Raw genomic sequence first — 57,671 nt, forward strand, 5'->3', positions numbered from 1 at the left:
TTCATTTACAGTTACAGATGATGCTGAAGCTGGGGCTGGTGATACAACTGCAGCAGAAGCCACGAAAGCTGATGACATAACAAAAGCACTTGATTTTCCGAAACGTTTTTTCTTACCCAAAAAATCTCATCTCCTATAAATTATGGAATTATATGAAAATATAACCACGACAATACTATCACAGATATAGTCAAAAAGTCCTTAAAAAAGTAAAATATTTTCATTTATATAATAAAAAGTATATTTTTGTGGTTTATTCCTTTTTAAATAGAGAGGAAGCAGTACTATGAATTAATATAAATAAAGATTAAATTTAGGAGCACAAGAAAAGCCCCACAGAGTTTTCTCTGCGGGGCTTTTTTATGTACTTCTAATAAGGTGTCTGGTACCGGCTAAATCATCTCCAGCAAATAATAACCCAGGACAATGAACTGGATGGGAATCATGGCTAATGTAAAACAGCCATTCGTGCAGGCGCAGCTGTCCAAGCAGCCGTTTTGAAGTTCGCTGATACATCCTTCTCTCTTTTCCTCAGGCTTTTTCTTTTTATAGTTAGAACTCTTATAATCCTGCAGGGGGGTTCACCTCTCACGATACTATGTATTAAGGCTGGATCCTGCCATTTGTAAATTTCCGGGACCAGACCTCCTGGGCATGCGGATGCATATGGGGAATGACGTATTTCTCTATATGCTGCTTTACATCAAGGGGTTTTAATGTATTAAAGGTGTGAAACCTGATTACCCGGTTGTCAAAAGTGGTGACAATTAATTCCTGATAAAAAAGTCCTTGAAGGCTAGGCCTGTATAAATTCAATCGGATATCCTGTATATCTTTGAAAGCGACTTCTCTTTTTCCGTCTGTGATATATCCATTTTCCCCTTCGAATATCTTGTATAAGGTGGTTCCTCTTTTAAAAAACGAAGGTAGCCATAGAATGGTTGTCAGCATTGAAAATGGCAGAGTTACTATACCTACAAATATTGATATTAGAGAATAAGACGACTTAAACTGAAAACCATATCCAATTAAAAAAATACTCAATGCAATGCCTCCGACTGTAACCAAAAGCAGCCATACAAAGAAGAACGGATTCATTTTTATTTTTATTGGGCGATTTTGTGGAAGTGTTGTATTCAAGATGTCCTCCTATGACCATTAAATAGACAGCGTTGTGTTCGTTCTAAAAACTTTAGAATGGAGCAGCTCTGAATTATAGCTTCTTAGCTGAAATTGATTCTCAATCATTCCATCGATAAACCAATGCATATTTGCCCCTTTTAAAACAAAAATCAAATCAAAAAGGTTGGGTACGTTGCCGGCCGAGTATTCAAAAAAAGCCAAGCTGTCCAATTTTCCTTTTTTTGTTTTTAGATCCTGTATAAATTCATTAAATAAATCATCTGTTTGATCTATTTCAAATTTATCAATGGTTTCATTGCTTGCTATTTTAAGCAGCTTTTCAAATTCATCTTTATTTCCTAGCAATCTGAAATAGTCCATTTCAACTGAACTATTAATATCCATAAAATGCTCCACATCTCTAAGCATTTCTTCTTCTGATTCAAATAAAGTGAGTTTATTCACGAGCTGATCATGTATCATTTGGTGGGAATGAATAGATTCATTGCCGAAATTATAGGAAACCCCGATATCCTCTGTTTCTGTTACTTTAGATGCCCTCAAAGAGTATTTGGCATGACTTACGGTCTTAATATAGGAAGAGTATTCCTTCTTTACTGTATATTTGTTCCCGCTGTAATTCAATAGGTCTTTAGCCAGCAATGAGCGGCAGGCTACCTTCAGCATTAAATCAAAATCTTCGTCTTCAATATTTGGAAAATAGATGTTTTTAAAATTTAGGCCTTGCTCGAAATCCCCTTCACTGTATAAACAAAACAAGAGTTCATCTATACTCAGTTTAATGGTCTTCACTCTTTCCAACTCCTATCCGAATAATGGTTTACTAAAGAAATGACCGGCATCTTTAACGAGGGAGGATGCTGTATCCGAAACCTTCTTTAACCCCTTGTCAACTGCCTTCTTCCCCTCTTTAATCATGTCGTTACCTTTTTCAATTGCGTCGTCTACTTTACCTGCAACTTTCCCTACTTTCTCCATAGTACCTCTAAAATGCTCAACACCCGAATGGATCTGATCTTTAAAGACTAATGCGACATCTTCAGCAATAAACTGAGTACTTTCGGCTACAACTTCCCCTACTATCCCTCCGGCAGTTGCCCCAAGAGCCCCTACAACAATTGTTCCGCCTGGACCCAGAAAAGTACCTGCAGCGCCCCCAAGAGCAGCCCCGGCAACAGAAAATCCAGTCACAACTCCCGTCTTGTATACGGCTCGTCCAACCGCTTTTGCATTTTCTCGTTTTAATACCTCAGTGTTATTTCCGTATTTTTCGTAGTTCCCGGCAATGTCCAGACCCATTCCGGTCAGTTCTGTTCCAGCAGTAATTAATGCTGTCATTGGGGCAGAAGTTTTAGCAAATTTCCAGCCTGTTTTCATTACCTGTCCAAAGGTAAACTTTTCCCCCGCTTCATTTACTGCCCCTTTAATAAACCCTTGAAAAGAATTCGTATAATTTACGACATCCTGCGGCAGATACTTTGCAAATTTCATGTGCACCAAATCTGCGAAAGAGTTACTCGCAAATTTCTTTTTTAAATACTTTAAGCCTAAGAAGCCTCTTGCTACATTCCTATACTCAGATGCATCAATTTTCGCTGCAAGTGACGCAAACGGTCCGTAATGTTTAAAGGACCACAAACCATTTGCTCCTAATGTATAATCCGTCAATCCTGTCAGCAAGTACTTCATTTGGTTGGCAGCTACAACTCCCATTCCTGTAACCGTTCCATACTTGTCATATAAACCATATAAAAATTGCAGGGTATTATCGGCTTCTGCCATTTTTTCAGATACCTTGCGAAGATCCTTGTCCACATCATCCATTTTGTCGATTAGTTTGTCGCCGGCATCACCATATGTATCGACAACAGAGAAACAATGCGCAAACTTTGAATCTACATTTAAAATCATCCTAGAAAGGGCATTTTTCAGATCTGTATTTATATCCTCAATCAGTGCAAGCTCCTTCACTACAGAATTCGCCAGACTTTCCAGCTTGTCAGGTTCAATTGATATTTTTTCAGCCATTTAAGAATTTCATCTCCCGTTAAGCAGTAGTGGGTTTCTTGCATGAAAGATTTAATGATGCCAATTCTTTAGCACGCGCTTCTGCTGCTATTTGATCATTCGTTTGGTCAATTAAAGCAGCTGCCTTATATAGCTGCTCGCTTGTTTCCTGTAATTCCTGTGCGAACCAGCCGTATTTTTTCAGCACATCTTGAAACTCCTCATCGAATTTTCCCCTTGACTCTCCGGACCAGTTTGAAATATCCTTCAGAGCCGTATTTTTTATCTCAAATTCTGAGTCTATCACCTTTTCAGAAGCATCGGCGTATTTTTTTGCCAAATCCCTAACAGGACTTGAATCCATATCATTCACCTCGTTATAAAATTAAAAAGACCAGATTATCCTCTAACTTCTCCCATTAAGTTCCCATAAAAATAGGTTATAAAACCTAATTTATAGAAAATAAGAAAACAAAACCCATTATAAGGAAGAATAAGTCTAAATAATAGTTCTAAAAGACTCAATTCAATATATATACCTGAGGTTATTTAGTGCTATTTTTACCTAATCCTTATAAATGGTTTATTTCAAACGAACTATTGACCTTTTTTACACTTTAGGAAAATGATGAAACCCTTGGTTGGCATTGAAAGAGAGAGCAAAGACTGACACACACTAACTGAATCTAATCAGCTATTTAGAGTTGTTAATTTGTATAAATAGGGGGAGGGAAAGGAAGGTAGATGAAATCGTAGGCTTATTAATTATTATTTTTTCATTCGGCTTATTTATAATTGAAATAAGAGTTAAAAAAAACCCTGGATTTTCATCCAGGGGGCCCTTGAAACATACTAAGGAAGATTTAAACCAATAAAGATTATAGATAATAGTCCTCAAACATAATTATGTTATAAATTGACGTATTTTAATTGTTATTGATTATCAAAATCCGCCACTGCTAACCTGGTAAATTGCCTTTGCATTAATAGTTGCTTCTAGTATGCTCCCTATCATCAATTTACTGTGACAGGTATGTTAACTGACCGATCGTTATATTTAGCGGTAATGGTGGTTGTCCCCTTCTTTTTACCCGCTTTAATGACCCCGTCTTCTACTGTTACAATGCCGCTCTTTGTAACCTTCCAATCAGCCATTGTTGTTACATTGCGTTTAGTACCGTCGTAATAATAAGCAGTAAGCGTTATTCCTTCTTCTGCTTCTCTTTTTAATGTCACCTTAGCTGCTGAAGCTTTTAATGATTTAACCTTTTTATCTTTAATGACTTCTACTTTTATAGACGTTTCTTCCCCTTCATAGGAAGCTGTGATTGTTGACTTTCCAATACTGTTCGCGGTTAATATGCTATCTTCTATTTCTGCAACACTGCTTTTTGATGAGGTCATTGTGACTTGATCGCTAACGTCTTCACGGGAGCCGTCCGTATATGTAGCAAATACTTTTAATATCTTTTCTTCATTTACAAGCATTTTCACATTCTTATCTGTGATTTGCAGTGACTCTACTTCTTTATTCTCTTCTTCCGCATCTGTTACATTTACTTTAATAATAACTTCGTAGCCTTGATAGAAAGCAGTGATTGTTGTTTCACCCGATGAAACGCCTTCGATTTCCCCACCATCAACCTCAGCTACTTCACTATCTTCGGTTGTCCAAGCTGCCTTGGCCGTTACGTCTTTTTTTGTATTATTTGAAAGGGTTGCAAAAAGATCGATTGATGCTGTTTCCCCTGTTTCAATATCTAATTCTTTAACAGAAGCTGTCAGCTTTTGCACACCTGCTTTTGAAACCGAAACAGGCAATGTTACTTTTTTTCCCTTAAACGATACTGTAATCACTGCTTTGCCTTCCTTAGAACCTGCCTTAATCTTCCCCTGTTTTACTGAGGCAACAGTAGTGGAACTGCTTCGATAAACCGTATTTTTGTTATTTGTAATATCTTTTTCCGTTCCATCTTTGTCAATAGAGTATACATGAATTTTAACCGTTTTACCCGGAAGAACAGTTAAACTTTCTTCTGAAAGAACAATCGAATCTAAACCTTCTTCTGAATTTCCTTCGTCAGTTCCTTCATAGTTAACAGAAGAGGTATAGTAAGCTAATGGCTGGTTTTCTTTTGAGTACAATATTGTTAAATTGTAATATTTTCCTTTACTAGGAAGTCCAGAATTATAACCTCGATCATCATAGGCATAAAATCCGCCAATATAATCATCAATGTTATCTCGATTTACAATCATCTGACCATTTGAAGAACCCACTGAAATTTTCACGAATGAACGGATTGATTCTGGGAGCTTGTTTCGATCAACAAAGGTAGTAAATCCAGTTTCTGTAGGAATGTGTGTAATTCCACTTTCCCCCGTTAATTCAATTACCTCATTCGTATCTGAAACTTCTGCAGATACTTTTATAGGCATGAAAATTTGTGCTGCTGAGAACATAATAAGTACAAGTACGGTGAACATCGTTTTTAAGAAATTCATATTTTCCTCTCTCTCTTCTTTTTGATTCTTTATTACCATTTAATTATAGAATTTACCAATTTTAATATCAACAATTAACTTTAATAATTCCATGATACTGGTCCTTTTTGCCCAAAAACTATAAATTTTTATTAAGTATCAGGAAGAAGGAGTGAAACAAAAGGTTGTGGTGGAGTTCAATTAGGTATTGCTTAAACCGGACAAACGAAAATCTTGAAAGCGGTCCGTCTGAATCGCTAGCTTTCTCTCTTAAAAATTCATGAAATCCTTTCAAATCCCCATCATAAGATTCAATCGTCTTCACCGCCCTTCCTTCTTCCTCTAGCCATTGCCCGAACATCGATTGCAGCTCTTTCATCCGTTTCTCCCCTAACGAAAAAGAGCCCTGAATTTAAGCATTCAAGGCTCTTAATTATGAATCCATTTTATGATTTTCTTAATCGTACAAATCGAACATGGCTGTTGGCATAGACATGGATACATATTCAAATTCAAGCCCCTTTCTTTTTCATTACTTATCTTGATTATTTGATGACTTCCTATGCCACTTCGGTTGCCACAGCGACAATAACCGTTTCCACTACCTTCTCCCACATTCTTCTTCACCTCCTTTCAAGATGAAGAACCGACTCACGCAAGTACTATAATTATGCCGTGAGTTTTCCGCTTCAAATTGAGGCCGATTCCATGCCCTGCATCAACTCCTCCCGAATGTTCCTATATCCTTTAAGTTTTTTCGTGAGTTAAGCGATAGAAATGTCGTGAGTCTACTCCAAAGATTCAACCAGAGTTCCAGGTAATCAATATAGGTTTGCACCTGTTCTCGGTGAAAAGGCTGCGACAAGAAAGATATTATTCTTTCCACTTGTCCCTTATCTATTTCAATCACTTCTTCGATGGCATCATCTAGAAGCTGCTCCACTAGCTCGTCTTCCGTTAGGATGGTATTTTCATAGAATCCTGTCGATTCATCCACTTCTCTGAATTGCACTTCTCCATTGATTACGATCTTATGATATTTTGCCATCTTTAATTCCCCCATCTACTTTTTGTCTTATTACGGCTTCTCCGACTTTTAGAAGGACCTGCAGGTACCATTCTCTCGTTTCCGAATCCATTACCACTGCCCCCGATCCACTCCGTCCCATCCTCCTGTTCATAAATCATGGTCTCAAACAGAAGTTTTTCAGGAAGTTCATTCAACAATACGGCTGGAACAAAGCAATCCATCACTTCATCCTTAAACAGAATGACTCCCTCGCTGCTTACCTCTGACTCCTGAACTTTCAAACCAATCAGAGGAGCAATCATTTTAGTGAACCAATTTAACTCTATCCGTTCTTCCTTTTCCATTCAGACATACCCCTTTTCTTTGAGTGAAACAAAACTTTCTTCGCAAACGATCAAATGGTCTATTACTTCAATCCCCACAATCTTCCCTTCCTCCACTAGCCTATTCGTCACCTCCACGTCCTCCCTGCTTAGTGTTGGGTCTTGAGAAGGATGATTATGACCTACAATGATGGACGCAGCATTTGATAGAATGGCCGCCTTCATCACTTCCCTGGGATGCACTATGCTAGAGTTCAAACTTCCAACATGGCATATATTGATGGCCGTTGGCTGATTCTTTGTATCCAGGCAAATCACGATGAACTGCTCCCGATCACTGTCGATCAGGAAATCTCTTAACAACTGGTAGGCATCAGTTGGAGACTTGATTCTTCTTTCTTTGTAAAGCACACTTGATTCCCTTACAAGTTTCAGGCTGACGATGCTCACCCGTTTCGCTGACTGATTCTTTAAGCATCCCTTCTCAAACAACTCCAGCTGCTTTTGTTTCTTCATTTCATATAGCTTCAATTTGTATGCCTCCTCCCAAAATTAAAAATACCCTAACTCCGCTTTGGGAATTAGGACATCATATCACTTCATTTATATAATATTTATTTATCTTTCTCTTTTATCCGGTTTATAGACAAAAAGAAAAGCCCCGCAGAGATTTCTCTCTACGGAGCCGTTCGTCATACTTCGAGTGGTGACAGGCACCATCTTTAATTAATCTACAATTGTTACTTTGAATGCAACTGGTGCAGAAAGTAAGTCATCAACTTGAGTTGTATCAACATCAGATACCACTACTGTAAATGAACCTGAAGTCTTACCTGCAGCTAAAGTAGCCACTCCATTAGCGATTGTCACATTAGAAGCATTTGTAGTTGTATAAGTAATACCATTAGCTGCCAATGCATCTGTATTAGCCAGAGTTCCGGCAGTTGTAGTACTCCAATCAATCACTTTTCCAGATTGATCTTGAATAGTCAACTTAGGAGCTAATGTATACTTGCTAGTTGCCGCATCATAATAACCAGTGAATAACTCATCCAGGACTAGATCTGCATTAGTTCCACTTACATTATCGTTGTCGATTACAATATCATTTGTATTAACAACCGCTTTAGTAGCAACTGCATCAGTATTAGTATAAGTTACAGCTTTAGTACCAATTTTTGTACCATTTACTAATTCATCTACGTTAAGTGTTCCTGCACCAGCAAAAGTTTTGTAAGCTGTAGCATTGCTACCCAGTACAGATACAGAATCTCCTACAACGTCAATGTAAGTTTCAACTTCAGGATTTTTATCATAGCCTTGGATACTTAGAGTTACATCGTCTGTGTCAACAGCCTGAATTTTGTTTCCTTGAGCATCTACTTCGTAAACTGTGAAGTTAACTGCATCATCATTCTCTTCAGGAGCTGTATCTTTGTCTAAGTCAATTGCAGTAGCATCAGTTTCAATTGAATACCCTGCAAATGCACCAGCATCTTTACCAGTTACAGTAAAAGTTTTAGTAAACACTACATTACCTTTTGTGTCTTTTAGTTCAGCTGTAATAGTAGCAGTTCCTTTTCCAACTTCTGTAACAGTAACAGGAAGGGAAGAAGCAGCTGTTGTAACATCATTTAGAGCTACAGTTGCTACGTTTGTGTTGCTAGATTTAACAGTCATTGTTCCAACTGCGTTTCCACCAACTGAAACTGTGCCAGTTGTTGCACCTGTAGTAGCAACAGTCGCGTTGATAGCTTTATTGTATTGATCGGCAAGCTTAACATTCACGTCAGAAGTTTCTCCAGGATTTGTAGCTGTATTAAATGCTACGCTAGATTTATCAAGAGTTGCACTTGAAACTTTAGAGTCGGCTTTAACAGTGAAGCTTACAGTTGTAACAAAATCACCAATTGTTAACTTTACTTGTGCAGTACCTGTAGAGTATGCATTTACAACAAGTTCTCCACTTACAACAGAAGCAGTTGCAACAGCTGGTGTTAAGTTTTCAATCTTAGTAATATTTGCAGCATCTACCACTTCTTCAGAACCGTTGTTCTTCACAAGAAGTTCTAGATTTGGAGTATCTGATAATTTCATTTCTTAAACTAGATCTCCATCTTTTAATGCTGTTTTAAAACCTGTAACAGTATTAACATCATCACCTAGACCGAAGTTAGCAACAGATGAAACTGCTGTAGGAGCTAATGTTACTTTAATTGCATCGCTTTGTTTAACAGTATTGCCACCAGCATCTTTAACCGTTACTTGCACGTAGGCAACTTCATTTTCAGTTGCTCCAGCTACAGTACCAGCAATTGTTGTAACTTTTGCTGAAGTTGAAGAAACTTCTACAGTATATTCGTTAGTAACATCAATGCCTTTTGCGTTTGTTAATTTAACGGAATCAGCAATGTCATCGCCATTAACAAAAGTAGATTTAGTTAATTCAACCTTGCTAACTTCTCCAATTTCATATGAGAAAGTAGAAGTTTGAGCTTCTTTCATTTCTACACCAGAAGCAGATTTAACACCGTTAACAGTTACAGCATAATCAGTTTTGTCTGTAAGAGCTTTATTGAATGTTAAAGTAACTTCTTTTTTATTATCAGGATTAACTTCTGCTTTAACTACTGTTAGACCATTATCAGCAGTAAAGTTAGTAGCAGATACTTCACCAACATCACCTTTGAATGTTACTACTGCTTGAGTATCGTTAATCGCACTTTCTATAGGTTACCCCCAAAATAAAAAACCTTACGAACCCAGTATTATCAAGGGTTCATAAGGTTTTAATAGAATGTTGCAGGTTAGGGTAATTTGTAAATGACGAAAAGGATCAAGATAAAGTATAGCTAGATGCTTTTTGTCAACAAAATGAATGAGTTTTATTACTCAAAAACTACAGAGATTTTTCTCTTTGAGGTATTATAAAGGCGATTTACTTTACATTTACTGTGCTTTTTAGCAAGAGTATTACTATTGTCCTGTATTCTTGCCCATTGGCCATTTAGCAGAATGGGGTTGTTGTCCCCTTTTTCCGAGTAACATAGAGACAAAAAAAAGCTCCGTAGAGTTTTTCTCTACAGAGCTTCTTTTTAATAATTATTTATTAGTTAGAAACAACTTGTGAACCAGCAGCAACAACTAAACCATTTGCATCAGTTAGGTTTACTGTTCCAGTTGCACTTGTTTTAACTGTAATTGCACCAGAAGGAATAGCAGTAAAAGTAAGTTGAACTTGCTTAGAGTTACCTGCTACTGTAGAAGTTGCATATCCAGAAGTTCCAACAGTGGTACCAGTTGCATCAGTTACTACAAAGTCAGCTGCATCTAGCTTAGTTCCACTAATCGCTTCGCTGAATGTCACAATTACTGAGTTACCAACCTTAGAAGCTCCAGTTAATGTAGCAGCAGTGTTGTCTTCAACTTTAACTGTTTGACCAGTAGAAGCTACAGTCTTACCAGTTGTAGATTTAACACCTGCAACTGAAAGAATTGCGTTTGAACCAGTTCCGACTGCGCCAATATTTACGCTACCAGCTGGTAATACAATTACAACTGTATCTTTGTTAGCATCTTTGAAGTAAATATCAGTTCCAGTTGGAAGAGCTTTACCGTCTAACTTGTAGTTAGCTAAGTTAAGAGCTGTATCAGCAGTTACTTCCTTAGCAACAGAGTTATCAGAGAATGCTACTTCAAACTTGTTATTAGCAGGAGTAGAAACAGCAGCTAATAGGTCTGTTCCAGTTGTAGTACCAGCAGAAACTACAGCACTAGCAGTTACTAGAGCATTTTTATTAGCTTCCACTAGATCTTTAACCGCACCTGCTTCTAAACGGAATGTATAGTTGCCGGCAGTGAAGGCAGACGCATCAGCATTTTTGATAGTCACTTTTTTATTATCAGAAGAATCAGAAACAATAGTTAAACCTGTTGTGTTAACAGCAATACCATCACGACGAACTGTAAATAATGAATCATCAACAGTTACACCTTCGCTGAATGTTAAAGTGATAGTCTTTTTATCTGAGGACACTGAGGTACCAGTTACAGTTGGAGCAACAACATCTTTTGTCATTTTAACATTTTGAGAAGACGCAGCGTTCTTGTTGCCGTAAACGTCTACTAAACCGTCTTTAGCAATTACAAGAGCTAAATCTTTATCAGCAGCAGTACCGTAAAGGTTTGTAGATGTAAAGTTTAAATCAAATGATGTACCAGTTGTATCTCCAGCAGTTGCAGATACTGAATAAGGGAATGAAGAACCATCTTTTAAAACTGTGATAGCAGCTGCTAAATCAGCAAGAGTAGTTGAAGATGCTTTAGCACCTAACTTTTTATTGAAAACAACACGTAAAGTATCTGAGTCAGCTTGAGTAACTGAAGCTACTCCTAAAGCTGATACATCTTTAGTGAATGTTACATTACCAGTGTATGCAGCTAGAGCATTACCTTTGTAATCTTTAGCACCTGCAATATAGATGTCAGCTACAGAACCAGTTGCAACTGAAGCTGGTCTATTGAATGTTAACTCAGTAACAGGACCTGTAGATGAATTAGTGAATGCTACTGGTGTACCATTTACACGCAATACATCTGGGTTGCCAACAAGGGCCTCAGAAAGAGTTAAAGTTACTTCATCAGAAGCTGCGTCATAAGAAACACCTGTTACTGTTGGTGCAGTTGTATCGTCAACAGTGACTTTAGCGATGAATGGAGTTAGAGCTTTTGCGTCTGTAGTTTTAACCGCATCAGTTGCAGTTACTGTATAAGTACCATCGAAGAATTCAGCAACATCAGTACTTGTAATAGTTAAAGTTTTGCCGTCCTTGCTTAACGCACCTTCTAATTTAGCAGCTGTTACTGATTCTGCATCAGTATCGGCAACAACGCTAACTGAAGAAAGTAATGTATCATCTGTACCAGCATCAGTGATTACTGTATCAGCATCGATTGCTTTGTTGAATTTAACAACTAATTGTTTACCGTTAATCGCACTTACACTTTCAACTTTCGGAGTCAACTTAGCTTCGTAGCTAGCAATAACTTCAGCTTTATCTTTAGCTAGAGCAGCGTTGATTTCTTTAAGCTCTGGGTACATACCTGGGTGAAGCTTATTACCCGCTTCTTTAATTTTTACAGATCTTTCTTCAAGGCGTTGAAGAAGAGCTACTTTAGCAGGTACTTCGTCTAGTTTGTTATCAGCGATAAGCTGTTTAAGTTCTTTGTGTAGGTTGTAACGGGAAACTTCGAAAATAACTGTTTCTTTAGCGATTTTAGCAGGAAGTACGTATTTAGCTTGAACTGCTTCACGAACAGGAGCTCCGTAAACTTTTCCAGCTGTACGTTCTACTAGAAGAACGGCTTTAGAAACTTCGTTGTAAGCAGCTACAGTTGTATCGTCTAGTTTGTTAGCTTTCACTAGAACGTCAAGTGCAGCAACTTTTTTCATTAGATCGTCGCCAACTTTAACAGCGTCAATGATGCGAGCAGCTTTGATGCGGTTTTGTTCAGCAGCAGCTAGTTTAGTAGCCCATGCTCCAGTTGGTTTTGCAGCTTGTGCAGCTTTAACAGCTTTAGTAGCAGCGTTGTACTTTGCAGTGAACTCAGCAGAAACCATAACTTGATCTGCTTTAGTTACAGAGTAGTAAGGTTTAAGTTGAGCTACAGCAGCCTCAGCTTGTTTTACAAGAGTTTCAGTTTTAGATGCAGCAGCAGCTTGAGCCGGGTTAGCAGCTACTAGTGAGCTTGCAGCTACAGCAGCAGCTAGGCCAAGCTTAACAGTGTTCTTTTTTGACATTTTGGTGTGTTCCCCTTTCAAATTGTGTTTAAAGTGTTTTGTATATTGATAAACTGACAGATATGTAGACTGGCATAACTCCCAGTTACCAAAAACGAGTAAATAGGTATGTATATCCTCCTATACCGAAGTAAATTATTGCATACTTTGTCTGATTTTACAACTTTAAATTACATAAAACTAATAAAAAAGTGCTAGACAAAGGAAATACTTAGCAAGTGGAATACCTATTGACAATCATATTACAAAATATTTTAAAATGCCAGCAATTTCATGTAAATTTTTCATATTCTTTGTAAAATATTCTTAACATTGAAATACATACCATAGAATTTTGCAGAATGATGTCGAATATTATTTAATTCCGTAATAACTTCTATAAAGATTTAATACGGGTATCTGCAGTGTCCGCCCCTTTAAGGCTACTGATCTCATATCTGCATACTCTGTTAATCTTTTTCTCACCCATTCTACTCTCTGTCCGTTTTTAGGACCTGTATACAATGGAAGAAGCTTTGAGATGGCAGCCGTTACATGCGGCGCAGCCATAGACGTTCCGCTGTAAGCGGCATATTGATTTTTGTTGACCGTTGACAGGACGTTGACTCCCGGAGCCAGAATATCAAGTCCTCTGCCATAGTTGGACCAATACGGCATTCTGTAATTCTGATCGACGGCCCCTACTGCGATTGTATAGGCGGAGGAGGCAGGGTAATCCACGGTGAGCCCTTCGTTTCCGCTTGCCGCTACAATGGTGACGCCTTTGTCATATGCGCTTTTCAGTACTCTTTCGGTTACTTCATCCTTGCTTGCATGAACACCGAGGCTTAGATTCATGACTTCCGCCCCGTTATTTACGGCCCACGCGATTCCAGCCGTAATGTCGGAGAAATATCCTCCATATTCGCCTTCAAATACTTTCACGATCATGAGCTGTGCATTTGGGACCATGCCTGTCACACCGTATGTATTATTGTTTGCGGCGATAATTCCGGCAACATGCGTTCCGTGCTGATCACCGGCTGTATCTGTTGCCGTTTTCGGAATTTCTTTTCCATACAGATAGGTAATTTTGGACTGAACCCGTCCTTTAAGATCTTCATGATCTGAAATCCCCGAGTCAATAATGGCGATTTTGCACGCGCAGTCTTTCGCTGTGAGACGGTATGCCTGGGATTTTTTCACCCCCCACGGTGTTGTTTGTTTGTACGCTGCCGCTGTTCCGGTCTTTCTGTCGACCCCGGCGCTGATAATGGCCGGATTGGATTTTAGTTCCTCCAAGGATTTTTGTCCTGTTAAGACCGCGTAATAATGCCCATCAAGAAAAAAGCTCCGGAGCATGTTCCAATCCTTTAAGGCCGCCTTCAGGTCAGCCGGTTTGGCGGAAAGCTCAACAAGGTAGCGAGATGTATCGGCATTTGCCTTTTGCGCCGGCACAGCCAGTGCAGAACCAAACAATAGACAGCATATGAACAAAACTTTTATGATATTCCCCATTTTTCCACTCTACTCTCATCAATTAGTCGGTCTTATCTCTTTTATACTAATCGGAGAGCGTAAAAAAAACTAGATGGAATATTCCATCTAGTCCCTGTTCTTGATATTTTTTCTGCCGACGGAGTAATATTCGACCGGATGTTTGGCCGCCTGTTCAAGAGAATAGCAGTTCCGCCCGTCAAAAATAATCGGCTCGTTCATTTTTTCGATATAATCCTGGAACGTGAGCGCTTTTACCTGCTCCCATTCTGTCACGATCATCGCAAAATCCGCGTTTTGAATGGCTTCATCCGGAGAATCCACATAAATTGTTTGTTCAGGAAGAAGCTTTTTCGCATTGTCAGCAGCGATTGGATCGTAACCTACAACTGTTGCCCCTTCTTTGACAAGCTCATGGGCAAGAGCAATGGATGCGGCTTCGCGCATATCATCTGTATTCGGTTTGAACGCGAGGCCAAGCATGGCGACGCGCTTTCCTTGAAGGCTGCCGAAGCGCTCTTTCGCTTTTGTTACGAGCATGCGCTGCTGCTCACCGTTCACCTGGATGACGGATTTCAGAAGGTTAAAGTCATGCTGAACGTAGCTTGCAATTTGTACAAGTGCGCTTGTGTCTTTCGGGAAGCAGGAGCCGCCGTAGCCGATTCCTGCTTTCAGGAACTTGCTGCCGATCCGGTCGTCCATTCCCATCCCAGCTGCCACATCTTCTACATCTGCTTCAAGCTTTTCGCAAAGGTTGGCAATTTCGTTGATGAAGCTGATCTTCGTTGCAAGGAAGGCGTTGGACGCATATTTAATCATTTCCGCACTGCGAATGTCTGTTTTAAAAATCTCAATTCCGAATGGACGGTTAATTTCTTCCAGAACGGCTGCCGCTTCGTCGCTGTTCGCACCAATCACAATGCGGTCGCCTTCAAACGTATCCTTTACAGCCGATCCTTCACGCAGGAATTCAGGATTGGAGACGGAATGAACGGTGTAGTTTTCTTTAAGATGTTCTCTTACAATAGACTGGACACGTTCGTTTGTTCCAACCGGAACGGTGCTCTTCGTCACGACCACTACATCACTTTCGATGTTATTGGCGATATCTATGGCTACCTGCTCCACGAAGCGAAGATCTGCCTGGCCGTCCTCGCGCTGAGGCGTGCCTACCGCGATATAAATCGCTTTTGCACCGGCAAATGCCTCTTTGTGGTTTGTTGTAAAATGCAGTCTTCCGCGGTCAATGTTCGCTTTCATTAATTCATCAAGACCTGGCTCATAGATTGGAGACAAGCCCTGTCTCATCCGTTCGACTTTTTGTTCATCTATATCAACGCAAGTTACGTCATGGCCGATTTCTGAAAGGCAGACACCTGTCACAAGGCCTACATAACCGGTTCCTACTACTGCTATTTGCATGATGTCAGATCCTCCAAATGGCTGATTGCTCAGCACTTTACTTTTTCACTTTTTCTTCAAGGTAGCTGTTTACCTGGTCTCTCAAGTCTTCACGTTCAAGGGCAAAATCGACCGTCGCTTTAATGAATCCGAACTTGTCGCCGACGTCATAGCGCTGTCCGTCGAAGTTGTAAGCATAAATCGGCTGGCTTTCGTTCAGGACTTTCAATGCATCGGTCAGCTGAATTTCCCCGCCTGCCCCAGGAGGCAATTCTTCCAGAATCGTGAAGATCTCCGGAGTCAGGATATACCGTCCCATAATTGCATAGTTGGATGGCGCTTCTTCGGTTTTCGGTTTTTCAACAAGTGTATGTACAGAAATCATTTTATCCCCATTTGGTGTTTCCTGAGGCGCAATGATTCCGTATTTGGAAACATCCTCCTGAGGCACCTGCTGGACCCCAACGACACTGCGCTGATGCTTGTCAAACGCATCAATGAGCTGCTTCGTGCATGGCACTTCTGAGCGGACAATATCATCTCCCAACAGGACAGCAAAAGGTTCATCCCCAATGAAACGGCTTGCGCAATTAATCGCATGTCCCAGTCCCTTTGGTTCCTTTTGGCGAATGTAGTGGATATTAGCAAGGCCGGAGATTTCCTGAACCTCTTTTAGGACTTTGTCTTTCCCTTTTTTCGCAAGCGTTTCTTCCAGCTCATAGGATTTATCGAAGTGATCCTCAATGGCGCGCTTTCCGCGTCCGCTTACGATAATGATGTCTTCAATTCCTGCTGCTACCGCTTCTTCAATAATGTACTGTATGGTTGGTTTGTCCACGATTGGAAGCATTTCTTTCGGCTGTGCTTTAGTAGCAGGAAGGAACCGTGTCCCCAAGCCTGCTGCCGGAATAATGGCTTTTCTAACCTTTGTCATAAAAATCCCCCTACCGAATTCTATTTTTTCAAATACGTTTTCTTTACCGCATTCCAAGCGTATCCCCCAAAACAAACAGCGGAATAAGGAAGACTAAGCTTCTCTACTTCACGGTATACCTTCCATGTTTGCTTTGCCGCTTTTACCTTGTTGCTTGAGATCGACCCAGGAACAAGCCGGTAATAAGCAAGTGTTTCCTGAAGCCCGTAAGCTGTAATCCCTTTTTTCAAAATGGACAGCCAGAGCGCAAAATCCTGTCTGGTCCGGATGTTCGGCATTTGAATGGGACCCGTTTTCTCTAAATTCACAACGGCTGTTAAACAGCCGATGATTGTATTCTTTAAAAGACTGTGATAGCCGATGCTATCTGGAATATCAATCACTTGATCGGTCTTTTCACCGTTTTCAAGCATGATCTGGTACTTGGTATACGTAAACGCATAATCGTTCTCTTCCATAAAACGAATCTGCTTTTCAAGCTTCTCCGGATGCCACAAGTCATCACTGTCCAAAAACGCTGCGTATTTCCCTTTAGCCATTTTAAGCGCGGTGTTCCTCGCAACGGCTGCCCCTCCGTTTTCAGTCAGTTCAACAAGCTGAATACGGGGGTCTTTTTCAGCAAATTCTTTTATAAACACGCGGGAGTGGTCCTTCGAACAGTCATCCACGATGAGCATTTCCCAATGTTCATACGTCTGTGCCTGAACAGAGCGGATGGTCTCCCCGATCGTCTTCGTGCTGTTGTAGGAAGGTGTAATAATTGAAACGAGCGGTCTTTCCACTTCGCTTACCTTCTTTCTAATGTTCTGTCGTAGATATCTGACATGAGCTCCGCATTTTCTTCCCAGCGGTATAAGGAAAGGACATGCTCTCTCCCTTTTTTGCCCATTTCGATGCCAAGCTCCGGATCTTCAATGAATAGCTTCATTTTTTCAGCCAGTGCTGTGCTGTTTTTGGTAGGGACGATAAATCCTGTTACGCCGTCCTTTACCACTTCAGGAAGTCCGCCTACATTGGCAACAACGACCGGTACTTCACATGCTTGCGCCTCGACCGCTGCCACTCCGAAGCTTTCACTGTCCAAAGTAGAAGGAACAAAGAAAACGTCAAAGGAATTAATCAGCTCAGGAACGCGTGCATGAGGCACTCTTCCGTGGAAGACGGTTTGAGAATCAATTCCGAGTTTCTTCGCAAGAGCCTGATACTCTTCAAGCTTCGGACCCGGTCCGACAATTTCCAGGTTCGTCATCTCAAAGGCTTCAGGCGGAATCATCCGTTTAAGCTCGGCATAGCCTTCCAGCAGATAGCGGATCCCGTATTTCTCTGCCATCGTTTTCACAATTCCGAATGTGACTTTGTCATCCGGTTTGCGGTTTGGGATCGGTTTGAATTTTTCCATATCCACACCGAATGGAGTGACATCGATCGGCTTGTCCGTATACTGAGCGGTTACTTCCTTCATGACATGGCTCGTTGAACCGATGACATCCGCTTTGCTTAAAGCATACTTCACCAAATATGTATTCAGTTTGCCCTCTTTTGGGAAATCATAAATATCCATTCCCCATACAGAAATCATATACGGGTGGAAATTGGTCATGGCACCTACCAGACCATAGCTTGAAACATAGTGGCTGTGCAGAATATCCGGCTTGAAGATTTGAAGCTGCTTTTTAATTTCCGGCACAGTCAGAAAATAGGAAAGCTTGTTGGAAAATTTCAGTTTTAAATAATGCGTCTGGACATTCGGCCACTGTGAACGATCCTCGTGATCCGTATGGCTGTCAAAGCTGATATTCAGCACCTGATAGCCTTTTTTATTATAGAAATCCAGCCATTTTTTCGTGTGAACGTTGTTTGCTGGAGCTAAAATGGCAATTTTCATTTTTTTCACCTCTTATTTGCGGATGGCTGTCAGATCGTGAACAACCTTCTGAACCCGTGCATCCCAGCTGTTTTTTTCAAATGCGTGTTCCCGGATGGAACGGACGAGCCCCTGATGGACTTCAGGCTTCAGCGCCTGATGAACCGCTTCAGCAAAATCCTGCTTGTCCACTGTAGATACCACTCCAAAGCTGTTATCTTCAAGAAACCGTGCATGAGCATCACAGTTTGTCGCAACGATTGGAAGGCTGTAGGAAAGATATTCAAACAGCTTTACCGGCATCGCAAAATCGTGGTACGTATTCTTTTCTCTCGGAATAAGAGCAAGATCCGCCTTTTTATAAACTTCTTTCAGATCATCTCCGGATAGATGCTGAATGTGAATCCATGATTCGTTTTGGAATTTCTGCACCTCAGGATACTTTTTAAACTCTCCTTCACGGCAGATGAATTCCAGCTTCACTTGAATTTGATCCTTATTTAAAAGATGAAACGCTTCAAGCATGGTTAAAATCCCCACTGTATCCGTTATTCCGCCTACGTAGACGGCTGTTGGCACGGCAGGAAGCACATGCTCATCGGCCGAAACTTTTTCCATACCGGGAGGAAGCTCATCGAATTCTTTTTCCCACTTCACGAAACGATTCATTTCTAATGAAGGAAGATACATTTTATCCACTACTTTATGATACGTGCTAAGCTCTTTTCTGTAAATATTTCTCATAACAGGCGTTAAAAATTTATAGCCAAACGGCGGAACGTACATATCGTCAAACTGCCAGTATACGTCACGATAGAAGCAGCCGATCGGAACACCGTTATCCTTTAGTTTTTTCCAGAAAGGAAAATCCAATCCAACTCCGCGCGGGACATGGTCTTTATCTGTGAGCCAGTAAGGCATCGTGCTGTTTTCCATGTAGCAAAACACGGCCTCCTTCACATCGTGGCTGCCCAAATACTCCCGGATTCGTTCTTTACGGTCCTTCGTCTGACCAGAAATAACAACAATTTTAAGATTTTCTTTCTCCCCGTACCGGGTAAAGGCCTCCACTAAACGCTTAGGCCGAACCCCCGATCCGCTTTTCGGGTTTTTCTGAAGCTCATACGGAAAATAAACGATGGCGTGTTTCATGATAATCTCCTCTATGTTTGCGTTGTAAGCGAATCGCCTAAAACATATTCTTTCGAACGATGGGCAGGTTTTTTGGACAAATCCGTTAAAAATTACAGAAATAATGACGGTACACTCCATATTTGCCCATAAAAAAATCCCCCGCTTCGCAATCCAATTAACCTGGTGTATGCGAATGGCAGCGGGAGATCACAGTCAATCATTTTGATGCACTTTTATAAAATTCCAATGTGTTGGCCAGACCTTGCGGTAAGCTGACCCCGGCATTCCAATCAAGAGCCAAAATGGTGTCGCTGTTGGATAGGACACTATCCCGAATATCACCGCTGCGCTCTTCCTTATAGATCGGTTCAAGACTGTTCCCTGAAATTTCGTTCATCAGGAAGAAAAGTTCTTTAATCGTAATTTTATCGGCGGAAGAAACGTTTAAGATTTTGTTATCGCCGTGCGTTAATGCTTTCACATTAGCCCGCGCAACATCTTGAACGTAAACGAAGTCGCGGGTCTGTTCCCCGTCTCCAAAAATAAATGGGGCTTCTCCCCGGCCAAGTGATTCAGCAAAAATGGCAATCACGCCGCCTTCGCCCAAAGCATCCTGGCGCGGACCGTATACATTGCCGTAACGAAGAATCGTGTAATCAATGCCGTGCAGACTCTGAGCCATCTGCAAGTATTTTTCAACGGAAAACTTGGATACACCATACGGAGCCATTGGCTTGGTCGGATGGTCGGTATCGACCGGAAGATATTCCGGATTTCCGTAAACAGCTGCTGATGAAGCAAAGATGATTTTACGGACACCGTGGTTTTTCGCACTTTCAATGACTTGAAGCGAGCCCCGGATATTGATTTCCTCATCTTTCAATGGGTTATCAATGGATCTTGGAACACTTACCTGTGCAGCCTGATGAATAATCGCTTCCGGTTTGAACTTCTCAACTGCCGCATCAAATTCAGGAGCGTTAATGCTGCTGACAACGTATTGTGCGTGTGGATTGACATGTTCCTGTTTGCCTGTGCTAAGATCATCCACAACCATGACGTCGTGCTGCTCCTGCACCAATAGGTCTACGATATGCGAGCCAATAAACCCGCAGCCTCCCGTTACCAAAACTTTCATAATTGAGGGAATCCTCCTAAATGATCTTACCTAGCGCCTTCACCAGTAAAGATTACACGTATAGTTTTAAAAATAATTTTAAGATCCAGTACAAAGCTCATGTTTGAAATATAGTATAAATCATGCTGAAGCTTTTCTTTCGGAGTGATATCATATCCTCCATTAACCTGTGCCCATCCTGTTAAACCTGGTTTTACAGCCAGTCGCTGGGAAAATCCCGGAATTTCACGTTCGAAATCCTCTGCAAACATCGGACGTTCAGGTCTAGGGCCAATAAGGCTCATATCGCCTTTTAGCACATTGTAAAATTGGGGAAGCTCATCGATGCGTGTTTTGCGGATGAAAGCTCCGATTTTCGTTACACGCGGATCGTTCTTAGATGCCCACTGCGCCCCGTTCTTTTCAGCATCCGTCCTCATGGACCGGAGCTTAATGACATTAAATTTATGTCCCTTTAAACCGACGCGCTCTTGAAAAAAGAGTGCCGCACCGGGGGATTCCAGCTTGATTGCAAGCATGGTTATCAAAACAATTGGGCTCGAAAGTATTAGGCCGATCAGTGCTAAAATGATATCTGAAAATCGTTTTCCGTATTCGTTATATGCTGTCTTTTTCGGGTTAATTTCTGCTGTTTGTGCGTAGGCAACGGATTGATACTTACGATACAAATTGGATTCTGCCCGATTAATCGCCACCAAAATCACCTCTAAGTTTCTTTCAGCTAACTTTATAATATGGTTTCCAAGTTTACTGCTTGTTCCAAAGAATTCACTCATAAGAACAATATCACTACTTAAAAAAAAGGTCAATAAAATTCAGGAGAAGGTTCTTCCCTTGCCGGAACCTTTCTGACATCGTTCATTTTTCAGACATAAATGACCAGACTGCAGATAGAGGATTACGCTACTTCAGCCATTCCCCTGATTGCGTTCATGCATACACAGAGCAGTAAAATCGTTTGGTATCCAACCTTATTGTTTGAGTAAACACCATCTTAATGCGTGCGTTTTTCAGAGAACGCTGCATTATTTTGGATAGCTGAAAGCAGCGGGCTCAGAGCCACTCAAAACAGGCTTTTTTGCGCTCATAAAGATAAGACGAACCAAATAATAAATGGTTGCATACTCTGTGTTAATTTTTTGTAAAAAATTGCAGGAAATTCACTTCATATCATTCGGCACTTCAGCCAATTTTACGCACTTTCCTTTAAAGAATGCATGCTAAGCTTCTTTACCCAACATTTCGTTTTTCCTAAACCAGGCTGAACGCAATTATAAGGAAATACTTTTGGCAGGAGGCTTCTGCAGGTAAAAAGCCTCTCCCCAAGCCCCTTATGGCACACAATAGAATATATCGGCCTGTCTTCACAGAAGTTAACCGGCTTGTTTAAATTATTTTGTTAAGCTGCTGCATGAACCTGAAAGTTGCGGTTGCCATTTTTGATTGACGGGTTTGGCTGCAGGCGCTGCACACTCTCTTCATGCGAATCAAGAATCCTCTTGAGGATATGGCTCCCGCCTACCCAATCCGCCTGCTTTCATTTTGGAACAAAAAAAAAGCAAAGCCTCTTAAGGCTTCGCTCTTATTTGCCGTCAATTAATTCACGCAGCTGCTGTTCATCTTCGTCCAGATTGTTTTTAATTTCGGCAGGCACGGGTTCATATCCGCCCTCCTGCACAATTCTTTCCGCTTTTTCCTTCAGCCTGTCCAGTTCCGGCAATTGTGCTTTCGCTTCTTCTTTTTTGCCGGATTGGGCTAGGGCAAAGAGACTGTTCATAAGACGGTGTCTGGAAATATAATAAATGGTCCGTTCTATTTCTTTTTTGCCCGGCTGAACATATGTTTTCTGCAAGTCTGCTCTTGCAGACGAACCGGATACTTGTCCAATCCTTTTTTCTGTTTCCTTAATATGCCTGGAAAGATAATCATACATATTATTAGCATAATAAATATTGCGGTCTTTATTTACGAGTATTTTATACGCATCCACATACGTCATCGTGTATGCACCTTCTGCAATGGCTTCCTTCTTCCGCAGGTAATACCCGATGGCCGGATCAAGGGCAGGATAGCCCCCGCTCTCTTTAATCTGTGCAGCCCTCTTTTTAAGGCGGTCCAGCTTACTGAGATCTGAGTCAATCGTGTAGGAAGCCTGCAGATTTTTCGATTCCATTGATTGAAGCAGACGGTACTGTGAGACTTCATAAATGGTGCGCTCCAGTTCAATTTTTGCCGGGGCCACATATTTTTTCAGTAGAGCATTACGGTTTGAAGCTCCAGATACTTTTCCAATAGAAGCTTCTGTAGATTTAAGGGATGAAGTAAACGCATTATATTGAGAATTAATTGCCGTCATCTGTTTTGTGCCGATTGCCTGTCTGAATGCTCTCGTTTTGGCCGCAAGTGCATCTCCGTTCTTTACCGCATTAGAGTAACCAGCTGTCTGTGCAGCGGAGGCAGCAGGCATGGAAAGCGTGCTAATGAGCATCATTGCCCCGATTCCTGCCAGTAATGCTTTTTTCACTATAGGTTCCTCCTAATTAAATAGTTAGTTTTTCACCGAAATGGATGGTTTCTTAAAGTATATAGTGTTTCTTGCTCTTTTTACAGGGATTGAGCTCCTATTTTCGAAAAGATAGCGGATAAGGTCTCCCGGTGTTCAGCCTCTGGCCACTGCTGCGGTGAGCACAGCGGGACAGTCCCCGTCATAACCTTTCTGAACATAAAAAAGAGGCCAACCAAAGTCAGCCTCTCCGTCGTTATTTAATGGTTAATTCATAAGGAGACATACTCACCCTTTCCATTGCTTCTTCAACCTTCACATAATATTTTCCTTTTTTCAGGCTGAGACTGAAAATTTCAGAGTCTCCCGCTCCGTATTGGTCCGCTGTCCAGATGACTTTACCTTTTGAATCAATCACGGTAACCTTTCCATCCAGCCCAAATGGTGTTTTCAGGGAAGCTGTCAGTTTCTTGTCGTTTCTTAAGGTGAATGTGTACGTATCTGAATCTTTGATGGATTGGAAGTAGCCTTTCGCCTTTCCGTTTTTCAAGACTGCCGGCTTGCTTGGGATGCCTTTTTTGAAGACAGAGCCTCTGTCTTCATCTATCCCGCCCATTTTAGCCATCGTTAATTTGTATGGAGTAACGGTTGTCTGGTCACTCCAATAATTCAATGCCAGAACAAAGTAGCCTTTGCCCGCTTTTCCTTCGAGAGATCCCGCCTCCGGGTCATTATCGAAGCCATAGTCGGACACAATAAAATTGCCCTCTTCTTCCGAATCCAGCTTTCCATTCCCATTTGTATCTTCAATGGTGACAAGAACAGGATCGATTGGAACCTTTATTTTTTCCGGAGCCTTCAGCTTTGCGTTCTTTTCAGGCATCGGCTGGATCGTATAACCATACAATCCGCTGACAGCCGGTTTAAAGTAATACGTATCCTGGTCACCTATGGATGAAAAGTTCCCTTCCACTGCTGTCAATCCAAGCGGTGTAGCTTCAGTAAAGTTGTCATTGGTTTCGTATTTGTCCGCTGTATTCTTCATAATGGGTCTGGCCGTAAATTCATAGGGGCTAAGGGAGGCATCATACTGGACGTGAGCCATTTTCAAATAGTAGGTTTGCCCCTTTTTCAAGCCTGCAGCATAGGAAGCGGCTGCGCCATACCCGGTATCCGTCATCTCTGCATTGGCACCTAATGGGACCATTTCTTTTACTTTTGGATCATAGCGGTAAATTTCCATAGACGGCACGAGAGAATCCTTGCCGCTTGAAAAAGTAAAATCGTACACCGCATGTTCATCCGGTGTAAAAGCATACCAGTCCTCATCCCCCATATATTGAACATACCCTTTCACCGTGCTTTCTGCTTTGTACGGAATGGCATTGCTTAGAATTCGCTGGATATACTCTTCATAAGAACCCTCTTCAGATGACTGTTCAATAATCACATCACGTTTATTCACTGCAGCAGGTGATGCCGGAGTTGCAGTCCCTTCTTCAGATCCCCCTTCATTCATTTCAGGGAAGTTGTCTTCGTCTAACGGAACCTCATGGCTTGATAATGAGACTTGATACGGCAGATGGGAAGAGTAATTGCGGTCGAGATCGATAACCTGCTGGCCGGTCATCATCATCCAGATCCAGGCATCCATGCTCGGTTTATTCGTTACTTCCACCGTATATTCGCTGTTTGGACTGGCTTTGAAAATGTATTCTTCCCCAAGACCGGTCCGGTTTGAATCCACCCAACCCATTTCCATCGGGTATTTTTCCCCTTGTTCTTCGACCATCATCGATAGTTTCACGTTCGGATCAATCCCCGGAACACCGGATACGGTAAATTTCATTAATTCGCCTGATTTCACGGCTCCGGTTTTAAATGTAAAGTAATCGCTGTCCCCTTTTAACACCGGTCCGGGTGGCGTTCCTTCTTCATCCTTTGACCCTTCCTCTCCGTTACCCGGAGTTCCCTCTTCAGCTGGCGGGATCGCAGCTGATTCATCCGTGTAATAGAGAGGGGTTTCTGAATGATACGGAAGTGCTGATATCACGTCCGGCTTTTCCAATGTGTTGGTATCCTCAAGTTTAGATGAGGATTTTTCAATGGTCAGTCCGTATTTTGAAAGATTGCTTTCGCTGTAATTTCCGTATGCATCCTTCACATAAACAAGCAGGACACCATCCTCTTTTGCTTCAAAAAGCGTTCCTTCCGCACCATCTGTCCCCTGATCATTGATTTTCAGTTTGGAAGCGGGTTTCGTTTCTTTTCCTTTATAGAAGTCGAGGCCTAAAACAAGATCATAATTCGCAGACCCGGTCAGTTTGGTCTGGACAAACTCTCCTTTTTTCACATTCAGTTTATACAAATCCATTTGATTCATTTTTTTAAACAGGCCGGAAACAGTAAGCGATTTTCCTTCTTCAGGAGTGACCGCTTTGGCCGCGCCAAGACGCTTTTCTAAAGAGAGCTTCGGATTGGCCGGCACGTTCTTCACATTGTATGTCAAAGCAGCCACCGGATCGACAAGTCCGTTTCCATAAGAGATATCGTATCCCTTCGAACCAAGATCCTTTGCTGTTTTATTTAGGATGTAATTAATTTGATACGGTGTCAGCTTCGGATTCTTGCTCAGCATTAATGAAACGACACCCGCTACAGCTGGCGAAGCCATGGATGTTCCGCTCATTTTTGCAAAGGAAGAACCTTTCTCCGCATCATAAACCGATGAATAGATCTCCTCTCCCGGAGCCACTACATCGACGCCAGGCCCAAAAGTGGAATAAGAAGATAGCTTGTTTTTATTGTTCGTGCTTCCGACTGATATAACCCCTTCAAAGGAAGCCGGGTATTCTGCAAGATTCATGCCGCTGTTCCCTGCCGCAGCCACGACCGTAATATTGGCATCGATCGCTTTTTGAACCGCCTCCTCAATAATCGGGGAAGGGAACATGGAGCTTAGAGATAGGTTGATAACTTGAGCTTTTTGATCGATCGCCTTCAGGATCCCCTGTGCCACGACATAGTCGTTGGCAAAGAAAGAACGATTAAATACATCGATCGAGATTAGGTCGACATTCGGATTGATTCCATATCCTCCGGTTCCATTATTTTTTTCCGCAGCAATAATTCCTGAAACATGGGTCCCGTGAACATCCGGCGTCCCTTTTTGAGCAGGATTCATCACATTGTTGTTGCTCTTGATTTTATTTTTCAGTTCCGGGTGCTTTGCATCGATTCCTGTATCAACAACAGCTACACGCACTTTATTTTTACCCGCGAGCTTTGAAGCCTCAGGAATGTTTAATGTATTTAGATGGTACATGGCAGAAGCTTTTAAGTCCGGACTCCCCGCCTGTTTGAGCAAAGCGCTCTTAGAAATGGCCGAAACGTTCGGCATCGCCACATAGTTTTTGGCTGCCTTCTCCATCGATACCTTTCCGTTGATTTGAACAATATCATAGCCCAGAGCCGCAACTCTCTGAATAAGTTTTCCGCCTGCCCGCTGGTGAGCCTGGGCAGAGATTGGTGTTTTATATTTGATCATCAGCGTTTTATCCGCAAACTGCTGGTTTTTCTCTTTTGAAATGGAGCTTCGCTTTCCCTGTTTGGATTGATTCATGTTTAGCATGTTTTTAATAGCGGTTTCCGATTTTGGAGCTTTTTCAATAGCCGAAACTGAGACTCCCGGAAGCGCACTGAAGATGAGTGCCGCCGTTACGATTCCGCTTAATGCTTTTCTCAATGGTTTTTTCACAATTTTACCCCCGTCGTTTAGTCAGTGGAACATTTATCCACTCAGAGTAAATACGACGGGGTTGACCTTTTCCCTTTTTATTCCTCCTGTCTTTTTTATGACATCTTTTGTGCGGCGATCGCGGAAATTTCCCGGGGAATGAGGAAGGGGGTCAAAAAAAGTCGAGGCTGTCCCGATGCTCCGGATTGTCGCCCTTCCGCTTCAATCAGCCGGACAAATAAAAACAGGGAAACGCATTGAATGCATTTCCCTGTTTTTAATAAATAGACTTCTCAGACAGCCCCTGCTGTCATTAGTTTTTATTGTACGTCATCTTATTCAAGTCGAATAGGATATAGGCCCCGCCGCCAAGCTGCATGCGGTTGTTTTTCACCTCGTAAACGCGGTACTGCTCATTCGGCCTTAATGATTTTAGTGCTTTTCCGTCCTTGTAAAGAACCATCTTGCCTTTCAGCTGAACGGTTCCTTCAAAGTACACCGCGCTTTTATCCTTCTTCACCGTGTACCCGCCTCCGGTTTCGTAGCCAGTACCGTTTGTTTCATAGACCTTGATGGCTTCTCCCCGTTTCAGCATTCTGAAAACACGTCCATCCGGTGCGTAAAGAGGCTGGTCTTTTGTAATGAGAATTCTTCCCTCATAAAAACCGATTTCCTCTTTTTTGATGTAGTAGCTGCCGCCGACATTCAGCCATTCCTCTCCCTTTCCGTACACTCTGAGGGATTCCCCTTTTTCAGCTGTGCGGAATAAGGTAAGCTTCCCATCGGCTTCAAGCTTGTAGATCGCTGCTTTTGTCCGGACAGTTGCTCTTCCCTCCGGATAGCGCTCAGCCTTGATCTTCTCCGGCATTTCAAGATCCGTTTCAGGTTTGTCCGGGGTATCCGGTGTATCCGGTTCATCCGGAGTTCCCGGTTCCTCAGGCGTTACGACAGGCGGAGGAGCCGGGGTATCCTCAACAGCTGGTTTCCCTTTCGTAAAACTCCAGATATCAGATTCCGCTTTCCCTGTGAACTGATCGCTCGCCGAAGCGTACCATGAATAAACAGTGCCTTCTGTCAGACCGTTCCAGGAAACGGTAGCAGTCTCTCCGCTTTTCACATTTTTCACTTCGCCAATTTTATCGTCAGTATAGACGTTGACCGCAAAATAATCAGTCGCCACTCTTTTTTCCTGAGGACTTAAATCAAGATCGAGAATAAATTCATCCTTATTCGGAAAATCACCCGTATTATAATAGTTGTAATCTTTCATATAAGGAGAATACGTATTGACAATGATCCGGTTCTGATCCGCATCAAAATGAAGCAGTCTCATATACCCCTGGCCGCCTTCAGGACCAGCCTGATAGTCTGCCAGCATCTGCGGAACTACACGGTCTGTCTTCCCGTCCCCATTGTCATCAATTTCACTCTTTAAAATTTGGCTTTCATGATAGTGTCCGCTCAGGACAGCGATCACATTCTTATTCGGAACAACGACTTGTTCGAAAAGTTTATCTCCAAGAGGGTGGCGCGTTCCGGTCGCCATCATGTATTCATGGAAATTGAGAATCGCTTTCCGGTCCGGATGCTCGCTTAATACTTTGTTCATCCAGGCAATTCCTTCTTCGTCAATCCCCCAGCCCATGTACATCATGATGTAGTCATTTCCGTTTGCTGAAATTAAATCATAGTGGCCTTTATTGTTTTGGAACGATTCCCCGTAATGAGGCTGATCCTTGAAGCGTGCTTCCCCAAAGTATTTCCTGAATTGGTTGTAATCGCTCGTCTTGTGATCCACATCGTGGTTTCCGGCGAGAACACCGTATGGAACATTCGCGTCCTCCAATGTTTTCATCGATTTGTCGGCTTCTTTCCACTGGTATTCCTGATTCGCCATGTTCACAAGATCACCCGTATGGATGACATATTTGATTTTCATCTCTTCCTTTTGTGCGGCAATCCATTTTGTCATCGAGTCATAGATTCCCGGATAGCTTTCTGAGTAATACTGGGTATCGGACATCCATACAAACGTATAATCATAGTCACTGGACGAGGCAGGGATTTCATCCTGGATCATCACGTTCAGTCTGCTGTCTTTCATAAAATCTCCCGCTGCTGCGTTCCCTTTCAGAACAAAATCTTCTTTTCCTGCAACGAAGCTGTCAATAATCGACCAGTGGGCGTTTTTATGATTCCACGCATACATGGTGACTTTGCGGCCTTCAAGGGAATGCCCCTTCCAGGAAAGCTCAATTCGGTCTGTGGCATCTACTTTCCCATCCACCTTAACGTCAAAGCGGTGATAAGGAAATTGTGTACTTGAATCCGTTGTGACATACTGCTGATCCGCTTTGGAAACGAGCTGCCTTTCTCCCTCGGTCATCGGTGTTTCTCCAGCTGGTACAGGCGTCGCAGGCGGTTCGATGTCCGCTGTATTTTTGAAAGCCCCCACTTCTGTTTGAAGGCTTGCATTGTATGTGTAGCCTCTAAAGAAACCAACATCCATCGTGTCGCCAGTCGGATCCTTTGTCCGTACAGAAAGAATTGGATTGCCATCTGCCGCTGCGCCCGCCTCAGGACTGATGAGCTCCGGTTTATCAGGATTTTCGGAAACGGTCTTAAAGCGAACCGTGATTTCTTTCAGATTCCCAGCCTTGTCTTCCGCCTTAATGACAAGGGTATGGTCCCCGGGTTCCATATCCGCGGCTGAAGTTTTCAATGGAAGAACGATTTTTTGCCCATCCAGTTTTACTTCAGTTTGCTTAATGCCGGAAAGCTGATCTGTGATCGCAGCATCGATTGGAAAAGCTCCTTTGTAATCGTTTCCTTCTATTATAGTAGGTTTTATTTCAGGAGCTGTGTTATCAACCTTCATCTTTCTTGTAAGGGATTCGTTTCCGTCTTTAAGGGTAATCGCGTGCTCCCCGTCAGCCGCTGTCTTTGTGTTCCATGTATACGATTTCGCTTGAAGATGCTGATCTGTCAGATTAAAATGGAAATCAAAAAATTTACTTGCTCCAGCCCCGTCCCCGACATTCAGGTTGTCATCCGGATTCAAAAACTTCGGATCCTGTATGACCGTACCGTCTCTAAGGATCAGACGCGGGTTTTTCATATCAAAATCATCCCGGTTTTCCTTGGATTCCGTATCAAACGGAGTCGCTTTCGTTCCGGAGCGAACGGTAATCACATTGTCTCCGGCCTTGAGGCGGTCAGGGTCAATCGGAACATAGATGGTCTGCCATTTGATGATAAAATCATCAAAAATGCGGAGAACATCATCCCCCATCGTCACGCCATTTTGGAAGAACGTATTCACGTTATTGACCTCAAATGCAAAATACGCTTCATGCTCTAAGGAGGATGTTCCTTGTCCTTCAAACGCTTTTCCATCCGTTAGTAATTGTGCTGAAGCAGGAGCTGTTCTCAGCACCTTGTCTCCAGATGCAAACTCGCCGTCTTTCACATTCAGGCGAAGGGCAGAGGTGTCAAGACTGCTATTAACGCTGACACGAACCGGCTCGGTTTTCGTTTCATTTTTCCCGTCAGTAACAATGAAATAGTATTCGATAGATTTCTTGCCGATTAAATCAGGTGCGTAAACGGTATGGTGATAAAGGGTGTCGTTATAGTCTTGTTTAAGGGTCCACTCCTTCTCTTCTCCGCCATCCGTTTTCACATACAGCTTCACCGATTTTACCTCGTGGTCATCTGAGGCTTCAGCTGTGATGGACAAATCACTCAGCTCATCCACCGCCGCCTTCTTAGTCAGGTCTTCAATTTTTGGTTTTGTCTGGTCTTCTTTTACTTGAACCGGCTCTTTAGGAATTTGATAACCGTTCACAGTTCCGGGTGTCGCCGCATCCTTCCCGGCGCTGACTTTCAGCTGCTTCGTTGATCCATCCTGGGGGTACGTGTAGTTAATCCCTTTATTGGCTGCGGGATCCTTTACATTAGGCACATCATTGTAATAGGCGACATTCAGCTCTTTCCCTATATTCGTTGCTACAACTAAGCCTCTCATAGCTGCATTGGACATTCCGTCGCTGTAGATTTTCACTAAATTTTTGTTCTCTTCAAGGGCCGTTCCGTAATTGCTGTTGAAATCGGCGGCCGTTTTATCCCGGTTGGATGCATTGATAATCCAGAAAACCAGTGTTTCCCCGGCAGGGATCACCGCATCTTCCGGGACGGACGGCCAGACTATATCGGTCGCTGCTTCGGCACCGGAACGGTATTGAAGCTTATAATCTTTAAAATTCAAATCCTCATTCGTATTGTTGTACACTTCAATGTATTCATAGCCGTCCGAAGTCCCGACATTGGTTGAATCCGGAACCACTTCTGTTATGAGCAATGGCGGAACAGCTTCCGGCTTCACGTCAGAAGAAGCAATGGAAATGGGATACTCTTTTGTTTTGGCTGTATTCGTTCCGTCACTTGCACTTATGTAATATACCAAATCTGAAACAGCATCCGCCCCATCGATTTGAGCCGAATACATACCCGACTGGTCCGGCAGCGCGTTCATCGCAGCTGCTTTAAATTCCGCGTCATCTTTCCTTTTATAAAACACTTGCGCCTGGCTTACCTTGCTGTTATCTTTTATTTCCGCTGTAATCATGATTGGAGAATAGGCTGTTCCTTTTGCAACAGGTGTATGCTTAATGGCTGGCGGTTCCGTATCCTTTTCAGCAGGCAAAAAGGTTTGCTCTTCCTCAATGGAACCTGGTGTTGGAGGGGCCAGTGTTTTGTATGGGTCCATTACGGTGCCTGCCAGCGGTGATTTATAATGGATCCCGTTTCCATTATCGTCTGATTGGCCAGATTGGTACGAAATAGAAGCAATAGCCTGGCCGTTTGCATCTTTTATTAGAACCCCGCGTTCTCCAGTATTGGCAAAGCCTGCGAACTTCCCTTCTTTTGAAAAAGGAATCAATTGGTTTTCATTCAGAGAGGTTCCAAACTGTGCATTAAAGTCCGCCGATGTTTTTTCTCCATTGTTATACCATAAAACAACGGTCTCTCCTGGCTGAATTTTTATGCCCGATATCGCATTTAGTTCGACATCGGCGGTAGCGGAATTAGGGTACTGATACATAAATTTGCTGTTCGTCAAATCGATTACAGTCCCAGTTGGATTATGAAGCTCGAAGTACTCAAAATAATCCGTTCCAGGTCCTTTAGAGTTCGGAGAAATCTCCGTAATCAGCAGCTGTGATGCCTTGACGGCTGCGTGTGCTGTTTTTGCAGAAAACGCTCCTGCCATACTTGATAAAAATAGAGTTAACGCTAGAAAACCAGTTAAATAAGTGTTCTTTTTCATCATAGTCCCCCATTGTCTTTATGTACGTCCGACATTATTTTACAGAAGGGGTAAAAAGTTAAAACCTGTTTTTTCTAAAAATACTGTAAATTCAGATTAAATTTTCCTCTATGAATCTTAACATCTGTTCATCTTGACTATTCAGCAATAACGCCAAAAGACCTAGTTAGTTATCATAAGAATTGAAATTCCATAGACCTATGAAAAATTGTTTACTTTTCCAGGATTCGTCTATATAATCTACAATGTTCCAATTTGGTACAGAAAACAAAACATATATAGACGGGGGAAACACTTACATCATGATTAACCACAAAAGTCTTTACAAAGTACTCGGATCTTCCATTCTAGCCGTTTCATTGCTGGCGGGATGTTCAGCAGAGGAATCAGCTGATGCGGGCGGAAAGAAAGAAGAGACTAAACAAGCCGCTCAAAAAGACGTAAAAAACGAAGTGAAAAAGGACGAAAACGGGGATTATGTATTTGATACAGCCGGCCAGAAAATGAAAACGGACGGAGCAACCGTTGAACTTCTAAAAGTAAAAAACATTAATGAAGTGATAGACATTGCTCCTTTAAAAGTAACGGTCAATGACGTCAAAGTATTTAAGCTTACGGACGTAACCAATGACATGGCCGTGAATGTTTCAATGGGTTCAATGGTCGATTCTGAGGTTTTGGAAAAGGGCTTTTCCTATGTGCAAGTAACGTTTTCAGCAGAAAATACAGAAGAGAAGAATGTTGAATGGTATGATTTAATGAAAGTTGTGACAGATAAGGGCGAGCAAATCGACGGGCAAATGGTTGATTTTCTGAGCGATGATGCAGAGACCGATTCTGTATTTTACGGAAAAGTAAAGAAAGAATTCAAAGACGGGTTTATCATTAAAAATGAGGATATTCAAAAGGTAAAATTGATTTTTGGATCTTCCGTAGATGCGACTACGTACGAAGACATTACACCTGAACAGCAGGTTGAATATACGTTTTAATTAAAAGAAGGGCGGACATAGATGTCCGCCCTTCTTTCTTACTGATTCATTTTCCATAAATCTCTTTTATCATGGAAAAACAGTGTACCCGCTGAATCCGCAGCGACCTGATCCGTTCCTTTTCTTAAAATGGACGCCTGATACGTTTTCAAATCCAGCTTAAACAGAACTTTTTCGACGGTTCCATAAACATGGCCGTCCTTGCCGAGTGCGAGGGAGGTATTTTGTGAATAGCCTGAGACACTTTTGACAATGGGCCTTTGAACGGTGACTCCCTTCCCTGGCACGAACACAAACACATTCCCGTCGGCAAGCCCGATGATCCGGCCGTCTTTTAAGGCAGTCAGAGCGGAAATAAACTGGACATGCTTAAACGGAAGACGGATGACCTCCGGCTTCGCCATTACGTTTCCTGCAGGCAACGCAAACAGCACGGCATTGGTCCTGTTTTTATCAACATTGGATTTCCCGAAAATCGACGTCCCTGCGTAAATTTTCTTGCTTTTGGCATGGTAGGCGAGAGAAATCACACTCTGGTCTTTCACAATCTGATGGCGTACCGCAGAAGAACGGCTTGATGCATCATAAATAGCTAGCGCTCCGCCGTTTATCCCCGCTCTTGGCGCCGTCCCAAAGACTAGTTTGCTAGTACCCGGTATAGCGGAAGCGGCAATCGGGCGGTCCTGCCCTTTATGGCCAAAAGCGGATACTTCCTTAGGATTCTGTCCTGCTGCCCATGGTGATGAAGGGTTATACTCCATTATTTTTGCACCTGGATACACGCCAAAATACAGTTTTCCGTTTAATGATGTCATGCTCTCCATTTGGCCAATTGCATCCTGAACCGCACTTTTTCCGCTCGAAACCTGATAGGTACCCATTTTGCCGTTCAAAAAGCCGGAGCTGTAAATTTTCCCGTCAGCCCCTGCCCCAATTTTATGCACCTCAACAGGCTGGGCCGGCAAATTCAGATTGAGGTTTTCATAGGATTTGTCAGATGGCCTGTATGTAAAATACCGGTCAGCATTTCCAACCTTTCCGGTAAGGATCGCTTCTTTCGCTCCTGGATACGGGACAAAATCAAGGGACACGATGCTCGTCGGAATCCGGTTATGAACAACCAGCGCCGTTTTCTTCGTGCCTAAATCATACCGGTAAAGAGACGTTCCGTTTGCATAATAGACGGCGTTTTCCGATGGGGATTTTGGCGATACGCCCTTTGAAGTAGCGGCAAGTTCTCCAGTCAGTTTCTTGCTCTTTGCATCAAATATAAGCAGTTTGTTTTCAGGATTTAATTTCACGAAAACAGATCCGCCTGCCACATTAATAGCATCAATTTGTTTTTGGGACTGATATTTCGCCGGAAGCATATTTTGTTTTTTTCCAGAACGAAGGTCATATGAAACAAGCTGGGCCGGCGATCCCGTACCGATGAACAGCTGCCGGTTTGCATCATCCGCCTCTACACTCTTTCCGTCCTTCTTGCCCGCAGCGACCGTTCCAAGGTCTTTGAAGCCTTTCCCTGCTGTATAGCTGAATAGCTTGCCTTCATTAGCGGACACTCCATACAGCACTCGCTCTTTCGCGCTGTAGGAAAGACCCCAGATTGTCGTTCCATTTTTAGCCGTAGCCTTTCCTGCTTTGGTGAGTTTCATTGCATTCGGATCGTAGCGAAAAAGCAGTTCTCCCGGTGTGGTTCCGATCCACACTTCATTTTGTGACGCCTCAATCGACCAGGCCGCTGTTGAACCTTCAAGAGACTCTGTATCGATCACGTTCCCTGTAGCAAGATTCGTAACGACAAGCTTGGCAGGCAGCCCCTGAAGCAGGGTATACATAAGCGGTTCTCCTTTTTTATTGAGAGCCGCCGCTGCCCCAGTCGCATTCAGATTGCTGATCTGCGGTCCGATTTTTTGAAAAACAGGGGCGGAACTTGCTTCCGCCTGTAACAAAACTCCCAAAACAAGCGTCATAATAATTGTACTGATCCATAATCTCTTCATATACAGTCCTTCTTTCCTGCATTTTTTTAGCGTACTTATGTTTAATAAGTTTTTATAGACATTTTTTCATAGATATGTCAAAATTTCTTCAGTAACGCTAACCGTTCACTTCCAGTTTTAGTATCGGCTATTAGAAACAATTATGAATGGAACGAGGGAAAAATAGCTTGAGAGCGAAAAAACAGAAAAAAACGTGGCTTTGGGTGACGCTGTCCATTATCGGGGTTTTAGTTCTAGGAGTCGGATTATATGCAGGATATCTTTTTAAACGAACAAATGATACCGTTGCGAATATTCAGGAAGAGGTCAAGGTCACAAAAACGAAGCCTATAGTCAATTTAGAAAAAAAGGAACCGATCTCCATCCTCCTCATGGGAGTAGATGAACGAAAAGGAGATTCCGGCCGGTCGGACTCATTAATTTACATGACCGTTAATCCAAACAAAAAAGAAATGCACATGGTCAGCATTCCGCGTGACACAAGAACCGAGATTGTCGGACATAACACAACGGACAAAATCAACCACGCCTATGCATTTGGCGGGACGAAGATGGCGATTGAAACCGTTCAGAAGTTCCTCGGTGTGGATGTGGATTATTTTATAAAAGTAAACATGGAAAGCTTTAAGCAAGTCGTTGACACCGTAGGCGGTGTGCAGATTAACAACCACCTTGCCTTTACTTATGAAGGCGAAACCTTTGAAAAAGGCCCGATCACTCTAAATGGTGAGCAGGCACTTAAGTATTCCCGCATGCGCTACGAAGATCCGGATGGGGACTTCGGCAGACAGCTCCGCCAGCGCAAAATTATTGAAGCCGTTATAGCCAAAGGCGCCAACATACAATCCATCACCAAATTCAGTGATATGCTCAGTGTGGTTGAGAACAACGTAAAAACCAATATGTCCTTTGATAATATGTGGGACATGGTCTCCAATTACCGTGACGCCAGCCAAAAAATGGTTCAGCATTCCATTGATGGGAAAGGAACAAAAATAGACGGCATCTATTACCTTGAAGTTCCGGAAGAAAACCGGACCGCCTTAACGAATGAACTGAAAGCTAGTCTGGACATCCCTCCAAATACTGCTAGTACCCAATAAATCCGGTGAAAACCGGGTTTTTTACTTTTCCTCAAATAGGTACATTAACCTATTTAATTTATTTTCTTCTTGCTTTCTCTAGCGCATAATTCCTAATCCACTTTATAATAAGTAAGCGAACCTTCAAATCCGACAAAATTCTATCATGGTGATCCTATTGACTTCTCAGCGTACATTTAAGCATGCATGGCTTGGCATCCTCCTGTTAACGATGCTTGGCATACTCGGCAACTATTACTCAATCGAAATGTTTTTTGGGATCGATTTTTTATTCGGATCCATCTTTATTTTTATCATTGTCTTTACTTACGGCATCAAACCAGGCATTATTGCCTCTTCCCTCTCCAGTTTCGTAACCTTTTTCCTATGGGGTCATTTTTTTGGGTTCCTCATTTTAACCGCAGAAGTACTTGCCGTCTATTGGCTGAAGCGTAAAAAGGGATTAAACATTATTATATCCGATGCATTATACTGGCTTTTAATCGGGACCCCTATCATTTTTTTGTCCTACTGCGGTCTGCTCGAAACAGAGTGGCTTGACACATCAATCATCAGTCTCAAATATATGGTGAACGGCCTGTTAAATTGCCTGATTTTCTCCATTCTTCATCTCATTTATGAACAGTATGTTATTAAAAAACTAAGACCGAAGCGATTTCAGGAGCTTCTTTTTATTACCTTCGCCTCGGTCTTTCTCATCCCGGCTATGTTCCTCCTTATTTACGAAGGCAATAAGGAATACCGGGAAGTATATGAGGAGGTAAGCCATTCCGCTGTAACGAAGACGAAAATGATTTCCAATTCTTTGACGAGCTGGGAAACCTCTCATAAAGCCGCCTTAAATACTCTTCGGCTTTACGTCGGCCATCGCGAAAGTATGGAAAAGCAGATGCAGGAGCTCGGACGCACGCTTCCTTATATTCAGGATATTTATATCTATAACGAGCGGTATGCATTGGATTATGAATACACGAAAGAAACCGGTCTGGCCTTCTACGATCTGAAAAAATTAAAGATGACCCGGCTGTACCCCTATGTGACAGATGTTTATTTTAATCCTTTTACAAGGCAGCAGCTGACGAGCATTGTCGTTCCTATCCATGAAAAAAATTATTTTGGGTTTGCAGTGGCCACCTACAGAGTGCAGGATTTATTGGGGATGCTTAATAGAATGGATCAGAGAGAGGATACGAGCGTCAGTCTTTACAATAGGCAGATGCTCTCTATGTACCAGCTGAGCCAGGTGAAAAAGAAGCAGCTGACAAATGAGGTCGTGCCATCAAAGCCATTTATGATGAATCCGCTTGAAAACGCGGATGCCAATCCAATGTCACGGTGGAAAGAATCGTATTTGGCTGTAAGAGCCGATATCCCGTACATCCCTTGGCATCCTTTCATACAAGTACAGATTGAGCCGTATCAAAATAAACTTTTTGCCAGCTATATTAAGCTTTTCGGATTGATTTTCATTTTTATCGGTATTTCAATTGCGATTGCCTATTGGCTGAGCAGCACTCTTGTCTCATCCATCCGAAGGCTGTCTTTCATTACCGAACAAATTTCCGCGTCGAAAATAACGGCGCAGAACATTGTCTGGCCGAAAACAGGAATCACCGAAGTTTCCCGGCTGACTAAAAGCTTTGAGCAGCTGATCATTGACTTCAACCGGGTTATGCAGGAGTTAAGAAAAAAGCAAAAAAAGCTCGAATACTTTGCTCATTTTGATGTTTTAACGAATATGCATAACCGGTATTCCTTTACAAAGCATCTTGAAAAGGAGCTGAGGGTCGCCTCCCAATTCAGCCGTCCGGTCGCTCTGATGTTTTGTGACCTGGACCGTTTCAAGCTCATTAATGATTCACTCGGTCATGACACGGGGGATGAATTGCTGAGGGAAATTTCAGTGATCATCCGGGAAGCCTGCGGGAAAAAAGCCATCCTTTGCCGCCACGGCGGAGATGAATTTCTTATTGCCGTCCCTCTAACCGGGGAAGAAACCATTGAGGAAATATCCTTAAAAATCCTTGACGACATTTCAAAACCGATTTCCATCGGTGATAATGAAGTACGTGTTACGTGCAGCATCGGAATCAGTTTGTTTCCGCAGCACGCAGAGGATATTGAAGGCCTCATTTCAACCGCCGATCTGGCCATGTACAGCGCGAAGGAAAAGGGCAAAAACACCTTCCAGCTTTTTAACCCGGAACTGAACAGCAATTTAGCCAGGAGAGTCGCGATTGAAAAGGAACTGCAAAAAGCACTGGATTCAAGCGAGTTCTCGCTCCAATATCAGCCCCAAATTTCCCTGAACACGATGGAAATGACCGGGCTCGAGGCGCTGATTCGCTGGAACAATCCCCGCCTCGGTTCGGTGTCTCCGGCAGAATTCATTCCGATTGCAGAGGAAACCGGCATCATCCGAAAGCTCGGGGAATGGGTCATCGACCAGGCAGCTGCTGATTTGAGAAAGCTGAATGATTTAGGGCTTACGGATATAAATGTTGCGGTCAATATATCCATTAAACAGTTTTACCATGAATCACTCCCTTCCTTTATCATGGAAAAACTCGCAAAACACGATGTCCCTGCCCGCCAGTTTAAAATTGAAATCACAGAGAGTGTGGTCATCGGTCACTTTGAACTCGTTTTAAACCAGCTTCACATCCTCAAAGAAGCAGGCATCCAAATTGCCCTGGATGATTTTGGTACAGGATTCTCTTCATTAAACTATTTGAAGATCCTTCCCATCGACATTGTAAAAATCGACCGCTCCTTTATTAAAGACATCTTGAATAACGAGCAGGATGCCGCCATCGTACAGGCTGTCATCCAGATAGCAGAAAGCAAAAGCCTTACTGTTATTGCAGAAGGAGTGGAAACCACTGAACAATCCTCCTTTCTCCACTCCATCGGCTGTCCCCAGGGACAAGGCTATATCTTCAGCAAACCGAAGCCGCTTGAAGCCATTATCCAGCAGCTTCTTATACAAAAAGGGTGACCGGACGAACCGGTCACCTTTTCATATCCAGACTGCATCCGCCACTCATTTAAATAGAGCAAACCCGTGCAGATACTTATTTTCGATTAAAAATCTCCTTCTTTGCTGAAAAGTCATCGCAAGCTGAGACGTTTTTCCAAGCTTGCTCGTTATGTATTCCTTCAGTAAAGGCACAAACAGCTGCTCTCCATTCGAAAAAACGACGGCCGATTTACTTTTATACGCGCGTACATCTTTAACATGATCAATGGAAAGCCAAATGACCTCATCGCTTTTCGGAGACATGGTGGGAAACATATAAATATCATTAAATTCACATATACATACCGGCAAAAGCTTCTGACCCGCGAGAATTTCACCCGAGGCCTTTAACCGGCCTTTATAGCTGCTCCCATAGAATATGCAGTTTTCCTCAATAATCCGGGTAGCGGATTTGCGGATGATCAGTTTTCCATGCTCTTCATGGATGATGGTATAGACATGGCCATACTCATCCCATTTGGATTCGAGCCCCATTGTTTTTTTAACAATGATGTAACCATTGACTTCCTTCATATAGCTCCCCCTTATTATCTATCTAGAAAAATGGTATGATATGGTTAGGCTTGTATGCCTGACTTCTCTTAACACACTGCCCGCCAGGTATGGAGTGTTAAGAGATTTTTTCCATTTCATCATATTCATTCAGACTCACCTCTCTTCTTTAGAATAAAATAGTAATATTTAACTATTTTTCAATACTTATTATATAGGACAAAATATTCCTTTTTTGTATGTTTATTGTAAATTAAATGTATATTTTTTGTAATGATTAGGAGGAACCACGATGCACGAAACGTATATTCACCCTGCTGCCGGAAAAAATTCATGGAAACGCTACTTATCCTCACTCCTGCTCATCCTTTTATTTGTCATCATTGGAGGAGCCTTTTACGGAATCGGACTTTTGCTCTTCGTCGCGATGGATGGAAACGAACAAACTTACTTTGATACCGGGCTCGGGATGGCTGTGGGGATCTCTCCCTTCATCGATTTTGTCCTGCTTCATGTTATGTACCTCTTCTGGCTGCTCGGAATTTTTATAGCAATAAAATATATTCAAAAGCGGACACTCCGTTCCCTGATTACCGCCCGGGAGCGAGTAGACTGGAGGAGAATATGGTGGGCCTTCGGCATGTTTTTCGGAATCTATGCCATTTTGAATCTGGCAGACTGGCTTATCTTCCGGGAGGGGTTAACGCTCAACGAAGAAACCTCTGTCCCCCAATTTTTAATCCTTCTCGTTCTCGTTCTGTTTTTCACACCGATCCAAACAACGGTGGAAGAACTCTTTTTTAGAGGATTCCTTGTCCAGTGGCTGGGCAAGGGAATCAAAAGCCCGATCATCATCGCGATCATTATCGCGCTGATATTCGGCTCCCTTCATTTCAGCAACCCTGAAATGGGAAGGTCCGCTCTCCTCGTTGGACTGGAATACATAACAGCCGGATTCATGCTTACCTTCATCGCCCTTAAAACGGGATCGGCCGAACTATCCATCGGAGCCCATGCCGCCAACAACATCTTTTTGTTTTTACTAATCTCAGACGAACAATCCGTCGGAGGAAAAATGCCCGCCATCTTCACCATAGGCGAAGTCCAGCCCGGAATCTCCCTCCTCTGGTCCGTCATTTTATTCGGCGTATTTTACTGGCTGAGCGTGCGGCGTTTTAGAGTTAGATAGAAGGAAATCCTCCTGCCGGGATTGGTAGGGGGATTTTTTTTGTGGGGAGAGGGGTGGCTCGTCTACCGATTCACCCAGCGCTTAGTGCTTTCATCAGGCTGGTGCCTGACCCGCACTCGTTTACCACACTAAAGCTCTGGCACCACCCCCGTTAAGCCCTTGTCCCCCAATGGTTTGAAGGCCACTTACTCTGTCCCCATTTGCGGTAAAGCAACAGGGGACTGGCACCGTGCCAGTCCCCACAATCTCTGCCGAACTAAAGCTCTGGCACCATCTTCGCAACTCCTTGCCACGCATGGCTTGCGGGCTTCGTTCCTCTGTCCCCACATGCGGTGAAGCAGAAGGGGTCAGGCGCCTCTTTGAAACTTGTAAACTTATAAACCCGCAAACCCGTACCCCCTGTATCCCCATACAAAGCCCGCCTTCCCATTTTAACCATGCACAGCCCCCTCTTCTCACCCATACGATAACCCATACGAATTCTAGGTAGCTTTGAGGAGGACTGTTTTTGAAGAATGGATTATTCATTTGGATGGGTGTATGTTTTTTATTAAGCGGTTGCGTCATTAACGAGAAACCGAGGGAAGAGAGGCCGGCTGCTGATGAAAAACAGCCTGATCCGGCGCCGCCGGTTCAGGAAAAGCCGCCTGCTGTTGTTCCTGAAGAGCCAGCAGAACCTCCTGTAACGGATGAGCCCGACGCTGTTGTTCCTGATGAACCGGCTGTTCCGGACACCGATGGGGAAAGCCTTCAATATTTAGATGAAGTAGCACCGATGCTGGAACAGCTTTCTGCTGGTCTTTATGCGTTCGGGCAGCTGAATTTAGAGGCGAGCAATGATCCTTCGCTCTTAACAGATTCCGGCTGGGTGAAGGAACTGGCGGATTCTTTGGTTCAGATGCAGGGAGCAAGTGATGATTTGAAGGCACTTGAACCGCCCGCAAGCATGGCTGAGGTCCATCAATTATTTTTGTTGGCAGGGAAAGAAATTGATTATGTGGTGGAGCATTATCCGGGTGCGATTGATACGATGGACCTGGCGGAGATTGAGCAGTGTACGGAGGCCCTGTTGAATACAGGGTTGTATTTAGATAAAGCGTCTGCTCTTCTTGGAGCGTCCTCTCCTTCCTATTAAAAAAGCCAAGTTTACTTGGCTTTTTCCTCATGATAGAACTGGTAGGCCACAGAGTCGTCCGCAGAAATGGATGCCCAGGCAGCCTCCGCCTCGCGGTAGGATTTCCAAAAGTTTTCTATAGATGAAACAGGATACCCGACTCCAGCCCGGCTCCCTTTCAAGGAGAATGTGATCATTCTCGCAAGGCGGAGAGCATCATTTCTTACAACGGATTCCTCTGCCTCTTCCGCTAAAAACAAGATCACCATGTGATCATTCTTTTCTTGTGCGAATACATAAGGAACAGGAGAGTGGCGGTCAAGGACAGGGTGCAGTTCCGTGCCTGTACAGCCGGAAATCACGAGTGAAAATCCTCCTTTTGCATCGGGAAAGTGCTCTAGAAAACGTCGATATTCTACTGCAGTCGCCTGCTTTCGAATCATTCTTTCCGCCAGCTCTCTTTTCATGAGATCCTCTCTCCCGGCTGATCCGCTTGGGTTTCCTTCGATTTCTTTTTTAACCCGGAATAAGGCGGAAATAGTATCTTCTTTTTTGCCGGGCTTTAAAATGAATTCTTTTACGCCTTCTTTCCATGCTTCCTTCGCGTAATCGTCCGAGTCGTAGGCAGAAACCATAATGAACCGGATGAACGGATTGATTTTCCGGATTTGCCGGATGGCTTCCAGGCCGTCCATTCCCGGCATTTTTATATCCATCAGCATGAGATCGGGCTTGAGCTCAGCCGCAAGCTCGACCGCCATTCTTCCGTTTGCCGCTTCCCCGGCTACTTCAAACCCTGTCATGCTTTGCTCAATAAACTTGCGCATTGCTTTTCGTTCAATCATCTCGTCATCCACTATGACAAGCTTCATCCCGCTTCCTCCAATCGGATTCGGATGGTCGTTCCCGCACCCTTTTTCGAATCAATCTGCAGCACATCTTTTCGTTTATAAAAAAGCTCCAGCCTCCGAATGACATTGCGCAGTCCGATACCGGTTGAATGCCCGCTGCTGATTTCATGGGCATGCTCCTGCTGGCTGAAAATCTGCTCCACCTGCGCGTCTGTCATGCCTTCGCCGTTGTCGCTGATCTCAATTACAGGGATCCCTTTTTGCGAGAAAATTCTCAGCGTAATTTCACCGCCATCCTCATTGTTTTCCACACCGTGGATAAACGCATTTTCTACAAGCGGCTGCAGGGTCAAACTTGGGATTAAGCTTTCCAGGCAGTTCTCATCAATCTCCGTCTTAAACGTAATCCGGTCCGCAAACCTTGTTTTTTGAATATAAAAATACTCCTGAACGACACTTGCTTCTTCGGAAAGCGTCACCGTTTTATTCAAATCACCAAGACTGTACCGGAGCAGCTTCGATACCGATTCCATCAGCCTGCTTGTCACCGCTGCATCCTCCAGGTAAGCCATCCTTGTAATGGTGTTGAGTGTATTAAACAGGAAATGGGGATTGATCTGATTTTGCAAATGCTTGAGCTCCAGCTCCTTCAGCAGCTGATCGAGCTCTGATTTCTCCTCTATTTCCTCAATGAGCCGCTTCAAGTTATTCTTCATATAATTGAACGACTCCCCCAGAACACTGATTTCATCGTTGGATGTAAAAGCGATGGTTGGCCCCTCAAACCGGCCAGAAGCAATTTCTTTCGCTGCATCCGACAGCTGGCGGATCGGTCGGGTTACTCCCCTTGAGAAAAAAAGAGCAAGCAGCAGCGCCAAAAGGAGTGTTGATGTAAACAAGCTGATTGTAAACCACTGAAACGCCTGATTCCGCTTTTCCATATCCTGATAAAAGGCCCGGTATTCCGAAAGCTCCATGTTGAGCAAAGTAAGCGTTGATTCCTGGATATAGGAAGAAATATTGCGGACTTCCTTTAAATGAAGCAAATAGTCATCGATCTGACTCGTCTTCACTTCCTCTATGGTTGAATCACTCTCTGTCAGAAGACTCTGCATCATGTTCCGGTAATTATGAAGCTGGGAATCGCCTACGCCGCCGGGCTTTTCCGTCTCAAGCTTCTTCATATTCCGGCTGAAATCCCGCTTTAATTGGTCATATTCCCTTACAAACTTCCCGTCTTTTTCGACTGCAAACCCATTGATTTTTTCATAAATCGAGTTTGCCTGCTGGGACACTTCATTAAAAAGGAGAAACCCCTGAAAGCTCTGATGATATTCGGATACAATCCGATTGCTGCTGAAATAAATGGAAAAGGTTACGATGTTAAACAGGGCCACAAAAACGGAAAAGTAAATGAGCAGCTTCGTGCGGATCGATTTCATCTCTGCTGTCCCTCCTCCGGCTTAGATGGAATAAGCGGCAGATTTCCTTTGCGGATCACTTCCGTATCGGTATGCTGAATCGATTTCGGCTCCTCCCCTTTTTTCAGCTGAAGCAGCGTTTCCACCCCTTTGTACCCCATCTGGTATGGATACTGAACAACCGTCGCCTTAATCGTGCCTTTTTCCATATATTTGAGCGTTTCCGGGAGGGTATCAAAGCCGATGATATAAATCTTTTTATTCAAATATTCCGTCACCTGGGCGATGCCGATTCCATCCAGCGCACTCGTCCCGTACAGTGCACTCAAATTCGGATACTCCTGAAAAAAATCGTAGGCCGCCTTTACCGCTCCTGCTTTCGTAATACTCGATTCCTTCTTAGCCGCGACCTTAATCCGCGGTTCAGATTTAATGGCATCTAAAAAACCCTGTACACGGAGCTTTTGATTGGAAGCTTCAAATCGGCCGGTGATGACCCCCACGGTCTGCGGACCTTTCGTATCCGCGATCAGCGCCTTCCCCGCAAGTATCCCTGCATAATAATTATCCGTTCCAATATAGGCCTCCCGCTCACTGTTCGGGGCATCTGTATCAATCGTCACAACCGGAATGCCCTTCTCTACCGCCTTATTGAGAAGCGGGGTAAACTTCTGATCAACAATCCCCTGTGTCATCAGTCCATCCACCTGCCCGGCAATCGCCATATCAATCGTCTTCAAATGTTCATCTATATTCGCCTGCTTCGGACCGAGGTACTCAAGAAACACCCCATGATCCTTCGCCGCATCCTGGGCCCCTTCATGTACTAGACCCCAATATTCGTTATCGAGTTCTTCCGGTATCAGCACAAAATGATAGCTTGGCCGCGCTTCTTTTTTCCCCGCCACCGCCTCTGTCACATGAAACGTTTCCTTCCCAAAATAAATTGTCATAAAAGCCATCGCCGTAAAAATCAAAATGGCCGTAACATAGAGAAACCGTTTGAGGTACACCATAGATGTTCTCCTTGTAAGCGTTTTAATTCTATTGTAGGAGAATTGGCGGAGGTTGGGAAGAGGAAGTTTTAGTTTGGAGAGGGAAGTTGGGTTTTGCACTGACCCCCGCTCTGATAAAGCACTAAAGCTCCGTCCCCCTCTCTCAGCACCCATTGCCTTACAAGAAGGGACGCGTTTTCTGCTCTGGCCCCCAGTGCGGTGATGTGATGGGGGTCAGTGCAATGCACTGACCCCCACTCTGATAAAGCACTAAAGCTCCGTCCCCCTCTCCCAGCATCCTTTTCCTTACAAGGGGGACGCGTTTTCTGCTCTGCCCCCCAGTGCGGTGATGCGGCAGGGGTCAGTGCAAACCAGCCCAAACCAATGCAAACTACCAAAACCACTGCAAACCTACCAAAACCACTGCAAACCAGCCCAAACCAATCCAAACCAATCCAAACCAACAAAAAAAGAAGGGTTCCCCCTTCCTTCTCATCATCTGCTTCCGGCAGCATTTCTTTTCATTTTTATAATGGAATAGCTAGTGATGGCGGTACCAATTGCAGAGGCAAAGCCAGCGTAGATGTAGCCGATTTGGGCCGTTCCTGCCTGCAGCTGGAGGGTCAGGTAGTAGCCGAAAAAGACGATGATCCCTAAAATGGATACGTTACGGACTAGTTTTAAATAAGATATATAGGATGATCGGTCAAAGTTAAACATTGTAAATACCCCTCTTTTAAATAATCTGTAAGAGGAATATTACCCGTTTTAACAGATCCTAAACATCGCTTTCGCTTTTCCTTGCGTTTCGGCGGGATTTCCATTTGTTTAATAGGATGATGACGACCACAAAGTAGATGCCGCTCGCCACAAGGAGGGCAGTTGTGTCGGTTCCGAACAGTTTGTAAAGGATGGGTCCGCCGCAGACAGCTGCGATGAGATACCACATCCAGAAGGATAGGTTATTCATGGGGGCCTCCCGTTTTTTCTTCTATTATAAAGGTTTCATTTGCGGGTAGCCAGATGCCTCTTTAATGAGCTGCGGGAAATTTGTCTGATTTTGCAGGAAAAAGATATAGTAACAATACATTTTTACGGGTATAGATAAACATGACCAAAAGGAGGGCGTAAATGGTGGGTAAATCCGGAGATGATATACAGTGGAGTGATGTACTGTCGCGGCTTCAGGATGAATTGAGTGAACTAAATGATGAATTCAACCGGAATTTTATTAAGCCAAACATTGTCCTGTCCGGAAAAACCGGCGTTGGGAAGAGTACCCTCATTAATTCGGTTTTCGGTTTTGATGAGGCAGAAACCGGTGTAGGAAAGCCTGTTTCCAAGGCGATCATAGAGTACAGGATTCCGGAGGCTCCCGTTCACTTGTTTGATACGAAAGGGATGGAGCTTGATTTGGAGCAGCGGGAAATTTCGAGGAAACAAATTGTCAGTGAAATCCGCAAGCGGGCCTCTTCAACAGATGCAGCCGACCACCTGCACATTATGTGGTATTGCATCTCAAATGAGAGCAGGCGCCTCGAAAACACAGAAATCGAATGGATCCGCAGTTTTTCTGAATATATGCCGGTCGTGATCGTTTTGACCCAGACGTTTGACCAGAATGAATCCTTTCTGAAGTTTATTAAGGAAGAACTTCCTCACCTTCCGATTTGCCGTGTGCTGGCAAAGGAGAAAGTCATGCTTGGAGAAGTAAAAATTCCGCCTCACGGGCTGACGAATTTGATTGATGTCACACTCGACATCATTCCGGAAGCCACAAGAAGAGCCTTTACAGCCGCGCAGAAAATTGAAGTGGAAAGGAAAATCGATTCAGCAAAAAAGCTGATCCAGGAGCGTCTCGACTCCAGCAGCCCCGTGAGCTATAAAAATCTTGCTCATGCGGCAGAGGCTTTTCCGATCGGCATGGATGTGATGGGCAGAAGCGCCGTTTATCTCTACATGGCAAGAGACATCATGACAGTCATGGGAATTCCGGTAAACCGAAATTTCCTCCGATTCGCAAAAGAAGCGAGACCGCTCCTGCAATCCATCCTCCTTCCGTTTATAGCCGCTGAAGGCGGGCGGACACTCGGCAAGGCGGCCATTAAATACGGAACGAAACAGCTAAGCAAGGAAGGCGCCTCTACTCTTGCCAAGCTCGCCGGGAAAACCATCGGAAAAACCAACCTCCTGCTTTCACCGGTTATCGGTCTTGTAGCAGGAAGCTTCAACCGGAAAATAACAGAAGCCATCGCCAACTCCTTTATCAACACATGCGCGGACTTTTTAAGACAGGAAATCAGCTACAAAGATTATTCCACTACAGAAATTATGGAGAAACTATCTCAAGGAATGAAGGTACAGATGAGTGAGAATAAGGAGAAAATCGAGGAACTCGCGGTGAAGAGCTGATCCGGCTGTGTCGGGTTTTATCCTATTAAACCGAATCGCGAATATATGGCGATTTTCGATTATATATCGTCAATTTCGATAATAAACTGTTTCATTTCGCAAAAAACCAGTTTCATTTCGATAATAAAATAAATTGCCCTCCCTAAGCAGACTGCCTGTTTCCCGCAGCCTGCTTTTTTTCATGCTTCTCGACACAGAGTTATAGAAATTACTGGTTAATGTTTGAATATTATGGGTAAAAATACTAAATACGACCCAAATCAGTTCAAAAGGCTTAGCTTTATTCACCAATATAAGGGAAATTGCCCATTTAACCTAATTTATCCCATTGTTTAATATAGAAGAATACGTACATTTTTGACGAATGATCAAGATTTTTAAGGAGGCTTCATGAACGATGTCAGCCTATTTATCCTATCTTTATGAACAATTGAGAAAAAAAGAAGAGGAGCTCGAGAAACTGGAAGCAGCGAAACCAAAGCTTGAGGGGATCCAGCAGGAATTTAAAGCTAAAATAACGATGTGCAAGGACCCCGAGCTGACAGCTGACACTTTTAAGGGAGAGCACGCAACGGACTTTGACAAGATCCGAACCGAATTAAAAGAAGAATACAAGGATCTATTCGACGGACAGCTTGAGGATGTCCTCAATCAGATTGAGCGCCGAATAGAAGAAATAAAAGAAGAGATTAAGAGTTTAAAAGAACAAATCGCTGCAGAAGAAGCAAGACTCGCTGCTGAGGCAAAAGCAGCAGCTGATGCAGCAGCGAAAGCGAACTAGAAAGGAGTCCGTACAATGAGTGAACAAATTAACATAGATATAGCAGAAGTAAATAAAGTCACCGATCAGCTTCAGTCGTCCTCTCAAGCCTTTACCTCCTCCCTGCCAAGCGACTTTGCAAGCGGAAATGAACTGGATGCCGTCAAAAAAATCAATGAGCTGAACAAAGCACTTCAAGACGCAGCAGATCAATACAAAGCCCTTCTCCTGAAAAATGTTCAGGCAACAAAAGAATCCATCCAATCAATGAAGGAAACCGACGAGGAAGTTGGCGCTTCCTTCAAATAAAGAAAGGAGCATTCCTAAGCAATGAAAACTCTTGACGTTGAATCACTGAGCCAAGGTATTAAAACAGCACTGGCAGAAATTAAATCACAAAAAGAGCAGCTGAAGAAAGTAGAGGAGGATGTCAAATCCATCGAAAACCTCTATACTTTTACTGGTAAAGGCGCCCAGGCAATCCGTTCTTTTTATGGAGAAACGCATAAGCCCCTTCTCGCTTACTATGATTTCTTATTTGAGAACTACGAGCGGGTACTTAAAAAAATGAAAGAAGATCTTGAGACACTTGAACCTGAAAAAAGCGGTATGATTAAACAAAGTTTTCTGGAAGGTGAACTCACAACCGGTTTAAACGAAACGAAAAACTACACCTCCGATCTGACCGGCGAAGCGAACGGAATCATCGATACCATTAAATCCATCGCATCGGTAAGTAACCTTGACGACAGCGGTGTAGCTGGTAAAGTAAGTGATGCAAAGAAAGACATGGACGATACAATCAAGCAGCTAACCGAGTTTGACCAAACACAAACGTCCGAGCTCACGACGGTAGATCAGGACGTGCAGAAATTAAAGTCCTATGTAAGCGAAATCTCCGGTATGTATGAAAGCGGGAAATTGTCGGTTGGGGGGTATATGCCGGGGCAGCTGTCTGATGTTGGTAGTCACAAAAGTTTGAAGAATGACTTGTTAATTAAACGGTTTATGAATGTAGGAGATACTGCACTAAATTCATTGGGAGATGTTGGGGAAAAGTTAGGGGTTGCAGATACACTACTAATCTCCTCTCAGTTCGTATCAGGAGTTCCAGCATATTTAGTGGGCTCAAAAATTAGAATTCATTATAAAGGCGGGGTTAAGCCGCGGTTCTGGAATCGCGTAAAAGGAAATTATAAATTCACCGTTAGAGTAGATCCTTCTTGGACTACTAAAGGAAGGCATTCCAATTTTGCAGCTAAATGGCTTAAAAACTTCTCGAAATCACAGCCCACCAATCCTGTAATCAAGATGGCTCATAAATTTGTTAATTCTTATACAAGCCCTGCTCATTTAGTAAAACATGCAGCCGGATTTCCTAAAAACTTCAACGGCTGGCTGGATGGCAAAAAATTCATGGATGGGTTTGGAAGCAGAATTGAAACCGGCGTCAAAGATGTAGCCAAAAGGGCTGCAGATGCAAAGGGACTTTTAAAACTAGGAAAAGGTGTACCAATTGCATCGCAAGTTATTTCCATAGCTGGGAACGCAGGTGAATTTTTTAGTGCTGAAAATAAAAACAAAACAGTCGGAGAAAAAACTGGAAGAGCATTTGCTGGATTTGCTACAGACTTAGCTGCAATCAGCGGCGGTGCTAAAATTGGAGCAATTGCAGGAACTGCTATTGGAGGTCCGGTCGGTACAGTTGTAGGAGGGGCCATTGGCGGATTAGCTGGAGGCGTAGTAAGTGTCGTAGCTGGAGACAAAATTAAAGATGTTGGAGAAAAAGTTGGAGGAGTTGTCGAAAAAGGCGTTAAAAAGGTCGGTAAAGTAACTGAAAAAGCCATTTCTGATACATTTAAATCTGTAAAAGGGTGGTTCAACTAATTATCTATAGTCTAAGGAGCCTGCATAATGCAATCAACGATAGAAATAATCCAGGTCATTGTTCTAATACTTTTAGTCAGTCAGAACGCATATGCCTTCACCTTAATCATTATGGGAAATATACTCCTAGAATATTATCAATGGGGAATTTTCGAGAACCCAAAGCATTGGTTTCCTAAAACAACAAATTTTATTTTAAGATTCCTTTTTGGAATTGGCCCCTATTTTTACAAAAAACTTCATAATCAAGAACGATCATGGTTTTCCAGGAAAGCACTATACTTAGGCTGGTATCTATTGTTCTCAGTAGTCTGTATACTATTCTACTCAATTATTAGTACGATTCTTAATTTATTTATCTAACTCGAAGGAGGAGTTTAGCAGTGAACCATCAAATATCCTGTACTACTGAAGAATTGGCTGTACTCGTCTCAGTATGCGGTTATCACGAATTTGCTAAAGGAATTGCTGTTGGTTCATATGGAGACCGTACTGAAGAAGATTGGAACTTAGTTTTTCAAATCACAATTCCCCACTTAATACTTAAACAAATATGGGATGAACGAAAAGACGAAGAAGGGGAATTCCCCTTAAATGACAACATGCAGAGTTTTATTAAATCGTATGTAGAGTCTAAAAGGATGATTCGCTGTTCGGATGCGCCAAATATGAGTGCGTTCTTGTTCCATAAAGTAACTGATAACGGCTGGCTGGCACATACTATCTACAAAGACATCATCCACGAATTTTCATATGTAGAAACAGAAGAAATTCCAAAAATCATCAAAAATTACTATTCTTTTGAAATAAGCAGCGAATTTTCTAATCATGAATTTTGTCTGAGCGATGAAGATTTCGATACACTCAGCAAATATGAAAACGCTAATCAAGTAATAGCCAAATACGAGACCGATACTCTTCAACGTGAAAGCTTCGAGAAATTTATTCATGATCTTAAAGAAAACAACTGGTCTTTATTTAACATCTCAAATTTCGCTTTATCAGATAAGGAAGAAGACACATACCTTGAAAACATTGTATTCTTCCTCCCTTCCACTAACGGAGTTTGGGTCGCTGAATATACAGATAATCCAGTAACACCCGTCTCTGTCCGATTGAACCCTGCGGATGAATGGTATCAAGTGATTAACGGAGTGGGGTTTGTTGCTGCATCATCATCTGCATCATCATCTTCATAAAAAACTGCAGGAGCATTCCTGCAGTTTTCTATTTTCACCTGTGCTTAATCCTGAAGATTAATAACGGTAAAGGAGATCATTTGATGTTTCTTGCAGCAGAATTTTTAAAAAACACCATTCTTATCCTCTCCATTATTCAATGTACCTTTGCTGCATGTATCGTTATAATGGGCGACACAATCCACGACCAATTCGAAGATGGACTCTTTGCAAATGGGAAGAATCTCTTTACGAAAATATGGAATTTCATAGCATATGCTTTGTTTGGTTTAGGCCCATTTATTTACAAAAAGAAAGCAAAGCATCGCAATTGGCTGGTCAAAAGAATGGTGATGGGTTTATGGGTCCTGATGTTAATCTTAATGGCGGGTATTATTAATATATTGATAAGCTCTTTTGTATAAAACGGTAAAGGAGCAACAAATGATTTCCAACAGCCTCATCAAAATTATAGAATTATCTATGCTAGCCGTTTTAGCTGGTCAGTTTGGCTATGCCTTTGCCATTCTCATTTTAGGAAAAGCGCAAGTCGAATATTTTGAATCAGGGATCTTTAATCACAGTAACAATATATTCCATAAGATTATAAATTTTATATTGTATTCGATTGTTGGCCTCGGTCCATTTCTTTATTATAAAAGCCAGAAAGACTCCTGGATTCTATCTAAATTCCTTTATATTCTTTATTTCATCATTGCTGGAATCGTCGCCATTATCCTATTTAATGCTGTCAGCCAAACTCTTAAATTTTTCAGCTGAAGAAGTATTCTTCTATGGAATCATTAACAGAGATATTGAAAATTTGTATAGCGATGATTCTCACAGCTCAATGTTCCTACTGTTTTTCATTGCTGCTGATTGGAAACACGCTTCTTGAGTATTTTGAGTGGGGCATTTTTGAAAAACCTAAGCATTGGGTTCCAAAAACAACGAATTTTCTACTGAGGGGAATGTTCGGATTAGGCCCCTTTCTTTACAAGAGGCTGCAGCATCATTCCTGGTATATAAGAAGACTTATTTTTATGATGTGGACCAGTTTAATTGTTTCGGGCAGTTTATTTAACAGGGCAACTATAAAAGAAGGAGTCTGCAATGATCCTAATGACGTTCATCCTCATCCTCCTAGTCAGTCAAAACGCATACGCTTTTACCTTAATTATTATGGGAAATACACTTTTAGACTATTATGAATGGGGCATCTTTGAAAATCCAAAACACTGGTTCCCCAAACTAACCAACTTCGTTTTAAAATTTCTTTTTGGAATGGGTCCTTATTTTTATAAGAAATTTCACCAGCAAGACCATTCCTGGCTAATGAGAAAAGCATTATACATAGGCTGGTATCTTTTGTTTTCTGTTATTTGCATTGTATTTTATTCCGTTCTAAATTTAATTCTTTAATAAGGGTTAGGAGGATTCTATGCTCGCTGAATTAATAGCTAATGCCATAAAAAACACTGTTCTCATCCTCTTAACCGTACAATGCACCTATGCGGCATGCTTCATTATTATGGGGGATACCCTTTTCGAACAGTATGAAAATGGATTATTTACGAATGCTGCGAACATCTTTACGAAGACATGGAATTTCATCGTTGTTGGGTTATTAGGGGCAGCACCCTATCTCTACAAGAGAAAGGTCCTGAAGTACAACTGGTTTGTAAAGAGGATTTTGTTCTCCTTGTGGGTTTTACTCATGATTCTTGCTGCTGTGATTATCTATTTTACCGTCAGCAGTTTCCTGGATTTACTTCAAAAAGGGATGGGATAGAGATGCAAATGATTGGGATGGCAGCGGGTATTTTAGGGTTAATGGCTCTCTTTAATTTCCTATACAGCTTCCTTTTTTTAATCAGCAGGCGTTTAGGATGTGGAATTTATGAATGGTTCACAGAAAACGTAAGCTTTTTGGAGTTCCTCGCCCTTTTGCCGGGCCTTCTTATCTTTTTTCTTCCCATATTTATGATCATCGGAACTGGTGGGTCTCCCGTTTATCTATTATTGGTTTTATGATCGTTCTTTTCCTTCTCATGGTGATTTTTTATATTATTTATGTAAAACTGGCTCTTACTATTTAGAATAGGGTGAGAACGTTTTGAACGAACTGCTGGGTAAATCTTTATTTTTTATAGGATTCCTTCTCATTGTTCACTTTTTATACAGTCTATTGTTTCTTTTAAGCAAACGGGCTGGAACGGAATTGTTCAAATGGCTAACAATGGACAGCTGTTTATTGGAGCTGCTCTCGCTGCCCCTATTCACTCCGCCTTATACGATTGCTTCCAAATTGTATGAGCAATTTAACTGCTTGCTGCCAGGCTTGTCATTTTTCTCTATTCCATTCTGCTATTGTGTTTGGCCATCATTTGCTTTGCAGTTGGTGCACCTTAAGCAGGCTGCTAAATGGTTAATACAGGATAAAGGACTAAGAACCTATACGTTAGCCCATTCTGTCTATACCTGCAAAATTTGTCGAGCAAAATCTGTCGAAATCGTTCTTTTTATAGGAAATTCTCATTCGTTATATGGTATGATTGAACCATAGAAGGGAATGAGACCCAAATGATTGGTGAACGAATCCGTCAATACCGTGTACAGCACAATCTTTCATTAACAGAGTTAGCGAACCGTGCAGGTGTGGCTAAATCTTATTTAAGTTCTATTGAACGCAACCTTCAATCCAACCCTTCCATTTTGTTCTTAGAAAAGGTCTCCGCTGTTTTAGGCGAACCTGTTCATTCCTTTATAAATCAGAAGGAAGAGCCAAGCCGAAAAAACCTGGATTCCGAGTGGTCTAAGCTTGTCAAAGAAGCGATGGATTCCGGCGTATCGAAAGAACAGTTTAGAGAGTTTCTCGAATTTAATAAGTGGAAAAAAAATAGTACACATTAAGAAACAGTCTGCTGCAAACCAGCCAGACTGTTTTTTATCTTAAAAGGGAAGAACCGCTAATACTTTCCCTTTCATTTCTTTTTCAGAAAAGGTTCCAATCTCAGGCATACGGCTGTCTATACTTACCTCACGGTTATCTCCAACAAGAAAATATTGTTCTGGCGGGAGCGTGATTTCTTTCATGTCACTTGAGAGGGATGACGGTTTGTCAATGGCTTTCCCGTTCACATAAGTAACCCCCTGCTCTATAGCCACCGTGTCATTCGGACCTGCAATAATTCGCTTAATAAAGTTTTGACCCGGTTTATATTCAGCAAGGACACTGTCCCCTTTTTTCGGTGTATAAAGGATATGGGTTACTAACAGTTTATCACCGCTGGATATGGAAGGCTCCATAGCATTTCCTGAATGGACTTGTACGCTTAAGCCGAATGTAAATAAACAGGCTATGGCAGTCAAAACCAAAAGAGCGGCAGCAAAAAGGATCCAGCCTTTTGCCTGGCTTTTCTTTCGCTGGACAGCCGCGGTTTCCATGTTCATTATAATCCCCCTTATGTATAAATGGTTTATTTTTACATACCCTTCCACATGATTTTGTACTCATCAAAAAAAGCGATTCTCCTAATTGGAGAACCGCCCCTTTTTTACTTCTCGTTCATCAATTTTTCCATTTCATTCAGCGTTTCTTCAAATACTTGCATCGCCTGGTCGATTGGCTTGGATGTGGACATATCCACTCCTGCGCCTTTCAGGATGCTAATCGGGTCTGTTGAGCCGCCTGCAGCAAGGAACCCTTTCACACGGTTAACTGCCGGTGCACCTTCATCTGTGATTTGCTTGGACAGAGCCGTTGAAGCCGCAAAGCTTGTTGCATATTGGTATACGTAGAAATTGTAGTTATAGAAATGCGGAATGCGCGCCCATTCCATTGGGATTTCTTCATCGGCAGCCATTGCTTTGCCGTAATACTTCTGGTTGATCTCCCCGTATACCTTTTTGAAGGTTTCCGCATTGAGCGCCTCGCCTTTTTGATCGAGTTCATGGATCTTTTTCTCGAACTCAGCAAACTGCGTTTGACGGAAAAGCGTGGTACGGAAGTTTTCCAGACGCTGGTTCAGCAAGAACAGTTTTTCCTCTTTTGTTTTTGCATTTTTGTATTCACTGTTCCACAGCAGCGCTTCGTTTAAAGTGGAAGCCACTTCAGCCGTGAACGTTGCATAGTTGGAATTCAGGTAGTTTTGCTTTTTGCTGGACATGTAGGAGTTCACTGCATGGCCGAGTTCATGAGCGATGGTTGAAACGTCATCCTTTGTCCCCTGGTAATTCAAAAGAAGGTACGGATGCTTATCATAGGAGCCCCACTGGTAAGCCCCTGTCGCTTTGTCATCTGTGGAATACACATCCACCCAGCGCTCATCAAATGCTTTTTTCAGGACATTCAGGTAATCGTCGCCCATCGGTTTCAGCCCGTCGAGCACCATTCCTTTTGCATCTTCATACGGAATGTACGTATCATCCGCATCGACAATTGGAGTGTAGATATCATACATATGAAGCTCATCGACATTCAGCATTTTCTTCTTCAATTCCATGTAGCGGTGCATAAGCGGCAAGCCTTTGTTTACGGAAGAAATAAGCTGATCATATACTTTTGATGGCACATTGTTCGGAGTAACCGCCGCTTCAAGAGCGGATTTATAATGTCTGACTTCAGCTCCGATATTATGGCCTTTTACCTGCGCAGCAAGCGTCTGTGAGAATGAATCCTGGAATTTTCCAAGGGTTTGATAGTACGCTTCATATGCTTGCTTACGAACATTGCGATCCTTGCTTTCCATATAGGAAATGAAGTTGGAGCGCGTTAATTGCACGTCTTTTCCACTAGAATCTTTAATCATCGGGAATTTTACATCTTTCGCAAGCATCGCGTAGACGTTCGTTCCTGTGTCACTTAGAGGCGAAACCTTTGCCAGCAGCTCTTCCTCTTCCTTTGTAAGGGTATGGGCTTTTGTCCGGACCATATCCTTCAAGAAATATTTATACGGCGCAACCGTTTTATTGCGCAGGATTTTCTCCATTGTTTTTGTCGGGATGCTTGTGATCTCCGGTTTCAGCCAGGCTGTATTCCCCGAGATTTTAGCAGACATCTTTTCGGCACGGTCTGTGAGAGCCTGAAGATCGGAATTGGACTGATTCACATCAAACGAAAGATTTGCATACACATAAGCTCTGTCTGAAATGGTAGACAGCGCAGAATAATCCTTCAGCGCATTAGCCAGCGTCACAACGTTCTTGCCGATCTTTCCGCCCTGATAGTCTTTCTTGAATTTAGCAGACAGATCCTCTGCTTTTTTCACATCCGCTTCCCATGCAGCCTTAGACTTATACATATCTTCCAAATTCCATTTATATTGAACAGGAATCTCTTCACGGGTTTTGTAATCCGGCTTCCCCTTTGTTTCTTCCGCATGCGCAACCGGCGTGCTCAAAACGTTGTACGGTACTACCGCAGATACGGCGATCGCCGCTGCTGCCACTGTTGTCAAAACGTGTTTCTTCATTTGTATAGCCCCTCCATATTATGTATATTTTTCTATAACACACCTATAATTCTCCAATAATTTTGTATTTTCCTTCTTTTCTGACAAAATTTATTTTTTCAGGTTACGGTTAGGGTATGCAGGTTGGGGCGGAATTATGAGAGAAGCGGTTGGCATGTAGAGTTTAAGCTTGTAAATTGCACTGGGATTGCAGGGTTTCAAGCTTTGTAGCAATGATTTATTGGGGTTTGCACTGACCCCCGCTCTGCTAAAGCACTAAATCTCCGTCCCCGCTTTTACAATCTCCATATGTATCAAGACTTCGCACTTCTGGTGCTTGTTCCCCCGCTTCTTTAGTGGATAGAAGGTCAGTGCAATGCACTGTGCACTGACCCCCGCTCTGCTAAAGCACTAAATCTTCGTCCCCGCTTTTACAATCTCCATATGTATCAAGACTTCGCACTTCTGGTGCTTGTTCC

The 57,671-nt window shown here is 42.8% G+C and carries 48 protein-coding genes (1 of these 48 only partly in view); 15 read left to right on the forward strand and 33 right to left on the reverse strand.

Annotated features, from left to right (window positions below; all coding sequences use genetic code 11):
- From CEF21_RS20650 to CEF21_RS20765, 24 genes are all read right to left on the reverse strand, one after another.
- Positions 1-120, reverse strand: the start of a protein-coding gene (locus CEF21_RS20650; RefSeq protein WP_123919668.1) for a hypothetical protein. 5,241 nt of this gene lie to the left of the window's left edge; 120 of the gene's 5,361 nt are visible here — the first part of the coding sequence; the start codon lies at positions 118-120; the stop codon falls past the left edge of the window.
- Between the two features lie 483 nt (positions 121-603).
- On the reverse strand, positions 604-1,140 hold the full coding sequence (locus CEF21_RS20655) for a DUF5381 family protein (RefSeq protein WP_123919670.1): 537 nt from the start codon (positions 1,138-1,140) through the stop codon (positions 604-606).
- Positions 1,141-1,158: 18 nt separating this feature from the next.
- Entirely contained in the window at positions 1,159-1,935 is a 777-nt protein-coding gene (locus tag CEF21_RS20660; RefSeq protein ID WP_123919672.1) for a hypothetical protein, read from the reverse strand.
- A gap of 12 nt (positions 1,936-1,947) precedes the next feature.
- On the reverse strand, positions 1,948-3,171 hold the full coding sequence (locus CEF21_RS20665) for a hypothetical protein (protein ID WP_123919674.1): 1,224 nt from the start codon (positions 3,169-3,171) through the stop codon (positions 1,948-1,950).
- Positions 3,172-3,190: 19 nt separating this feature from the next.
- Positions 3,191-3,514, reverse strand: a complete 324-nt coding sequence (locus CEF21_RS20670; RefSeq protein WP_123919676.1) for a WXG100 family type VII secretion target — start codon at positions 3,512-3,514, stop codon at positions 3,191-3,193.
- Positions 3,515-4,164: 650 nt separating this feature from the next.
- Entirely contained in the window at positions 4,165-5,655 is a 1,491-nt protein-coding gene (locus CEF21_RS20675) for a hypothetical protein (RefSeq protein ID WP_123919678.1), read from the reverse strand.
- A gap of 118 nt (positions 5,656-5,773) precedes the next feature.
- A complete protein-coding gene (locus tag CEF21_RS20680) occupies positions 5,774-6,013 on the reverse strand; it encodes a site-specific integrase (protein ID WP_123919680.1) in 240 nt (79 codons plus the stop codon).
- A gap of 339 nt (positions 6,014-6,352) precedes the next feature.
- Positions 6,353-6,682 (reverse strand): hypothetical protein, encoded by a 330-nt coding sequence (locus CEF21_RS20685; protein ID WP_123919682.1) that lies wholly within the window; start codon positions 6,680-6,682, stop codon positions 6,353-6,355.
- Between the two features lie 2 nt (positions 6,683-6,684).
- Positions 6,685-7,008 carry a hypothetical protein gene (locus tag CEF21_RS20690; protein WP_123919684.1) on the reverse strand — a complete coding sequence of 108 codons (324 nt, stop codon included), beginning with the start codon at positions 7,006-7,008 and terminating at the stop codon, positions 6,685-6,687.
- A complete protein-coding gene (locus tag CEF21_RS20695) occupies positions 7,009-7,503 on the reverse strand; it encodes a JAB domain-containing protein (RefSeq protein WP_123920475.1) in 495 nt (164 codons plus the stop codon).
- A gap of 210 nt (positions 7,504-7,713) precedes the next feature.
- A complete protein-coding gene (locus CEF21_RS20700) occupies positions 7,714-9,084 on the reverse strand; it encodes a hypothetical protein (RefSeq protein ID WP_123919686.1) in 1,371 nt (456 codons plus the stop codon).
- Positions 9,085-9,087: 3 nt separating this feature from the next.
- On the reverse strand, positions 9,088-9,717 hold the full coding sequence (locus CEF21_RS21810; RefSeq protein WP_346773378.1) for an Ig-like domain-containing protein: 630 nt from the start codon (positions 9,715-9,717) through the stop codon (positions 9,088-9,090).
- A gap of 379 nt (positions 9,718-10,096) precedes the next feature.
- Positions 10,097-12,787 carry a hypothetical protein gene (locus CEF21_RS20710; RefSeq protein WP_123919690.1) on the reverse strand — a complete coding sequence of 897 codons (2,691 nt, stop codon included), beginning with the start codon at positions 12,785-12,787 and terminating at the stop codon, positions 10,097-10,099.
- 354 nt (positions 12,788-13,141) lie between these two features.
- Entirely contained in the window at positions 13,142-14,284 is a 1,143-nt protein-coding gene (locus CEF21_RS20715; protein ID WP_123919692.1) for a S8 family peptidase, read from the reverse strand.
- Between the two features lie 87 nt (positions 14,285-14,371).
- Positions 14,372-15,685: a UDP-glucose dehydrogenase family protein gene (locus CEF21_RS20720; protein ID WP_164462268.1), complete on the reverse strand. Its 1,314-nt coding sequence runs from the start codon at positions 15,683-15,685 to the stop codon at positions 14,372-14,374.
- A 37-nt stretch (positions 15,686-15,722) separates the two neighbouring features.
- Positions 15,723-16,598 (reverse strand): UTP--glucose-1-phosphate uridylyltransferase GalU, encoded by an 876-nt coding sequence (gene galU / locus CEF21_RS20725; protein WP_123919694.1) that lies wholly within the window; start codon positions 16,596-16,598, stop codon positions 15,723-15,725.
- Between the two features lie 20 nt (positions 16,599-16,618).
- Positions 16,619-17,380, reverse strand: coding sequence for a glycosyltransferase family 2 protein (locus CEF21_RS20730; RefSeq protein ID WP_241156730.1), 762 nt, complete (start codon positions 17,378-17,380; stop codon positions 16,619-16,621).
- 5 nt (positions 17,381-17,385) lie between these two features.
- Positions 17,386-18,483 carry a glycosyltransferase gene (locus CEF21_RS20735; RefSeq protein ID WP_123919698.1) on the reverse strand — a complete coding sequence of 366 codons (1,098 nt, stop codon included), beginning with the start codon at positions 18,481-18,483 and terminating at the stop codon, positions 17,386-17,388.
- Between the two features lie 12 nt (positions 18,484-18,495).
- Positions 18,496-19,614: a glycosyltransferase family 4 protein gene (locus CEF21_RS20740; protein WP_164462269.1), complete on the reverse strand. Its 1,119-nt coding sequence runs from the start codon at positions 19,612-19,614 to the stop codon at positions 18,496-18,498.
- Positions 19,615-19,813: 199 nt separating this feature from the next.
- The gene (locus tag CEF21_RS20745) at positions 19,814-20,737 is read right to left on the reverse strand and encodes an NAD-dependent epimerase/dehydratase family protein (RefSeq protein WP_123919702.1); all 924 of its coding nucleotides are present in this window, start codon (positions 20,735-20,737) and stop codon (positions 19,814-19,816) included.
- 23 nt (positions 20,738-20,760) lie between these two features.
- A complete protein-coding gene (locus CEF21_RS20750) occupies positions 20,761-21,543 on the reverse strand; it encodes an exopolysaccharide biosynthesis polyprenyl glycosylphosphotransferase (RefSeq protein ID WP_241156732.1) in 783 nt (260 codons plus the stop codon).
- A gap of 773 nt (positions 21,544-22,316) precedes the next feature.
- Entirely contained in the window at positions 22,317-23,258 is a 942-nt protein-coding gene (locus CEF21_RS20755) for a hypothetical protein (RefSeq protein WP_123919704.1), read from the reverse strand.
- A gap of 235 nt (positions 23,259-23,493) precedes the next feature.
- Complete coding sequence (locus tag CEF21_RS20760; RefSeq protein WP_123919706.1) at positions 23,494-26,994, reverse strand: S8 family serine peptidase; 3,501 nt, start codon at positions 26,992-26,994, stop codon at positions 23,494-23,496.
- A gap of 292 nt (positions 26,995-27,286) precedes the next feature.
- Positions 27,287-32,305: a lamin tail domain-containing metallophosphoesterase family protein gene (locus CEF21_RS20765; protein ID WP_123919708.1), complete on the reverse strand. Its 5,019-nt coding sequence runs from the start codon at positions 32,303-32,305 to the stop codon at positions 27,287-27,289.
- 299 nt (positions 32,306-32,604) lie between these two features.
- Between CEF21_RS20765 and CEF21_RS20770 the strand changes: the two genes are divergently transcribed.
- Complete coding sequence (locus CEF21_RS20770) at positions 32,605-33,294, forward strand: hypothetical protein (RefSeq protein WP_123919710.1); 690 nt, start codon at positions 32,605-32,607, stop codon at positions 33,292-33,294.
- Positions 33,295-33,332: 38 nt separating this feature from the next.
- Here the strand turns inward: CEF21_RS20770 and CEF21_RS20775 are convergent, their stop codons facing one another.
- On the reverse strand, positions 33,333-35,297 hold the full coding sequence (locus CEF21_RS20775; protein WP_123919712.1) for a hypothetical protein: 1,965 nt from the start codon (positions 35,295-35,297) through the stop codon (positions 33,333-33,335).
- A gap of 167 nt (positions 35,298-35,464) precedes the next feature.
- Here CEF21_RS20775 and tagU point away from each other — a divergent pair, with 167 nt between their 5' ends.
- Together tagU and CEF21_RS20785 are read left to right on the forward strand one after the other, a co-directional pair.
- Positions 35,465-36,400 (forward strand): polyisoprenyl-teichoic acid--peptidoglycan teichoic acid transferase TagU, encoded by a 936-nt coding sequence (gene tagU, locus CEF21_RS20780; protein WP_277423916.1) that lies wholly within the window; start codon positions 35,465-35,467, stop codon positions 36,398-36,400.
- Between the two features lie 157 nt (positions 36,401-36,557).
- Positions 36,558-39,398 carry an EAL domain-containing protein gene (locus CEF21_RS20785; RefSeq protein WP_164462270.1) on the forward strand — a complete coding sequence of 947 codons (2,841 nt, stop codon included), beginning with the start codon at positions 36,558-36,560 and terminating at the stop codon, positions 39,396-39,398.
- A gap of 45 nt (positions 39,399-39,443) precedes the next feature.
- Here CEF21_RS20785 and CEF21_RS20790 read toward each other — a convergent pair whose 3' ends face one another.
- Positions 39,444-39,953 carry a competence protein ComK gene (locus CEF21_RS20790; protein ID WP_123919718.1) on the reverse strand — a complete coding sequence of 170 codons (510 nt, stop codon included), beginning with the start codon at positions 39,951-39,953 and terminating at the stop codon, positions 39,444-39,446.
- 271 nt (positions 39,954-40,224) lie between these two features.
- On the opposite strand from CEF21_RS20790, the gene CEF21_RS20795 reads away from it, so the two are divergent.
- The gene (locus CEF21_RS20795) at positions 40,225-41,121 is read left to right on the forward strand and encodes a CPBP family intramembrane glutamic endopeptidase (protein ID WP_123919720.1); all 897 of its coding nucleotides are present in this window, start codon (positions 40,225-40,227) and stop codon (positions 41,119-41,121) included.
- A 508-nt stretch (positions 41,122-41,629) separates the two neighbouring features.
- Positions 41,630-42,256, forward strand: coding sequence for a hypothetical protein (locus CEF21_RS20800; protein WP_123919722.1), 627 nt, complete (start codon positions 41,630-41,632; stop codon positions 42,254-42,256).
- A gap of 11 nt (positions 42,257-42,267) precedes the next feature.
- Here CEF21_RS20800 and CEF21_RS20805 read toward each other — a convergent pair whose 3' ends face one another.
- The 5 genes from CEF21_RS20805 to CEF21_RS20825 all read right to left on the reverse strand — a co-directional run bounded on the left by CEF21_RS20805 (position 42,268) and on the right by CEF21_RS20825 (position 46,472).
- A complete protein-coding gene (locus CEF21_RS20805) occupies positions 42,268-43,107 on the reverse strand; it encodes a response regulator (RefSeq protein WP_123919724.1) in 840 nt (279 codons plus the stop codon).
- Entirely contained in the window at positions 43,104-44,528 is a 1,425-nt protein-coding gene (locus CEF21_RS20810) for a sensor histidine kinase (protein WP_123919726.1), read from the reverse strand. Before CEF21_RS20810 ends, CEF21_RS20805 begins: the two co-directional genes overlap by 4 nt.
- Complete coding sequence (locus CEF21_RS20815) at positions 44,525-45,523, reverse strand: sugar-binding protein (protein WP_123919728.1); 999 nt, start codon at positions 45,521-45,523, stop codon at positions 44,525-44,527. The genes CEF21_RS20810 and CEF21_RS20815 overlap by 4 nt, the downstream gene beginning before the upstream one ends.
- Before the next feature lie 474 nt (positions 45,524-45,997).
- Entirely contained in the window at positions 45,998-46,222 is a 225-nt protein-coding gene (locus CEF21_RS20820; RefSeq protein WP_123919730.1) for a hypothetical protein, read from the reverse strand.
- A gap of 58 nt (positions 46,223-46,280) precedes the next feature.
- Positions 46,281-46,472, reverse strand: coding sequence for a hypothetical protein (locus CEF21_RS20825; protein ID WP_123919732.1), 192 nt, complete (start codon positions 46,470-46,472; stop codon positions 46,281-46,283).
- Positions 46,473-46,633: 161 nt separating this feature from the next.
- On the opposite strand from CEF21_RS20825, the gene CEF21_RS20830 reads away from it, so the two are divergent.
- The 10 genes from CEF21_RS20830 to CEF21_RS20875 all read left to right on the forward strand — a co-directional run bounded on the left by CEF21_RS20830 (position 46,634) and on the right by CEF21_RS20875 (position 54,652).
- The gene (locus CEF21_RS20830; protein ID WP_123919734.1) at positions 46,634-47,914 is read left to right on the forward strand and encodes a GTPase; all 1,281 of its coding nucleotides are present in this window, start codon (positions 46,634-46,636) and stop codon (positions 47,912-47,914) included.
- Positions 47,915-48,311: 397 nt separating this feature from the next.
- Positions 48,312-48,695, forward strand: a complete 384-nt coding sequence (locus tag CEF21_RS20835) for a YwqH-like family protein (protein ID WP_123919736.1) — start codon at positions 48,312-48,314, stop codon at positions 48,693-48,695.
- Positions 48,696-48,710: 15 nt separating this feature from the next.
- Positions 48,711-48,983, forward strand: a complete 273-nt coding sequence (locus tag CEF21_RS20840; protein ID WP_123919738.1) for a YwqI/YxiC family protein — start codon at positions 48,711-48,713, stop codon at positions 48,981-48,983.
- A gap of 21 nt (positions 48,984-49,004) precedes the next feature.
- Complete coding sequence (locus CEF21_RS20845) at positions 49,005-50,561, forward strand: LXG domain-containing protein (RefSeq protein WP_123919740.1); 1,557 nt, start codon at positions 49,005-49,007, stop codon at positions 50,559-50,561.
- A gap of 383 nt (positions 50,562-50,944) precedes the next feature.
- On the forward strand, positions 50,945-51,760 hold the full coding sequence (locus CEF21_RS20850; RefSeq protein WP_123919742.1) for a hypothetical protein: 816 nt from the start codon (positions 50,945-50,947) through the stop codon (positions 51,758-51,760).
- 83 nt (positions 51,761-51,843) lie between these two features.
- Complete coding sequence (locus CEF21_RS20855) at positions 51,844-52,164, forward strand: hypothetical protein (protein ID WP_123919744.1); 321 nt, start codon at positions 51,844-51,846, stop codon at positions 52,162-52,164.
- 19 nt (positions 52,165-52,183) lie between these two features.
- On the forward strand, positions 52,184-52,519 hold the full coding sequence (locus tag CEF21_RS20860; RefSeq protein WP_123919746.1) for a hypothetical protein: 336 nt from the start codon (positions 52,184-52,186) through the stop codon (positions 52,517-52,519).
- Positions 52,520-53,180: 661 nt separating this feature from the next.
- A complete protein-coding gene (locus CEF21_RS20865) occupies positions 53,181-53,531 on the forward strand; it encodes a hypothetical protein (protein ID WP_123919748.1) in 351 nt (116 codons plus the stop codon).
- A 324-nt stretch (positions 53,532-53,855) separates the two neighbouring features.
- Positions 53,856-54,305: a hypothetical protein gene (locus CEF21_RS20870; RefSeq protein WP_123919750.1), complete on the forward strand. Its 450-nt coding sequence runs from the start codon at positions 53,856-53,858 to the stop codon at positions 54,303-54,305.
- 17 nt (positions 54,306-54,322) lie between these two features.
- On the forward strand, positions 54,323-54,652 hold the full coding sequence (locus tag CEF21_RS20875; RefSeq protein ID WP_123919753.1) for a helix-turn-helix domain-containing protein: 330 nt from the start codon (positions 54,323-54,325) through the stop codon (positions 54,650-54,652).
- A 39-nt stretch (positions 54,653-54,691) separates the two neighbouring features.
- Here the strand turns inward: CEF21_RS20875 and lepB are convergent, their stop codons facing one another.
- Positions 54,692-55,192 (reverse strand): signal peptidase I, encoded by a 501-nt coding sequence (gene lepB / locus CEF21_RS20880; RefSeq protein WP_123919755.1) that lies wholly within the window; start codon positions 55,190-55,192, stop codon positions 54,692-54,694.
- Positions 55,193-55,296: 104 nt separating this feature from the next.
- Positions 55,297-57,213 (reverse strand): oligoendopeptidase F, encoded by a 1,917-nt coding sequence (gene pepF, locus CEF21_RS20885; protein ID WP_123919757.1) that lies wholly within the window; start codon positions 57,211-57,213, stop codon positions 55,297-55,299.
- Between the last annotated feature and the right edge of the window lie 458 nt (positions 57,214-57,671).

Origin of the sequence: Bacillus sp. FJAT-42376 (assembly GCF_003816055.1) — a bacterium.
Taxonomy (GTDB): domain Bacteria; phylum Bacillota; class Bacilli; order Bacillales; family Bacillaceae; genus Metabacillus_B.

Bases quoted from the DNA above. Each gene is read 5' to 3' on its own strand.
- CEF21_RS20715 (WP_123919692.1), bottom strand. From the start codon at position 14,284: ATGGGGAATATCATAAAAGTTTTGTTCATATGCTGTCTATTGTTTGGT.
- CEF21_RS20770 (WP_123919710.1), top strand. From the start codon at position 32,605: ATGATTAACCACAAAAGTCTTTACAAAGTACTCGGATCTTCCATTCTA.
- CEF21_RS20790 (WP_123919718.1), bottom strand. From the start codon at position 39,953: ATGAAGGAAGTCAATGGTTACATCATTGTTAAAAAAACAATGGGGCTC.
- CEF21_RS20860 (WP_123919746.1), top strand. From the start codon at position 52,184: ATGATTTCCAACAGCCTCATCAAAATTATAGAATTATCTATGCTAGCC.
- CEF21_RS20735 (WP_123919698.1), bottom strand. From the start codon at position 18,483: ATGAAAATTGCCATTTTAGCTCCAGCAAACAACGTTCACACGAAAAAA.
- CEF21_RS20670 (WP_123919676.1), bottom strand. From the start codon at position 3,514: ATGGATTCAAGTCCTGTTAGGGATTTGGCAAAAAAATACGCCGATGCT.
- CEF21_RS20840 (WP_123919738.1), top strand. From the start codon at position 48,711: ATGAGTGAACAAATTAACATAGATATAGCAGAAGTAAATAAAGTCACC.
- CEF21_RS20740 (WP_164462269.1), bottom strand. From the start codon at position 19,614: ATGAAACACGCCATCGTTTATTTTCCGTATGAGCTTCAGAAAAACCCG.
- CEF21_RS20810 (WP_123919726.1), bottom strand. From the start codon at position 44,528: ATGAAATCGATCCGCACGAAGCTGCTCATTTACTTTTCCGTTTTTGTG.
- CEF21_RS20865 (WP_123919748.1), top strand. From the start codon at position 53,181: ATGCTCGCTGAATTAATAGCTAATGCCATAAAAAACACTGTTCTCATC.
- CEF21_RS20710 (WP_123919690.1), bottom strand. From the start codon at position 12,787: ATGTCAAAAAAGAACACTGTTAAGCTTGGCCTAGCTGCTGCTGTAGCT.
- CEF21_RS20680 (WP_123919680.1), bottom strand. From the start codon at position 6,013: ATGAAAGAGCTGCAATCGATGTTCGGGCAATGGCTAGAGGAAGAAGGA.
- CEF21_RS20795 (WP_123919720.1), top strand. From the start codon at position 40,225: ATGCACGAAACGTATATTCACCCTGCTGCCGGAAAAAATTCATGGAAA.
- CEF21_RS20835 (WP_123919736.1), top strand. From the start codon at position 48,312: ATGTCAGCCTATTTATCCTATCTTTATGAACAATTGAGAAAAAAAGAA.
- CEF21_RS20690 (WP_123919684.1), bottom strand. From the start codon at position 7,008: ATGGAAAAGGAAGAACGGATAGAGTTAAATTGGTTCACTAAAATGATT.
- galU (WP_123919694.1), bottom strand. From the start codon at position 16,598: ATGACAAAGGTTAGAAAAGCCATTATTCCGGCAGCAGGCTTGGGGACA.
- CEF21_RS20695 (WP_123920475.1), bottom strand. From the start codon at position 7,503: ATGAAGAAACAAAAGCAGCTGGAGTTGTTTGAGAAGGGATGCTTAAAG.
- lepB (WP_123919755.1), bottom strand. From the start codon at position 55,192: ATGAACATGGAAACCGCGGCTGTCCAGCGAAAGAAAAGCCAGGCAAAA.
- CEF21_RS20830 (WP_123919734.1), top strand. From the start codon at position 46,634: ATGGTGGGTAAATCCGGAGATGATATACAGTGGAGTGATGTACTGTCG.
- CEF21_RS20775 (WP_123919712.1), bottom strand. From the start codon at position 35,297: ATGAAGAGATTATGGATCAGTACAATTATTATGACGCTTGTTTTGGGA.
- CEF21_RS20845 (WP_123919740.1), top strand. From the start codon at position 49,005: ATGAAAACTCTTGACGTTGAATCACTGAGCCAAGGTATTAAAACAGCA.
- CEF21_RS20685 (WP_123919682.1), bottom strand. From the start codon at position 6,682: ATGGCAAAATATCATAAGATCGTAATCAATGGAGAAGTGCAATTCAGA.
- CEF21_RS20720 (WP_164462268.1), bottom strand. From the start codon at position 15,685: ATGCAAATAGCAGTAGTAGGAACCGGTTATGTAGGCCTTGTGACAGGT.
- CEF21_RS20765 (WP_123919708.1), bottom strand. From the start codon at position 32,305: ATGATGAAAAAGAACACTTATTTAACTGGTTTTCTAGCGTTAACTCTA.
- CEF21_RS20805 (WP_123919724.1), bottom strand. From the start codon at position 43,107: ATGAAGCTTGTCATAGTGGATGACGAGATGATTGAACGAAAAGCAATG.
- CEF21_RS20855 (WP_123919744.1), top strand. From the start codon at position 51,844: ATGTTTCTTGCAGCAGAATTTTTAAAAAACACCATTCTTATCCTCTCC.
- CEF21_RS20700 (WP_123919686.1), bottom strand. From the start codon at position 9,084: ATGAAATTATCAGATACTCCAAATCTAGAACTTCTTGTGAAGAACAAC.
- pepF (WP_123919757.1), bottom strand. From the start codon at position 57,213: ATGAAGAAACACGTTTTGACAACAGTGGCAGCAGCGGCGATCGCCGTA.
- CEF21_RS20815 (WP_123919728.1), bottom strand. From the start codon at position 45,523: ATGGTGTACCTCAAACGGTTTCTCTATGTTACGGCCATTTTGATTTTT.
- CEF21_RS20820 (WP_123919730.1), bottom strand. From the start codon at position 46,222: ATGTTTAACTTTGACCGATCATCCTATATATCTTATTTAAAACTAGTC.
- CEF21_RS20675 (WP_123919678.1), bottom strand. From the start codon at position 5,655: ATGAATTTCTTAAAAACGATGTTCACCGTACTTGTACTTATTATGTTC.
- CEF21_RS20665 (WP_123919674.1), bottom strand. From the start codon at position 3,171: ATGGCTGAAAAAATATCAATTGAACCTGACAAGCTGGAAAGTCTGGCG.
- CEF21_RS20825 (WP_123919732.1), bottom strand. From the start codon at position 46,472: ATGAATAACCTATCCTTCTGGATGTGGTATCTCATCGCAGCTGTCTGC.
- CEF21_RS20875 (WP_123919753.1), top strand. From the start codon at position 54,323: ATGATTGGTGAACGAATCCGTCAATACCGTGTACAGCACAATCTTTCA.